This window comes from Blautia sp. OF03-15BH (assembly GCF_003463065.1).
In the GTDB taxonomy this organism is placed as follows: Bacteria; Bacillota; Clostridia; order Lachnospirales; family Lachnospiraceae; genus Limivivens.
The window spans coordinates 1-53,563 of sequence record NZ_QSCM01000018.1 but is presented as its reverse complement, the minus strand read 5'-3'; the positions used below and the strand labels follow the sequence as shown (position 1 = coordinate 53,563).

47 protein-coding genes, 1 tRNA gene and 1 riboswitch are annotated in these 53,563 nt (G+C 48.1%); of the genes, 34 read left to right on the top strand and 14 right to left on the bottom strand.

Features of this window, described 5'->3' with window-relative positions; genetic code table 11:
- The first annotated feature begins 61 nt into the window (after positions 1-61).
- Positions 62-133: transfer RNA gene (locus DXA57_RS14670), tRNA-Cys, on the top strand.
- Between the two features lie 138 nt (positions 134-271).
- Here DXA57_RS14670 and DXA57_RS14665 read toward each other — a convergent pair.
- Positions 272-1,615: an MATE family efflux transporter gene (locus DXA57_RS14665; RefSeq protein ID WP_117768026.1), complete on the bottom strand. Its 1,344-nt coding sequence runs from the start codon at positions 1,613-1,615 to the stop codon at positions 272-274.
- Positions 1,616-1,880: 265 nt separating this feature from the next.
- Here DXA57_RS14665 and DXA57_RS14660 point away from each other — a divergent pair, with 265 nt between their 5' ends.
- The 9 genes from DXA57_RS14660 (at position 1,881) to DXA57_RS14620 (ending at position 12,761) form a co-directional block, all read left to right on the top strand.
- Entirely contained in the window at positions 1,881-3,008 is a 1,128-nt protein-coding gene (locus tag DXA57_RS14660) for an aldo/keto reductase (RefSeq protein WP_117768025.1), read from the top strand.
- A gap of 127 nt (positions 3,009-3,135) precedes the next feature.
- Positions 3,136-4,083 (top strand): radical SAM protein, encoded by a 948-nt coding sequence (locus DXA57_RS14655; RefSeq protein ID WP_117768024.1) that lies wholly within the window; start codon positions 3,136-3,138, stop codon positions 4,081-4,083.
- A 197-nt stretch (positions 4,084-4,280) separates the two neighbouring features.
- Complete coding sequence (locus DXA57_RS14650) at positions 4,281-5,816, top strand: Mur ligase family protein (RefSeq protein WP_117768023.1); 1,536 nt, start codon at positions 4,281-4,283, stop codon at positions 5,814-5,816.
- 377 nt (positions 5,817-6,193) lie between these two features.
- On the top strand, positions 6,194-6,805 hold the full coding sequence (locus tag DXA57_RS14645) for a Maf family protein (RefSeq protein WP_117768022.1): 612 nt from the start codon (positions 6,194-6,196) through the stop codon (positions 6,803-6,805).
- Positions 6,806-6,820: 15 nt separating this feature from the next.
- Positions 6,821-7,480, top strand: coding sequence for a winged helix-turn-helix domain-containing protein (locus DXA57_RS14640; protein ID WP_117768021.1), 660 nt, complete (start codon positions 6,821-6,823; stop codon positions 7,478-7,480).
- A gap of 1 nt (position 7,481) precedes the next feature.
- Entirely contained in the window at positions 7,482-8,876 is a 1,395-nt protein-coding gene (locus DXA57_RS14635; protein ID WP_117768020.1) for a sensor histidine kinase, read from the top strand.
- Positions 8,877-10,577: a DUF6034 family protein gene (locus tag DXA57_RS14630; protein ID WP_117768019.1), complete on the top strand. Its 1,701-nt coding sequence runs from the start codon at positions 8,877-8,879 to the stop codon at positions 10,575-10,577. It begins immediately after the preceding gene.
- A gap of 17 nt (positions 10,578-10,594) precedes the next feature.
- The gene (locus DXA57_RS14625; RefSeq protein WP_117768018.1) at positions 10,595-11,095 is read left to right on the top strand and encodes a shikimate kinase; all 501 of its coding nucleotides are present in this window, start codon (positions 10,595-10,597) and stop codon (positions 11,093-11,095) included.
- Positions 11,096-11,468: 373 nt separating this feature from the next.
- Positions 11,469-12,761 carry a UDP-N-acetylglucosamine 1-carboxyvinyltransferase gene (locus DXA57_RS14620; RefSeq protein WP_117768017.1) on the top strand — a complete coding sequence of 431 codons (1,293 nt, stop codon included), beginning with the start codon at positions 11,469-11,471 and terminating at the stop codon, positions 12,759-12,761.
- 47 nt (positions 12,762-12,808) lie between these two features.
- On the opposite strand, the gene DXA57_RS14615 is transcribed toward DXA57_RS14620, so the two are convergent.
- Entirely contained in the window at positions 12,809-13,795 is a 987-nt protein-coding gene (locus DXA57_RS14615; protein ID WP_117768016.1) for an FAD:protein FMN transferase, read from the bottom strand.
- Between the two features lie 75 nt (positions 13,796-13,870).
- The gene (gene pduB / locus DXA57_RS14610) at positions 13,871-14,584 is read right to left on the bottom strand and encodes a microcompartment protein PduB (RefSeq protein ID WP_117768015.1); all 714 of its coding nucleotides are present in this window, start codon (positions 14,582-14,584) and stop codon (positions 13,871-13,873) included.
- Between the two features lie 273 nt (positions 14,585-14,857).
- Here pduB and DXA57_RS14605 point away from each other — a divergent pair, with 273 nt between their 5' ends.
- The 7 genes from DXA57_RS14605 to DXA57_RS14570 all read left to right on the top strand — a co-directional run bounded on the left by DXA57_RS14605 (position 14,858) and on the right by DXA57_RS14570 (position 21,891).
- Positions 14,858-15,712, top strand: coding sequence for a YitT family protein (locus DXA57_RS14605; RefSeq protein ID WP_117768014.1), 855 nt, complete (start codon positions 14,858-14,860; stop codon positions 15,710-15,712).
- Positions 15,713-15,805: 93 nt separating this feature from the next.
- A riboswitch (SAM riboswitch) is annotated at positions 15,806-15,904 on the top strand.
- A gap of 126 nt (positions 15,905-16,030) precedes the next feature.
- Positions 16,031-17,218, top strand: a complete 1,188-nt coding sequence (metK, locus tag DXA57_RS14600) for a methionine adenosyltransferase (RefSeq protein WP_117768013.1) — start codon at positions 16,031-16,033, stop codon at positions 17,216-17,218.
- A 161-nt stretch (positions 17,219-17,379) separates the two neighbouring features.
- Entirely contained in the window at positions 17,380-18,870 is a 1,491-nt protein-coding gene (locus DXA57_RS14595) for a sensor histidine kinase (RefSeq protein ID WP_117768027.1), read from the top strand.
- The gene (locus tag DXA57_RS14590) at positions 18,863-19,552 is read left to right on the top strand and encodes a response regulator transcription factor (RefSeq protein ID WP_117768012.1); all 690 of its coding nucleotides are present in this window, start codon (positions 18,863-18,865) and stop codon (positions 19,550-19,552) included. Before DXA57_RS14595 ends, DXA57_RS14590 begins: the two co-directional genes overlap by 8 nt.
- Before the next feature lie 403 nt (positions 19,553-19,955).
- Positions 19,956-20,915 (top strand): serine O-acetyltransferase EpsC, encoded by a 960-nt coding sequence (epsC, locus tag DXA57_RS14580; protein WP_117768010.1) that lies wholly within the window; start codon positions 19,956-19,958, stop codon positions 20,913-20,915.
- 21 nt (positions 20,916-20,936) lie between these two features.
- The gene (locus tag DXA57_RS14575) at positions 20,937-21,395 is read left to right on the top strand and encodes a cytidine deaminase (RefSeq protein ID WP_117768009.1); all 459 of its coding nucleotides are present in this window, start codon (positions 20,937-20,939) and stop codon (positions 21,393-21,395) included.
- Positions 21,396-21,453: 58 nt separating this feature from the next.
- On the top strand, positions 21,454-21,891 hold the full coding sequence (locus DXA57_RS14570) for a MarR family winged helix-turn-helix transcriptional regulator (protein WP_117768008.1): 438 nt from the start codon (positions 21,454-21,456) through the stop codon (positions 21,889-21,891).
- 45 nt (positions 21,892-21,936) lie between these two features.
- On the opposite strand, the gene DXA57_RS14565 is transcribed toward DXA57_RS14570, so the two are convergent.
- Entirely contained in the window at positions 21,937-22,803 is an 867-nt protein-coding gene (locus DXA57_RS14565; RefSeq protein WP_117768007.1) for a YitT family protein, read from the bottom strand.
- Positions 22,804-23,043: 240 nt separating this feature from the next.
- On the opposite strand from DXA57_RS14565, the gene DXA57_RS14560 reads away from it, so the two are divergent.
- The 5 genes from DXA57_RS14560 (at position 23,044) to DXA57_RS14540 (ending at position 29,495) form a co-directional block, all read left to right on the top strand.
- Positions 23,044-23,502: a hypothetical protein gene (locus tag DXA57_RS14560; RefSeq protein ID WP_147345707.1), complete on the top strand. Its 459-nt coding sequence runs from the start codon at positions 23,044-23,046 to the stop codon at positions 23,500-23,502.
- 220 nt (positions 23,503-23,722) lie between these two features.
- Positions 23,723-25,009 carry an aminotransferase gene (locus tag DXA57_RS14555; protein WP_117768005.1) on the top strand — a complete coding sequence of 429 codons (1,287 nt, stop codon included), beginning with the start codon at positions 23,723-23,725 and terminating at the stop codon, positions 25,007-25,009.
- A 212-nt stretch (positions 25,010-25,221) separates the two neighbouring features.
- On the top strand, positions 25,222-26,850 hold the full coding sequence (locus DXA57_RS14550; protein WP_117768004.1) for a L,D-transpeptidase family protein: 1,629 nt from the start codon (positions 25,222-25,224) through the stop codon (positions 26,848-26,850).
- 191 nt (positions 26,851-27,041) lie between these two features.
- Entirely contained in the window at positions 27,042-28,079 is a 1,038-nt protein-coding gene (locus tag DXA57_RS14545) for a D-alanine--D-alanine ligase family protein (protein ID WP_117768003.1), read from the top strand.
- Positions 28,080-28,124: 45 nt separating this feature from the next.
- On the top strand, positions 28,125-29,495 hold the full coding sequence (locus DXA57_RS14540) for a UDP-N-acetylmuramoyl-tripeptide--D-alanyl-D-alanine ligase (protein WP_117768002.1): 1,371 nt from the start codon (positions 28,125-28,127) through the stop codon (positions 29,493-29,495).
- A gap of 93 nt (positions 29,496-29,588) precedes the next feature.
- Here DXA57_RS14540 and DXA57_RS14535 read toward each other — a convergent pair whose 3' ends face one another.
- The 8 genes from DXA57_RS14535 to DXA57_RS14500 all read right to left on the bottom strand — a co-directional run bounded on the left by DXA57_RS14535 (position 29,589) and on the right by DXA57_RS14500 (position 37,938).
- A complete protein-coding gene (locus DXA57_RS14535; RefSeq protein ID WP_117768001.1) occupies positions 29,589-30,632 on the bottom strand; it encodes an SGNH/GDSL hydrolase family protein in 1,044 nt (347 codons plus the stop codon).
- The gene (locus tag DXA57_RS14530) at positions 30,619-32,202 is read right to left on the bottom strand and encodes an MBOAT family O-acyltransferase (RefSeq protein WP_117768000.1); all 1,584 of its coding nucleotides are present in this window, start codon (positions 32,200-32,202) and stop codon (positions 30,619-30,621) included. Before DXA57_RS14530 ends, DXA57_RS14535 begins: the two co-directional genes overlap by 14 nt.
- Positions 32,203-32,208: 6 nt before the next feature.
- Positions 32,209-32,442, bottom strand: a complete 234-nt coding sequence (locus tag DXA57_RS14525) for a phosphopantetheine-binding protein (RefSeq protein WP_117767999.1) — start codon at positions 32,440-32,442, stop codon at positions 32,209-32,211.
- Between the two features lies 1 nt (position 32,443).
- Positions 32,444-33,298 carry a formyltransferase family protein gene (locus DXA57_RS14520; RefSeq protein WP_117767998.1) on the bottom strand — a complete coding sequence of 285 codons (855 nt, stop codon included), beginning with the start codon at positions 33,296-33,298 and terminating at the stop codon, positions 32,444-32,446.
- Complete coding sequence (locus tag DXA57_RS14515) at positions 33,295-34,830, bottom strand: amino acid adenylation domain-containing protein (protein ID WP_117767997.1); 1,536 nt, start codon at positions 34,828-34,830, stop codon at positions 33,295-33,297. The genes DXA57_RS14520 and DXA57_RS14515 overlap by 4 nt, the downstream gene beginning before the upstream one ends.
- A 163-nt stretch (positions 34,831-34,993) precedes the next feature.
- On the bottom strand, positions 34,994-36,430 hold the full coding sequence (locus tag DXA57_RS14510; protein ID WP_117767996.1) for a sensor histidine kinase: 1,437 nt from the start codon (positions 36,428-36,430) through the stop codon (positions 34,994-34,996).
- Positions 36,423-37,112 (bottom strand): response regulator transcription factor, encoded by a 690-nt coding sequence (locus DXA57_RS14505; RefSeq protein ID WP_117767995.1) that lies wholly within the window; start codon positions 37,110-37,112, stop codon positions 36,423-36,425. Before DXA57_RS14505 ends, DXA57_RS14510 begins: the two co-directional genes overlap by 8 nt.
- Before the next feature lie 85 nt (positions 37,113-37,197).
- Entirely contained in the window at positions 37,198-37,938 is a 741-nt protein-coding gene (locus tag DXA57_RS14500) for a lysophospholipid acyltransferase family protein (protein WP_117767994.1), read from the bottom strand.
- Between the two features lie 219 nt (positions 37,939-38,157).
- Here DXA57_RS14500 and DXA57_RS14495 point away from each other — a divergent pair, with 219 nt between their 5' ends.
- From DXA57_RS14495 to DXA57_RS14440, 12 genes are all read left to right on the top strand, one after another.
- On the top strand, positions 38,158-38,760 hold the full coding sequence (locus DXA57_RS14495; RefSeq protein ID WP_117767993.1) for an anthranilate synthase component II: 603 nt from the start codon (positions 38,158-38,160) through the stop codon (positions 38,758-38,760).
- Positions 38,738-40,087 (top strand): aminodeoxychorismate synthase component I, encoded by a 1,350-nt coding sequence (pabB, locus tag DXA57_RS14490; protein WP_117767992.1) that lies wholly within the window; start codon positions 38,738-38,740, stop codon positions 40,085-40,087. The genes DXA57_RS14495 and pabB overlap by 23 nt, the downstream gene beginning before the upstream one ends.
- A gap of 4 nt (positions 40,088-40,091) precedes the next feature.
- Positions 40,092-40,850 carry an aminotransferase class IV gene (locus DXA57_RS14485; protein WP_158571337.1) on the top strand — a complete coding sequence of 253 codons (759 nt, stop codon included), beginning with the start codon at positions 40,092-40,094 and terminating at the stop codon, positions 40,848-40,850.
- Positions 40,851-40,904: 54 nt separating this feature from the next.
- Positions 40,905-41,318 carry a protease complex subunit PrcB family protein gene (locus DXA57_RS14480; RefSeq protein WP_117767990.1) on the top strand — a complete coding sequence of 138 codons (414 nt, stop codon included), beginning with the start codon at positions 40,905-40,907 and terminating at the stop codon, positions 41,316-41,318.
- Between the two features lie 101 nt (positions 41,319-41,419).
- Positions 41,420-42,991: a DUF3794 and LysM peptidoglycan-binding domain-containing protein gene (locus DXA57_RS14475; protein WP_117767989.1), complete on the top strand. Its 1,572-nt coding sequence runs from the start codon at positions 41,420-41,422 to the stop codon at positions 42,989-42,991.
- Between the two features lie 86 nt (positions 42,992-43,077).
- A complete protein-coding gene (locus DXA57_RS14470) occupies positions 43,078-44,541 on the top strand; it encodes a glycoside hydrolase family 32 protein (RefSeq protein ID WP_117767988.1) in 1,464 nt (487 codons plus the stop codon).
- Positions 44,542-44,551: 10 nt separating this feature from the next.
- Positions 44,552-46,582, top strand: coding sequence for an LTA synthase family protein (locus DXA57_RS14465; RefSeq protein ID WP_117767987.1), 2,031 nt, complete (start codon positions 44,552-44,554; stop codon positions 46,580-46,582).
- A 191-nt stretch (positions 46,583-46,773) separates the two neighbouring features.
- A complete protein-coding gene (locus tag DXA57_RS14460; protein WP_117767986.1) occupies positions 46,774-47,457 on the top strand; it encodes a PilZ domain-containing protein in 684 nt (227 codons plus the stop codon).
- Positions 47,454-48,434, top strand: a complete 981-nt coding sequence (locus DXA57_RS14455; RefSeq protein ID WP_117767985.1) for a hypothetical protein — start codon at positions 47,454-47,456, stop codon at positions 48,432-48,434. The genes DXA57_RS14460 and DXA57_RS14455 overlap by 4 nt, the downstream gene beginning before the upstream one ends.
- A 135-nt stretch (positions 48,435-48,569) precedes the next feature.
- Positions 48,570-49,454, top strand: a complete 885-nt coding sequence (locus DXA57_RS14450; RefSeq protein WP_117767984.1) for a hypothetical protein — start codon at positions 48,570-48,572, stop codon at positions 49,452-49,454.
- 131 nt (positions 49,455-49,585) lie between these two features.
- Positions 49,586-50,578, top strand: a complete 993-nt coding sequence (locus tag DXA57_RS14445) for a hypothetical protein (RefSeq protein WP_117767983.1) — start codon at positions 49,586-49,588, stop codon at positions 50,576-50,578.
- A 182-nt stretch (positions 50,579-50,760) separates the two neighbouring features.
- Positions 50,761-51,279 carry a hypothetical protein gene (locus DXA57_RS14440; protein ID WP_117767982.1) on the top strand — a complete coding sequence of 173 codons (519 nt, stop codon included), beginning with the start codon at positions 50,761-50,763 and terminating at the stop codon, positions 51,277-51,279.
- Positions 51,280-51,338: 59 nt separating this feature from the next.
- On the opposite strand, the gene DXA57_RS14435 is transcribed toward DXA57_RS14440, so the two are convergent.
- The gene (locus DXA57_RS14435) at positions 51,339-52,838 is read right to left on the bottom strand and encodes a serine hydrolase domain-containing protein (protein ID WP_117767981.1); all 1,500 of its coding nucleotides are present in this window, start codon (positions 52,836-52,838) and stop codon (positions 51,339-51,341) included.
- A 146-nt stretch (positions 52,839-52,984) separates the two neighbouring features.
- Positions 52,985-53,209: a hypothetical protein gene (locus tag DXA57_RS14430; RefSeq protein ID WP_147345706.1), complete on the bottom strand. Its 225-nt coding sequence runs from the start codon at positions 53,207-53,209 to the stop codon at positions 52,985-52,987.
- Positions 53,210-53,563: the final 354 nt, after the last annotated feature.

The following is a 53,563-nucleotide window of genomic DNA, read 5'->3' as shown; positions in this document are numbered from 1 at the left end:
ATGGCAGAGCATTCGGCTGTTAACCGAAGGGTTGTTGGTTCGAGCCCAACTCGGGGAGTATGGCGCAGTAGCCAAGCGGTAAGGCAATGGTCTGCAACACCAGTACGCACCGGTTCAAATCCGGTCTGCGCCTCTGGAAAGCTCTTGATGAATCAGGAGCTTTTTTATTGCAGAAAATCAGAGAATACAAAGAAGCAGGAAATGATGAGATCCATGTGATCTGTTATTTCCTGCTTTTTGTTTTTACAGGAGTTATTGAGCAAGAAGCTGCTCAAAGCCTTTCTTTTGCAGGCATTTTCCGGACACTCCGTACGATGGCGATGACCATAAGAAGAGTAGTGAGAAGCTCTGCCACCGGAAAGGCCAGCCAGACACCTGTCATACCAAAAAGGGCAGCCAGGATAACGGCACAGAGGCTGATCGCCACAAAACCACGCAGTACGGAAGTGAGAAAGGCCCAGGCGGCGCTTTCTGTGGCACTTAAGAAACCGGTACCGATGATGTTAAAGCCGGCGAAGAGAAAGCCCGTGAAATAGAGTCGGACACCGAAGACGGCATAGGATGCCATCTCCGCATTGTTTTCACTGTTGAAGGCGGCAACGATCTGTTCCGGAGCCAGGTTGGTGAAAAGAATGATCAGAACCGCTGCAGTAATACCGGTGATCATGGAAAGGCGCAGGATCTTCCGGACCGATCTCCCGTCGTTTCTTCCGTAATAATCACTGAGGAGCGGCTGGGAACCCTGGGAGATACCGTTAAAGACTGCGGTACCTACGATCGCTACATTGGCAACCACACCATAGGCAGCAATACCGGTATTTCCGGCAAGACCAAGGATCAGAAAATTAAAGACCATGGTGGTCACGCCGGAAGAAATCTCGCCCATAAAGGCTGCAACGCCAAGCTGACAGGCCCGTCCCAGACGTCTCAGAGAGGGATACTGCCGCTGAAGATGAACGGAACTTTTTCCGGAAAAAAGATGGATGCTGCAGATGGAGATCCCGACAATGGGAGAAAAGGCGGTGGCAAGAGCCGCACCGGCCATTCCCATTTTCAGAGGGAACATCAGGACATAATCCATGATGATATTGAAAATACTGCTGGAAAAGGTTGCCGCCATCGCAAGAGAGGGGTTACCGTCATTGCGGACAAAGGCATTACAGATATAGTTCATCATGAAAAACGGAGCAAAAAGCAAAAAGATCCGTGTATAGGGAATCCCGATGGCAACGATCTCATCGGTTCCGCCAAGAAGTCTGACGATCGCCCCGGGAACAAAAAGACCGGCCAGGGAAAAGAGCAGACCGAAAATAAAGGCAAAAAGGATGGAGTTGGTAAAATAGAAACCGGCTTCCTTGTCGCCTCTCGCCTGGTAGATCTTGAAACGGGTGGCAGAGCCGACACCGATCATGGAGCCGATGGCAAAGATCAGGCTGTAGAGAGGCAGGACCAGGTTCAAGGCCGTAATGCCGTCTGCACCCTCCGCCAGGGAAATAAAAAAAGTATCTGCCAGTACATAGGCGGACACACCGATCATGCCCAGAATGTTCTGGGAAACGTATTTTGCAAAAAGGGCTCCGGCGGATTCCTTTTTGGCAGATGAAGCTGAAGTCATAAAAATCCTCCTTCTGGTAAAGTTTAAGATTTCCGCTCCGGCAGCCAGCAATCCATACGGGTAGGGCTTTCTGGTTATCTGTCACGGAATACATGAAACATACGGCCGGAAAAGCGACAGATGACACAATGTGCCCAGTGTATCATGAAGAAGAAGGGAATGCAAGACAGAAGCGCTTATATTTCCGCTTTGCTTGCAAATGGCAGAAAAACTGCTATACTGTTAAGTACAGAGAAAGTCTGATCAAGTGTATGGAGGTAGAAAAATGAAGTACAGCAAGTTTGAAAAACTGGGAATTTCTACGTCACTTTTAGGTTTTGGATGCATGCGTTTTCCGCAGACACCGGATGGAAAGATCGATGAGGTGGAAGCAGAGAAAATGCTGGATACAGCCATCCAGGCAGGCGTTACCTATATTGATACAGCTTACCCGTATCATAATGGCGACAGCGAGCCTTTTGTCGGCCGGGTGCTGAAAAAGTATGACAGAGATTCTTTCTATCTGGCAACCAAGCTGCCGATCTGGGAACTGAAGAAAAAAGAAGATGTAAAGAGGATTTTTGATGATCAGCTGGAGCGTCTGGGTGTGGATCATGTGGATTTTTATCTTCTGCATTCTCTGGATAAAGAAAGATGGCAGACAGTAAAAGATCTGGATATCCTTCCCTTTGTAGAGGCTATGCGGGAGGAAGGAAAGATCCGCTATATCGGTTTCTCCTTCCACGACGATTATGAAGTATTTGAAGAGATCCTGACAAGCCGTCCATGGGATTTCTGCCAGATCCAGTATAACTACATAGACCGTGACATCCAGGCAGGTGATAAGGGGTATGCACTGGCTGAGAAGCTGGGTGTTCCAATGGTGATCATGGAGCCGGTCAAAGGTGGTTCTCTGGCAGCACTTCCGGAGGAAGTGGAAGCTCCGCTCAAGGCACTGCGTCCGGATGCGAGCACCTCTTCCTGGGCACTGCGCTGGGTGGCTTCTCATCCCAATGTCCATGTGGTATTGAGCGGTATGTCTACCATGGAGCAGGTAGAAGATAACTTAAAGACCTTTGGAAACTTTGAACCGTTAAATGAGAAAGAGGAAAAGGCCGTAGAGGAAACGGCAGCAGCCATCAAGGCACGGACCAAGAATGGCTGTACCGGCTGTGCTTATTGTATGCCTTGTCCGCACGGTGTCAATATTCCGAAGAACTTCCGGATCTGGAATGATTTCTCCATGTATGGAAACAAAGAGATCACCAGACAGAATTATTTCCAGTATCTGCCGGAGAGTGAGCGGGCTGATAAATGTAAGTCCTGCGGAAAATGTGAGAAGGTCTGTCCTCAGAGCCTTTCCATTCGTGAAAACCTCAAACAGGTAGCAGAAGAGATGGATGCATTGAAATAAAGCGAAAAGCGGCTGCGGAAACGCAGTCGTTTTTGCGATCAGACAAAAAGAACTGGACATATCTCACAATTACGTTATAATAAATGCAAACCAAGGAATCGGTAAAAGGCGAAAGAGGGTGTTTTGTATGAAAAAAGAGATTTTTGACTTTTATTCGTATCTGAGAATTTCAGGAACCCAGGCGGCGGCAAGACGTCGGGAAGCCGAAAAAGCCGGGATTCATGTGCCGGTATTTTTGCAGGCGGATATTTCTGCGCGCTGCAATCTGTCCTGTCCGGGTTGTGAGAATGGCTGCGTTCGTACAAAACATCAGGAAGAACTTCTGGAGCTGGAGCAATGGGATGGATTATTCCGGGAAGCCGAACAGCTGGGAGTACGGGTTATTTTTCTTACCGGCGGAGAACCTCTGATGGAAAGGGAAATCCTGGAACGGGCTTCCAGATATCAGAATTGTTGGTTTCTGGTTTTTACCAAGGGAACACTTTTAAATGAGAAGTATAATCAGTTTTTCAGTGACCATCGGAATCTGGTCCCGATGCTCTGTCTGGATGCCTGCTCGAATATCAATCTGGTAAAAGGTGGAAAGAGCTCCTATCTTTATGAGAATCTGATGTATGCCATGGACGCCTTAAGCCGCAGGGATATTGTGTATGGAACCAGTGTTACACTGACATCAGAAAACAGACACCGTGTTCTGACCAGAGGTTTTCTGGACGGGCTGAACCGCAGAAAATGTAATGGTGTTCTTTACCTGATTAAGGATGAGGCAGAAGAAAACACCGCCGGTACGGAAAATCTGTTCTGGGATGGAAGTCTGCTTCTGAATGAAGAAGAAAAAGAAGAAGTAAAGAGGACCTTAAAGGAGCTTTGGGAAGATTATCATGATATGGTACTCTATACCCTGTCCAGAAGCGGCAGATTTTTTGGAAGGCCTTTTGAAAAATCAGAGGTTTACCGGATATCAGCTGACGGAAATGTCTTTAATTGTCCGGCGGGACTTGAAAAGCTGGGCAATTTAAAAGAGAAAAACCTTCGTTCGATCCTGCAGAAACAGACAGTTCCTGTGGATCAGTGAAGAAGAGCACTCAAGGTGTTTACATTTTGATTACAAAACCTTGTATACTTTTGTGATCCACAGCAGTATAATTTTGTTAGGCTTTACGGCAGCAGTTCGTTTATGTCAGAGCTGCTGTCTTTTTTATTGGCTTTTGATACGCAGCAGCGAAGATAGGAATCTGTTACGGGGAAAATGAACGAGGGGCAGGATAAAAAATGAAACATTTAAAGGAATATCTGGGGAAAATGAAGGCAGCCGGTCTGGTGGCGGCTTTTTGTATAGACGGACAGGAGGAAATGGAAGTACAGGGGCTTACCTTTGATTCCAAGGCAGCGGTGCCAGGTGGGATCTTTGTATGTAAGGGAAAAAATTTCCGTGTGGAGTATCTGAAGGAAGCACTGCAGCGGGGCTGTCTCTGCTATGTGAGTGAAAAGCATTACGAGCTCTCTGAGGGTGCTTCCTGGATCCAGGTAAGGGACATCCGGAAGGCCATGCCTGTGCTGGCGGCTGTTTTTTATGAAACGGAGCAGCAGCCGGTCCATCTGACCGGTATTACAGGAACCAAGGGGAAAACCACGACTGCTTATTATATCAAGGCGATCCTGGATGTCTGGGAGAGGAAACAGCAGAAAGAGGAGACGGGGATCCTTTCTTCGGTGGATATTTATGACGGGAAGGAGCAGGAGCCGGCGAAAATGACCACACCGGAGGCCATTGAGATCCACCGTCACATACGGAATGCTGCGGATGCAGGAATCCGGTATCTGACGATGGAGGTTTCCAGTCAGGCACTGAAATATAAAAGAGTCCGGGGACTGAAATTTGACGTAGGTGTTTTTCTCAATATTTCCGAGGATCATATCAGTCCCTGTGAGCATGAGAATTTTGAGGATTATTTTACTTCAAAGCTTTCTCTGTTTAAACAGACGAGAGTGGCCTGTGTGAATCTGGACAGTGCGGAGAAGGAACGGATCCTTTCTGCCTCCCGGATCGCAGAACGTGTAGTGACGTTTGGTACGACGGGAGCACCGGATATCTGGGGACATGACATCGAGATGCATAACGGAAAGATTTCTTTCCGGGTACGCTGTGACCGGTTCCATGAAAAGTTCCATCTCCGGATGCATGGTCTTTTTAATGTGGAAAATGCGCTTGCAGCCATTGCGGCAGCCTATGCCTACGGAGTGGATGTGGAGAGCATGAAAGAAGCGCTTGCCAGTGTTCAGGTGAAGGGACGGATGGAAGAGTTTGAGAGCAAGGACCGGAATCTGGTGGCCATCGTGGATTACGCACACAACCGTCTGAGTTTTGAGAAGCTTTATGATTCGGTATACAAGGAATATCCGGGTTATGAGATCTATACGGTTTTTGGCTGTCCGGGGGACAAGGCATTGAACCGCCGGAGGGATCTGGGGCTGGTCTCCGGTCTTTTTTCAAACAGGGTCTATCTGACCACGGATGATCCGGGTACGGAATCTGTAAGCAGGATCTCCGAGGAGACCGGTCATTATGTGGAAATGGCAGGTTGTCCCTGCGAGTGTATCGAGGACAGAGCCCTGGCGATCCATCGGGCGATCCAGGATGCGGGAGAGAAAAAGACGGTGGTTCTGGTTCTCGGAAAAGGAAGCGAGGGACGGCAGCGTTTTGGCAATCTGACGTATGACTGTCCGACAGATTCCGAGATGGTCCGTAAAAGCATGAATAATTTTGACCGTCAGACCATACGCCAGAAGGTGTCCAGAAGATCGTAAAAAGAATAAGAGGTTCCGGCTGTTGGAGTGAAAGATTCCGGCAGCCGGATTTTTGTATGAACGCAGATAAGCATTCCCCCGCTTCAAGTGCGCGGAGCACTAAGCGGCGGGTGAGGGGGGGATGCTTATGTCAGTGGGAGTTGAAAGCTCTCACTGACAGATCGCGAAGCGACTGCGTTCATGAGCAAGTAGCGAAGCGGATTGCGAATGTCCGCTTTACGGAAGACAGAATCAGTATGTCCGCAGCAGTAAGACAAACATCTGTCTTGTGAAAAAAAGCGCAGCATGATAAAATGATGTAGACCTTGCGAAGCTTCGTATGGACGGAGAAAAGTCGCAGGAAAATTTTGACAGAAAGAAAATGGAGTGTTTGAAATATGGAAAAGATCATACTGGCTTCTTCTTCTCCGAGAAGACGGGAGCTTATGGCTCAGGCCGGCTTTGCTTTTGAAGTTCTGGTAAGTGAGGCCGATGAGACGATAGAAACGGAAACACCAGGCGAGATGGTGGAAGTATTATCAGAGAGAAAAGCAGCAGCTGTGGCAGAAGAGATAAAGAGACAGGGCTTTGCAGAGGAATCGGTCCTCCTTGTTGGAGCAGATACCATGGTGGCCATCGATGGGAAGAAGCTTGGAAAGCCGAAAGATGAAAAGGGAGCGGAAGAGATGCTGGAGGAACTTTCCGGCAGAACGCATCAGGTGTATACAGGAGTAACGCTGATCCGGCTGAGAAAAGCAGAAAATGGCAGTATTTTGCAGGAAAGCAGAACGTTTTCCGAAGGGACGGACGTTTCATTTTATCCTCTGACAAAGGAAGAGATCCGGTCATACATAGCTACCGGTGAACCCATGGACAAGGCGGGGGCTTACGGGATCCAGGGAAAGGCGGCAGTTTTTGTAAAAGAGATAAAGGGAGACTATAACAATGTTGTGGGACTTCCCATTGCACGGCTTTATCAGGAACTGAAAAACTGGAGTGGAGCAAAATAGAAAAGAGGGAATGTTTTGAAAAACAGGATTTTAGTCGTAGAGGATGACACTGCCATTTCCGAGCTGATCTGCATGAATCTGACAGTGGCGGGCTATGATACGGAGGCACTTTTTGATGGAAAGGAAGTGGAAGCGCTTCTGAAAACAGACCGGGAGTTTGATCTGGCTCTTCTGGATGTGATGCTTCCCGGAAAAGACGGCTTTGAACTGATGGAGCTTATGAAGGAAGCGAAGATCCCGGTGATTTATCTTACGGCAAAGAGCGATGTAGGATCCAAGATCAAAGGTCTCCGCTCCGGTGCGGAGGATTATATTGTAAAACCCTTTGAGGTGCTGGAGCTTCTTGTACGGGTGGAAAAAGTACTGGAGCGGACCGGACGGCAGATCAGCCGGATCACGGTCGGAACGGTGGAGATCAATCTGAACGAGCATCAGGTGACCAGGGACGGACAGGAGGTGAGCCTGAAACCGCTGGAATACGATCTTCTGGTGCTTCTGGCGAAAAATAAAAACATGGCCTTTACCAGAGAGCAGCTTTTAAATCAGGTGTGGGGCAGCGATTATCTTGGGGAGACCAGAACGGTGGATGTCCATATCGGTCAGCTCAGAAAGAAACTGGAACTTTTTGATGTGATCAAGACGATTCCGAAGATCGGATACCGTCTGGAGGATTAAAATGAAGTTATGGAAGAAAATTTCCCTTCTGACGGCCGTTGTGCTTTTTCTGGCCATGGGGATTTTCGGAGGCGGTATGCTTTATGAAACCTGGAAATACAATCTGAACCAGACTGTGAGCAGCTACCAGCAGCAGATAAAGGTCAATGCCTATGTGATCGCGCAGGAGATCAACAACAACCCGCTTTCCAGGTTCAGTGAGGTGACAAGAAAATCATTTCTGAACTATACCGTGCAGAAATACGGCGGAACAGACTATATCCTGCTGAAAAACGGAAAAGAAGTGGTGAATCTGACCGGATATATGCTGGTAAGCGGGGAAGAAAAGCGATTTTCCGGGAGCGACCCGGAATATGTGCTCCAGAAGACGGAGAACCGTCACCTTCTTGTCATGGGACAGGTCCTGAAAACAGAAAAAAAGGGAAATCTGAAGTTTCAGCTGATCCTGGTAAAAGATATTTCCGGTATTTATGAGGAAATGGCAAAACAGATGTGGCTTTTTATCCTGGTCTATCTGGTGGTGATCTTTTTTGCCGTGGATATTGTATTCTGGCTGGTACGGATGGTTTTAAAACCGCTGACCGAACTGGAAAATACGGCTGGTGCCATCAGCCGGGGCGACTGGCAGCGGCGCTGCCGGGTGCGCAGGAATGATGAGATCGGAAAGGTGAGCGTGGCCTTTAACCGGATGGCAGATAAAATGGAAGAGCAGATGGAGGAACTGGAAACCGTTTCGGAACACCGCCGTCAGCTTCTGGGAAGCCTGACGCATGAACTGAAGACGCCGATGACTTCTATCATCGGTTATTCCGATACGCTGCTTCATGTGAAGATCTCTGAAGAACAGCAAAAAAAAGCACTGGAACATATCAATTCCGAGTGCCGCAGGCTGGAACGCCTTTCCGGAAAGATGATGACACTCATTGGTCTTTATGATGAGGACCGGATCCATAAGGAACCGTATCCGGTGGAAAAGCTGATCCAGGAGGTGGCTGACCTGGAGCGGTACCATATGCAGGATTCCGGGATGGAACTTCAGATCTATTCCGAAAGCTGGGAATACCGTATGGATGTGGATCTGATGGAAAGCCTCCTGGTGAATCTTCTGGATAATGCCATCAAGGCATCCGAAGAAGGCTCTGTCATTGAACTTCACGGGGAGAAAGGCTGCATCTGGGTCCAGGATCACGGAAAAGGGATCCCGAAAGAAGAAATACCGAAGATCACAGAAGCTTTTTATATGGTAGATAAATCCAGGAGCCGGAAGGCAGGGGGCATCGGTATGGGACTGGCGCTCTGCCAGAAGATCGCCGAGATCCACGGGGCGAGGCTTTTGATAGAGAGTACGGTAGGAGTAGGAACCAGGATCTGTGTGATATTTCAGGAGGAGAACTAAATGAGAAAAGGAAGAATGTTTTTGACGGGTCTTCTTATGGGGAGTCTCCTGCTGAGTGGCTGCAGCCGGAATTCCGCACTCCAGGTGGTGGTTCCGAAAAAGGAGCAGGACAGTGTGCTTTTAAGCCAGGGAGATGAGACGAGCGTACAGGAACAGGTGCAGGCACCGGTACGGTATCTCTGTGATACGGATTTCAGCAATTTCCGCCTGGTAGCCAATGCCAGAGTCATTGTGCCCGATGTAGAAGGGATCCGTATGAAAAAAATCAGGAGCCGGGTGTTTTCAACGGAGGATCTGCAGCATTTTCAGAACACATTTTTAAAAGACAGTACGCTCTATGAGCTGAAGCAGGAAACGTATGAGGAAGAAGGCTATGACGAAACAGAAATAGAAGTTCCGGAGAACAGCAGTGTCGAACAGAATGCTGAGCAGGCAAAACTGCAGAAAAAAGAAGTGGAACTTACCATGGAAACCGCAGAAGACCGTCAGGCCGACTTCACGGAAGCGCAAAAGGAAGAAAGGAAAAGCTCCTGTGAGGAGCTTTATTCCGGGCAGACGCAGATGGTGGAGCCGGAAGTACCGGATGGATATGAAGTCTGTAAAACTCTTTTTCTGGATTTTATAGATGGAAAGAAAACCTTCTATTTTAACAGCACAGAGGATTTTTCAACCCTGAAAGAGCTGTTTCGTGCAGCAGTGGAGAAGGAAACAGACTGGAAAGAACAGGCGAAGATAGCGGGACTTTCCATGGTCTGTGAGGAGCTTTCTGCAAGCATCAGGAATTATCTGACTCTGGAAAAAAAAGAATTACAGGAGCTTGGCGGACAGAAGGAGTTTTATGGCATGGCTGCGGAAGAAGACGGCATGTATTCTTACAATCTGCAGAACTATATGGATGAGGGAAATCCGATCGCTTTTCGTCTGGATTCTGCGTATGGCGATATTTTTTCCATGCAGGACCGGCAAAAGCTGCTTATGGAGAGTGATGAATTTTTGTCAGGGACCAGATTTCATGAATACAACCTGGCAGAGGTGGATCTTCAGAAGCAGGGAAAAGAGCTGATGAAAGCGCTTGGACTGAACCAGACGGAACTCTGGGAAGTCCAGGATGAAACGGTTTTCTGGTGGAATTATCTGGATGAGACCTGCCAGCAGTCCGAAGCAGAGCCGGCGAAGCAGTTTTCTTACTGTAGAATGGTGGATGGTGTTCCGGTGATCCGGCTTTCCGATCAGGCATACTGTGAGATCCAGGAGGACGGCCTGATGAAGTGGCCGGAAGAGGAGATCCGTGCAGTCTATGGGAAAGATGGTCTTCTTTCCTTTTCCTGGATGGCGCCGGTGGAAATCGAGGACTGGCAGGATGATTATGTGTTCCTTTTGCCTTTTTCAGAAATTTCTCAGATTTTCGAGGAAATGCTGGAAGGCAGTCTTACCATAGAAACCGGGCTCCTGGCAGGAGAACTGAATATCTCTGAGGTCCGGCTTGGCTATGTCCGTGTCATCAGTAAGGAACTTCTGCAGGAGGATACCAATGTCACGACGGAGAACGGGCAGGATGTGTATACAGGCGTTCTGGTGCCGGCCTGGAGCTTTATCGGGACTGCCACCGGAGCGATAGCGGAGGCTTATGGTGTAAATGAAGGGACAAGGATCAGCTATATGACCATCAATGCCACCGATGGAAGTATCATCGGAAACTAAATCAGGAGGAGATCTTTATGAAAAATGTCGTTCTTATTGGAATGCCGGGATCCGGCAAAAGTACCGTTGGTGTAGTTCTGGCAAAGGTGCTCGGGTACCGTTTTATTGATTCGGATCTGGTAATCCAGGAGGCAGAAGGAAAACTTTTACATGAGATTATTTCAGAAAAAGGAATCGATGGCTTTCTGGCGGTAGAAAATAAGATCAACAGCGAATTGGAGCCGGAACATAGTGTGATCGCCACCGGCGGCAGCGTTGTCTATGGAAAAGAAGCAATGGAGCATTTAAGCAGGATCGGAACGGTCGTCTATCTGAAGCTTCCTTATGCCAGTCTGGTCCGGCGTCTTGGAAACTTAAAGGACAGAGGAGTGGTGCTGAAGGAAGGGCAGACCCTGAAAAGCCTTTATGAAGAGCGTACCCCGCTTTATGAAAAATATGCGCATCTGACAGTGGATGAAGAAAAAGCAGGAATCCGGGAAACGGTGGAACTGGTGGTACAGGCCTTGAAAGAGGTGTGATATCTGATTATTTAAAAACTTAACAGATTTCTTGATAAGACAAACAATAAGTATAATATGCCTATAAAATTGCGGGCTGGTCGTTTCAAAACAGGAAGATATGCACAAAAAGCGGCTCAAAAATTTAAGAAAATATTATGATTTCAAGCGAAAATCAACGAAATCTTAATTTTTGTTTACAAACAGGGTGAAAAAGACTATAATAAGCATTAGTTTCAATGCGTAAGCAGAGATAAGGGTGCCACCGAAGATGAGAAGAGGAGTCCTGAAAACACAGGAAGAAGCTTTCTTTACATGCGGTGGCTTTTATCGGTAAATGGCAGGGAGGATCTGCCTGACTCTGAATAGTATAAAGAATATTTGAGGTGTCTTTATGGATCAATATATAATTAAAGGTGGCAACCCGTTGGTTGGTGAAGTGGAGATCGGTGGTGCGAAAAATGCAGCACTGGGTATCCTGGCAGCAGCGATCATGACAGATGAGACAGTTGTGATCGATAATCTTCCGGATGTTCAGGACATCAACGTATTACTGGAAGCTATCGCCGGAATCGGTGCGAAAGTGGAAAGGCTGGATCGTCACAAAGTTGCGATCAACGGTTCTCTGATCGGTGATTGCAGTGTTGATTATGAGTATATCAAAAAGATCAGAGCTTCCTATTATCTTCTGGGAGCCCTGCTTGGAAAGTACAAAAGAGCAGAAGTTCCCCTTCCAGGCGGCTGCAACATCGGAAGCCGTCCCATCGACCTTCATCTGAAGGGCTTTAAGTCTCTGGGGGCTGAGGTGGAGATCCGCCACGGAGCCATTGTTGCCAAGGCAGAACGGCTGAGAGGAAGCCATATTTTCCTGGATACCGTATCGGTAGGAGCGACCATTAACATCATGATGGCAGCTTCTATGGCAGAGGGGTATACCATCATTGAGAACTCTGCGCGTGAGCCGCATGTGGTTGATGTGGCAAACTTCCTGAACAGCATGGGAGCGAACATTAAGGGTGCAGGTACCGATGTGATCCGTATCCGTGGTGTGGAGAAGCTTCACCGCACGGAATATTCCATCATTCCGGATCAGATCGAGGCAGGAACATTCATGTTTGCGGCAGCAGCTACCAAGGGTGACATTATGGTGAAAAATGTGATCCCGAAGCATCTGGAAGCGACAACCGCGAAGCTGGAAGAGATCGGCTGCGAGGTGGAAGAGTTTGATGATGCGGTTCGCGTGGTTGCATCCAAGCGTCTCAGAAATACCCATGTGAAGACGCAGCCGTATCCCGGCTATCCGACAGACATGCAGCCGCAGATCGGCGTGACACTGGCACTTGCTGCAGGAACCAGTATTGTAACAGAGAGTATCTTTGAAAACCGTTTCAAATATATTGATGAGCTTACCCGCATGGGAGCCAATGTGAAGGTGGAAGGAAACAGTGCCATCATCACTGGTGTGGAGAAATTTACCGGAGCCCGTGTCAGCGCACCGGATCTCAGAGCAGGAGCAGCTCTTGTGATCGCAGGACTGGCAGCAGAAGGAATCACGGTTGTCGATGATATTGTTTATATTCAGAGAGGATATGAGTGCTTCGAAGAGAAGCTGAGAAGCCTCGGAGCTGAGATCGAGAGAGTTTCTTCCGAGAAAGAGATTCAGAAATTTAAATTAAGAGTTGGATGAAAAAAGAGGAGCTTTACCGCCGGGTGCGGCAGAAGCTCCTTTTTTTGTTATGAAAAATTTTTTGATGGATGGATCGAAAGATCCTCCCGTACCATGAAACCTTCCACGTCGGGGAGGCGGTTCAAAAGCTCCAGGCCTTTTTCTTCCCCCAGGGCGAAAACGGTGGTGCTTAAGGCATCTCCGGTGAGTGAACTGTCAGAACGGATGGTGACAGCGGTGAGACCGTTGTCATAGGGATAACCGGTCCTGGGATTTAAAATATGATGATAGAGATGACCGTCTTTACGGAAAAAACGTTCATAAGTGCCGGAGGAGACCAGAGACTGGTCGCGGATGGGACAGATGGTGAGAGTTTCCGTAGTTTCTCCGAAGGGCTTCTGTACCCCGATCCGGAAATCCGTTCCGTCCGGTCTGGAACCGAGGCAGAGTACGTTTCCGCCAAGATTGATGAGCGCGTGCCGGACGCCTTCTTTTTTCAGATAATCCTTAATACGGTCGGCAATATACCCTTTGGCGATGGCGCCAAGATCCAGTCCCATCCCCGGTGTATCGAAGGTGACTGTCTGACCGTCTACATGGACTTTGCGGTAATCTACAAGGGCTATGGCTGCGTCAAGCTCCTTCTGTCCAGGAATCCGGCCGCTTCCGGAGGTAAAATCCCAGAGGGAAGAAACGGGCTCAATGGAGATATCAAAAGCGCCGTCAGAAAGCTCGCCGTAGGAAAGTCCTGTCCGGATGAGGTCTGCAGTCTCGGAAGAGACCTCTGAAATCTCGCCGTGATTCAGCCGGTAGATCTCGCTTTCCGGAAGTGTACGGCTGAAAAGCTTCTCATAATGGTCACAGAGCTGCATGGCTCCGGCCAGAAGCTCTGTCCGGTCTGTGCCATAAAGAGTTACCGTGACCAGAGTATTGAGATGGATCTCCTGCACAGAGATCGGAGTCTGTTTTGCATTTTGTATGGAAAAATAAAGGCCTCCTCCGGCCAGAAGCAGGAGAAGGAATATAAGAAAGAGAGAACGCTGTATTTTTTTCATAAAAATTCCTCATAACCGATCGGGGCAAAAGAGCTTTTGCCGTCATCATCTCAGATAGAAAAGCAGGAACAGAAATCACAGATAAGGGGTTCCCGGGATCTCAGGATAGCTGCCCATGGCGATGAGAAGCTCCAGACCGATCTGACGGGCAGAAAGGACCGCTTCTTTTGCGGCATCTGCACTGCCGGAAAGGGCCAGGATCACTTCATTGGAATGACTGGTGCCAAGACTGGGGGTCATGTAACGGGCGATCCGGACATCAGCCGCCTTCAGTGCCGTATCGGCCATGACAAGACCAATGGCGGCAGGAGAGCCGGCCATAAAGCCGAAAGCCTGTCCGCGTTTCGCCTGAAAAGCTTTTTCCAGAACCCTTCCGGCACTGGCTGAATAGGCAAATTCCAGGTGGCCGGCTTCACTGATATAAAGCTCTCCGGCATATTTATTGGTAAGCTCCAGAGCGATCCGGATGGCATCCCGCACATCGGAGACACTGTCTCCTCCAATGACCATGTAGTTTCCGTGTCCGCCCCAGCCCTTGGTGTCTCTTGGAAAATCAATGGAGAGGATTTCTGTTCCGGTCGATTTTACCGCTTCATCCATGGCGGTAAGCTGGCCGGCTGCACCGGTACGGGAACTGAAAAGACCCAGGGCATGATACCGGGTTCCGATATCCATGGTTTGCAAAAGAGTATCGTCCACACCGGCAATACATAAACCAATGGTATCCAGTACCGCTGTACCGACAAATTCTGTTCTTTTACAGTTCATACTGATCTCATGGACATCCATGGTTTTCCTCCTTGTTGTAAATCAGCGGATTTCGAATGCTTGGCGGGTCCCAGGTTCAAAAGCCTTATCATGCAAGCATGAACGGCTTTTTGACCCTAGCATCATCATTTTATGATTTCAGTATACGGGATGTGCACGGAAAAAGCAACCGGGAAAGCACTTTAATAAGGTAGAACAATACTGCAAAAACGCAAAAACGCGTTATTGCAGTCGTTTGCAAAGGTCTGAAAAATAACATATAATCGGGAGTAACGAAAAAAAGGAGAGAAAAAAATGAACCGAATGTTGATGAAAAAGCTCTTCATGATCCTTCTGGGAAATTTTATCCTGGCCTTTGGTGTAAACTGCTTTATGCTGCCAAACGGGATCATTATGGGCGGAGCCACTGGTATCGGACTGACCATTCATAAATTTACAGGGATCAGTCTGAGTTATGCGGTCTGGGTGTTAAACTGTATCTTGTTTTTTCTGGGCCTGTTTTTTATGGGAAAGGCTTTTGCCATGTCCATTATTCTGAGCACTTTTTTCTATCCTTTATGTCTGAATATACTGGAGCGGGTCCCCGGGCTTATGCATCTGACAGACAATCTTCTGCTGGCTGACATCTACGGAGGTGTTTTTATCGGGCTTGGGATCGGTCTTGTGGTACGTCAGGGTGCCTCTACAGGAGGGCTGGATATCCCGCCGCTGATCCTTCAGAAAAAATTCGGGATCCCGGTTGGCATTACTCTTTATATCTGCGATTTCAGTGTACTGATTATGCAGGCCTTCTTTTCCACCAGTGATCAGGTACTCTATGGAATCCTGAATGTATTTCTTTCCTCCATGATGGTCAATTATGTGACGGTAATGGGGGCACGGAAGGTACAGCTTCTTGTCATCTCTGATAAATATGAAGAGATCCGGAAAGAACTGTTGCTGGATATGGATCTTGGCGTGACGCTCGTTCATGTGGAGACCGGATATCTGCGCAAAGAGCAGATGGCAGTCCTCTGCGTGACCACAGCACGGAAGCTTTACGGGGCGAATCTGGCGATCCAGAGCATCGATCCCAGAGCATTTATCAGCATTTCGAACATCAGTGAAGTCCGTGGACGGGGATTTACTCTCGACCGGAAATATAAATGAACAGTCACCGTAAATATTTCTTGACTGCCGGTCAGAAATGGTGTATGGTAATAGACGCAAGAGACAAAACAACTGAAGAAACCTTTATATTTTCTCTTATTCAGAGTGATGGAGATACATAGGATCTGTGAAGTCACGGCAACCCCTCGAAGGAAGGTGCCAACCTGAGCGAGTAATATCGAACAATAAGAGGATTAACCTGTCATAGATGAGGTGGTCCGCTTATGCGGACCATTTTTTTGCTGTAGAAGTTCATGATAGAAGCAAAAACAGGACAGAAGAGAAAATATAAACAAACATTTTTCCAAGGAGGTTAAGATGGAAAAAAGATTATTTACATCCGAGTCCGTAACTGAAGGACATCCGGATAAAATGTGCGATGCTATTTCCGATGCGATCCTGGATGCTCTTCTGGAGCAGGATCCCATGAGCCGTGTAGCCTGCGAGACTGCAACCACTACCGGTCTGGTTCTGGTAATGGGTGAGATCACCACCAAAGCTTATGTTGATATTCAGAAGATCGTTCGTGATACCGTTCGCGAGATCGGTTATACCAGAGGAAAATACGGTTTTGATGCAGATACCTGTGGTGTGATCACTGCCATTGATGAGCAGTCCGCGGATATCGCTATGGGCGTTGATAAGGCGCTGGAAGCAAAAGAGAATCGGATGAGCGACGAAGAGATCGAAGCCATCGGTGCAGGCGACCAGGGTATGATGTTTGGTTATGCAACGAATGAGACAGAGGAGTATATGCCGTACCCCATTATGCTGGCTCATAAACTGACCCGTCAGCTGACCAAGGTCCGGAAAGACGGAACTCTGAGCTACCTCCGTCCGGATGGAAAGAGCCAGGTTACCGTAGAGTACGATGAGAATGACAAAGCGGTCCGTCTGGATGCAGTGGTACTTTCCACACAGCATGACCCGGATGTGACACAGGAGCAGATCCACGAGGACATCAGAAAATATGTCTTTGATCCGATCCTTCCCAAAGAGATGGTGGATGAGAATACAAAATTCTATATCAATCCGACCGGTCGTTTCGTGATCGGCGGACCGCACGGTGACAGCGGACTGACCGGAAGAAAGATCATCGTAGACACCTACGGCGGATATGCCCGTCACGGCGGCGGCGCTTTCTCCGGAAAAGACTGCACCAAGGTTGACCGTTCCGCAGCTTACGCAGCCCGTTATGTGGCAAAGAACATCGTTGCCGCAGGCCTGGCTGACAAGTGTGAGATTCAGCTGTCTTATGCCATCGGAGTTGCCCGTCCGACTTCCATCATGGTAGACACCTTTGGTACCGGTAAACTTTCCGACGAGCGTCTCACCGACATCGTTCGTGAGAACTTTGATCTGCGTCCGGCCGGAATCATCAAGATGCTTGATCTTCGCCGTCCGATCTATCATCAGACTGCAGCATATGGTCACTTTGGCCGTCATGATCTGGACCTGCCCTGGGAGAAACTGGACAAGGTTGATGATCTGAAAAAATATCTGTAAGACAAAAGAATGATCGCCCTCTCTGTTTTTGCTAAAAAGTGGAACAGAGGGGGCTTTGTTTTATAAAAATTTCATAATTCATCCTTTTTGTTTAGGTGAAATACAGGCAGAGGTATGCTAAAATGAACAAAGAGAATAGCAGACTGGAAAGGGGCAGAAAAATGAAGCTGAAGACAAGACTGATCACCGCTTTTTTTGTGATTGCCTGTGTTCCGCTGATGCTGGCAGTGATCGCTTTTGCCGGCTTCAGTTACGTACAGGTGAATGCACTGAAAACCAAGCTGGGGATCACGGATATCAGTTATGAAAATCTGGCAAATACCCTGCAGGTACTCAATGAGGCCACAGAGGATGTTTTTGATCAAATGTCCATCAAGGCAGAAGAAGATCCGGATGCCTATCTGGATCAATCTTATCTGGAGACGCTGAATCAGGAGCTGGAAGACAAATCTTCCTATCTGATCGTGAGGAAAGATAAGAGTCTTTATTATTGCGGAAGCGCGGAAAGCAATCTGAGGCTGTTTAGGGAGCTTCCTTCCTACGGCGCCTCCGTTTACAAGGCCGATGGAACCTACATCGCACAGGATGTACAGGCTTATGTAAAACAGGTGGATCTGGTTTTTTCTGACGGAGACAAGGGAAGTGCCTTCATCATTTCTTCCGTGAGCAATACCATGCCGGAGCTTCGAAGACTGGTATGGGATATGGTCTTTGCCGTTCTGGTGATCCTGGTACTGACGGGAGCCTGTCTGTCGGCCTGGATCTATCGTGGGATCAATACGCCGCTGCAGAAGCTCCGGGAAGCCACACGGCATATTAAGGACGGAGATCTGGACTTTGAGCTGAAGGTGGATGGCAAGGACGAGTTCAGTGAGCTTTGTCGGGATTTTGAGGAGATGCGCCAGCGTCTGCGGGATTCCAACACAGAGAAAGAAGCCTATGATAAAGAAAACAAAGAGCTCATCAGTAATATTTCCCATGACCTGAAAACGCCGATCACAGCCATCAAAGGTTATATGGAAGGGATCATGGACGGTGTGGCTGACACGCCGGAGAAAATGGACAAATACATCCGGACGGTCTATAATAAAGCCAATGATATGGACCGGCTCATCAACGAGCTGACCTTCTATTCCAAGATCGACACGAACCGCATCCCCTATAATTTCAGCAAGATCAATGTATCCGACTACTTTGATGACTGTGTGGAGGATGTCGGGCTGGAGCTGGAGTCAAAGAATATCGAGCTTTCCTATTTTAATTATGTAGACAAGGACACGCTGGTCATTGCGGATGCAGAGCAGATCAAGCGTGTCATCAATAACATCATCGGCAATTCCATCAAATATCTGGATAAACCCAAGGGTTATCTGAGTATCCGTGTGCGGGACGTGGGTGATTTTATCCAGGTAGAGATCGAGGACAATGGAAAAGGCATTGCGGCCAAGGATCTGCCGAATATTTTTGACCGTTTTTACCGGACGGATTCTTCCCGGAATTCTTCCAAGGGGGGAAGCGGTATCGGCCTTTCCATCGTAAAAAAAATCATCGAGGATCACGGTGGAAAAATCTGGGCCAACAGCAAGCTTGGAGCCGGGACGGTAATGTATTTTGTACTTAGAAAATATCAGGAGGTACCTATCAATGAGTAAAATACTGATCATAGAAGATGAAGAAGCGATCGCGGATCTGGAGAAAGATTATCTGGAGCTGAGCGGTTTTGAAGTGGAGACCGAGACCCGGGGAGATGTCGGTCTGAAGAGGGCGCTGGAGTCCGAGTACGACCTGTTTATCCTGGATCTGATGCTGCCGGAGATGGATGGTTTTGAGATCTGCAAGGAGATACGGAACCATAAGAACACGCCTATTATCATGGTTTCAGCGAAGAAAGACGACATAGACAAGATCCGGGGCCTTGGGCTTGGCGCCGATGATTATATGACGAAGCCCTTCAGCCCCAGTGAACTGGTAGCCCGGGTGAAAGCCCATATGGCCCGGTATGACCGGCTGGTAGGAAGCAATGCGCAGAAAAACGACATCATTGAGATCCGGGGGATCAAGATCGACAAGACCGCCCGGCGGGTCTGGGTGAACGGTGAGGAGAGAAACTTCACCACCAAGGAGTTTGATCTTCTGACGTTCCTGGCCGAGAATCCCAATCATGTTTTTACCAAAGAAGAGCTCTTCCGTGAGATCTGGGACATGGAATCCGTCGGTGATATCGCTACTGTTACGGTACATATCAAGAAGATTCGTGAGAAGATCGAGCAGAACACCGCAAAACCACAGTATATTGAGACGATCTGGGGAGTCGGTTACCGCTTTAAAATCTGAAATTTCCTGTATGTAAGCCATTTTTCGATGATCGGAAGATGGCTTTTTTCCTTCACCGCAGAAAAGAGTTGATAAGTCGCATGGTTTTTCATATAATGATGATACCAGGGTCAAAAGTTCAAAAAGCCGCTCATGCTTGCATGATAAGGCTTTTGAACTTGGGACCCGCCAAACATGAAAAAGCAGCGATTTACGCAGTAAATCAGCGGATTTTGAATGTTTGTAGAATTGCGGGAGCTGCTTTGCAGCGGAGCAATTCGCAGGTATCAGTTGAAGTCAAAAGTTCAAAAAGCCGCTCGTGCCTGCACGATGAGGCTTTTGGACTTGGAACATTGACCTTTTAAAGATGCAAAAGCAATAAGCAATGGGTGGGGATTAAGCAGAAAGAAAAGGAGTAAGCTCTATGACCGAGGAAATTTTAGATCATTCCCTAAACAGTCTTGTGGAAGGGATACTGGACAGCTATGACAAATATCCGCTGATCCGGAATATCGATTCTTCCAACCGTATCAACCGTGCCATCGTTCTGGATATTCTGGAGAATCTCCGGAAGATCATTTTTCCGGGATATTTTGAGACGCGGAATTTAAAGCAGAATTCGCTCTCCTATCATGTGGGAGAAGTTCTTGAGGACATTCATTACAATCTGATCAAACAAACCATCCGGGCTTTGCAGCACCGGGAAGAAAATGCACCGGAAAACAAGGAAGCAGCTCTTTTGGAGGCAACGGTCATCGTGGAACGCTTTCTGGCAAGGATCCCGGCAGTACGTGAAATCCTGATGACAGATGTGCAGGCGGGCTATGACGGTGACCCGGCAGCTTATAATACGGATGAGATCATTCTTTCCTATCCGGGGCTTTACGCTATCTTTGTCAACCGTCTGGCGCATGAACTCTATCTTATGGGAGTTCCTCTGATTCCCCGTATGATGACAGAGTATGCGCACAGCCTTACCGGTATTGATATCCATCCGGGTGCCACCATCGGAGAATACTTCTTTATCGACCATGGAACCGGTGTAGTTGTAGGTGAGACCACAAGGATCGGAAAAAACGTAAAAATCTATCAAGGCGTAACCCTAGGAGCGCTTTCCACAAGAGGCGGTCAGAGTCTCCGCCATGCCAGACGTCATCCGACTCTGGAGGATAATGTAACGGTTTACTCCGGAGCCTCGATCCTGGGGGGTGAGACTGTGATCGGTCAGGGAGCCGTCATCGGAAGTAACGCTTTTATCACCTCTTCTGTGCCGGCGAACATGAGAGTCAGCATCAAAAATCCGGAGCTTCAGTTCAAAAACCGTTCCGGAAAAGTCGGAGAGCTTGGACAGGAAGGCTTCTTCAACCGGCAGGAAACCGATTAAAGAGAAAGATGAGGATCACTTATGGAGAGAGAAAAATCAAAACTTCGTTCGGAAGAGGCAGTGGAGCTTCTCAAAGGCGCCATGGAGGCCAGGGAGCATGCTTATACACCTTATTCTCATTTTCATGTGGGAGCGGCTCTTCTCACGAAAGCAGGAAAGGTCTATCAGGGCTGCAACATCGAGAATGCAGCCTACAGCCCCAGCGTGTGCGCAGAGCGGACGGCATTTTTCAAGGCTGTCTATGAAGGAGAGCGGGAGTTTCAGGCGATCGCCATTATGGGCGGCCCGGAAGCCATAAAAGGACCGGACTGTGCCGTCTGTGCCCCGTGCGGCATCTGCCGTCAGGTGATGATGGAATTCTGTGATCCGGAAACCTTTGAGATTTTTCTGGGGACTCCGGAAAAATATGAGATCTATACTTTGAAGGAGCTTTTACCTCTTGGTTTTGGAAGTGCCGATCTTCAGCCAAAAAAGGCTTGACATTCTTCCGGTTCCGCATTATATTGTTTGTGACCAAACAGACAGGGAGGGTGATTTCATGGGGAGAAAAAAAGAAGTGGGTCATGAAATCCATGTCCTCAGCAATATGATCGGAAGAAAGATCGATGAAGAGAAGCGTCAGCGGAACATGGCAGATGTGAGTCCGGTGCAGATCTGGGTCGTCCGTTATCTTCATGAGCATAAGGGAGAAGAAATCTGCCAGCGGGATCTGGAACGGGATTTTAATGTGACTCGTTCAACGGTGACGGGAATCCTTCAGATCATGGAGAAGAAGGGCTATATTCTTCGGGTTTCTGTCCCGACGGACGCCAGACTGAAGAAGATTCTTCTCACGGAAAAGGGAGAGAAGCTTTACTATAAGGTCCGGGACCACATTCATGAGACGGAAACATTTCTTGTAAAAGGAATGACCGAAGAAGAGGTGGAACAGCTTCTGTTCCTTCTGGGGAAAATCAAAAACAATCTGACCACGTAAAAAAGAACAGCAGATCCGTTCTGAACGGAAATGCTGTTCTTTTTTTCAGTTGAAACCGCGGAAGCCTTTTCCGATGATCTCGCTGCTGTTGGTGATCATCATGAATGCACCCGGTTCGTTTTGCTTTAAGAAATTTCGAAGCTGGACGGCCTGGCTTCTCTTCATAACCGTCAGAATGATGAATTTCTGCTGGTGCGTGTAGGTTCCCTCACCCTTAAAAATGGTGGCACTCCGTTTCAGTTCATCATGGATGAAATCGCAGATGGGATCCGGTTCGTCGCAGACGATCGTGAAGTATTTGCAAAGGTTGATATTCTCGATGACACCGTCGATGACAAGGGATTTTGCCATAAGGCCGGTAAAGGAGAAAAGTCCGGTGGTGGGATCAAAGACGAAGCAGGCTGCCACAGTGATCAGAAGATCTACCACAAACAGGGCAGAACCGATATTGAAGCTGGTATATTTTTTCAGGATCATGGCCAGGATATCCGTACCGCCGCCGGAAGCACCGATATTAAAAAGAATGGCAGCACTCAGAGACGGAAGAAAGATGGCAAAGATCAGCTCCAGGACCGGCTGTGTGGTCAGCGGATGCGTCATGGGAAAGAGTTTTTCCATACCGCTTAACGCCACGGACATAAGGACACTGACGTAGACCGTCTTGATACCGAAGGATCTTCCAAGGAAGAAAAAGCCCAGCACCAGAAGCACCATATTCAGAAGAAACGTCCAGTCTCCGGCGGTGATGGAAGTCAGTTTGGCGAGAAGAACGGCCATACCGGAAACACCGCCAAAGGAAAAGTTGTTTGGAAATTTGAAAACATAAATACCGACCACCATGATCAGAGTCGCGATGGTGATAAGGCCGTACTCACAGACAGCAGCCCACACTTTGGAATGTTGCTTGAACATAACAGATACCCTCTCTTTTCTATTTTGTAAAAGAAATGAAAAATGTATTTCCCCCTGCGCCATTATAATACATATTTGTGGAAAAAGCCACCGTCTGCGTGCATTTTGACGAAAAGAATACACTTTGGAAAAAGCTAAGATTTTGTTTACAGCTTGTTTACACGCCGGTGCGGATTTTTGTGTGGGAAATCTTTTATGATAATGATGGAACAGGAAAGCCACGGAAAGGGGGCGTGCGTTATGATGATAATAAGGGGACGAAGAATTTTTATGCTGAGAGTCTGTGTGATCCTGATACTGGCAATGGCAGTACTTTCTGAGGCATACAGCCCGAAGGAAACGTATATCAGGGGGATCCGTGAAGAGTGGGGGATCACTCTTCCTACTGCAGAATGGGAGATCTATAATGAAGCGGCAGGTTCCAGCTTTGCCGGAAAGGGAGTCCGTTACCATGTATTTCGTTATCAGGATGCGGCAGCGCTCCAGAAAGCAGTATCCTGGCACAGGGGAAGGAATATGCTGGTGGAACGGAAAGTAGACGCACTGCTCCGGGATATGGAGATCACAAAAGGGTATGAGGTGAATTTTAACGGGGAGTATCAGTATTTCACTCTGACAAACAGAGGAAGTGCAAAGGAACTCTTCCTTCTGTATTTTCCGGCTCAGAACCGCCTGTCCGTGGTAGAGGATTATATCTGAGAAAGTTTTCTGACCGGATATGTAAAAAGGACCAGATGTCTTTGGAAAAGTTCCTTCTCATTATAAAAAATGCTGAAATTTCGTCTGGAGAGGTACAAAAACCTTGACGTGAATACGGTAACGTACTAAAATAGCACCTAGTGAGTGTCTGGAAAGTACGCGAGAACCACACAACTGTATTTTGCATGACGACACAGAAGAACGATAGAGGAGGACGAAAATGACAGCATATAAAGACCGGTCAAGAGAAGAACTGTTACAGGAAAAAGAGCTTCTGGAGGCAAAGTTCCAGGAGATCAAGGGAAAAGGACTGAAACTGGATATGTCCCGTGGTAAGCCTTCTGCAGCTCAGCTGGATCTGTCCATGGGTATGATGGACGTGCTGAACAGCACAACAGATTTAAAATGTTCGGTTGGTGTAGACTGCCGGAACTATGGTGTGCTGGACGGTATTCCGGAAGCAAAAGAACTCTTGGCAGATATGACAGAGGTTTCCCCGGATAATATCATCATTTACGGTAACTCCAGTCTGAACGTGATGTATGATACAGTGGCCCGTTCTATGACCCATGGTGTGTGTGGAAGCACTCCCTGGTGTAAGCTGGATGAGGTAAAATTCCTCTGTCCGGTTCCGGGATATGACCGTCATTTTGCCATTACCGAGCATTTTGGCATCAAGATGATCAATATCCCCATGACGGAAACCGGTCCAGATATGGATCTGGTAGAGCAGTATGTCAACAATGATCCGGCAGTAAAGGGTATCTGGTGTGTACCGAAATATTCCAACCCGCAGGGTATCACTTACTCAGACGAGACGGTGCTTCGCTTTGCAAGACTGAAACCGGCTGCAGAAGATTTCCGTATCTACTGGGATAATGCTTACGGTATCCATCACCTCTATGCAGATAAGCAGGACAACCTCATCGAGATCCTTATGGCCTGCAAGCAGGAAGGAAACCCGGATATGGTATTCAAATTCTGTTCCACATCCAAGGTAAGCTTTCCTGGCTCCGGTGTGGCTGCGATCGGCGCATCCAAGAAGAATATTGATTTCATCAAACAGCAGATGACCATCCAGACCATCGGTCACGACAAGCTGAATCAGCTTCGTCATGTGCGTTTCTTCAAAGATATCCACGGCATGGTGCTCCACATGAGAAAGCATGCCGATATCTTAAGACCGAAGTTTGAGACCGTATTAAATGGTCTGAAGAGAGAGCTTGGTGATCTGGAGATCGGTTCCTGGATGGAGCCGCGCGGAGGTTATTTTATTTCCTTTGATGCGCTCCCTGGTTGTGCGAAGGCCATTGTGGCAAAAGCAAAAGAGGCAGGTCTTGTCATGACTCCGGCAGGAGCCACCTTCCCGTACGGCAAGGATCCGCAGGACAGCAATATCCGTATCGCACCGTCCTACCCGACACCGGAAGAGCTGGCAGTGGCAGTGGAGATCTTCGTCCTCTGCGTCAAGTTGGTCAGCGTTGACAAGCTTCTCGAAGAAAAATAAGAGTAAACAAAAAGCCCGGTTTTCCGGGCTTTTTGTTTACTTAAGAAAATCTGAAATTTGTTGCAGGCTTATTTACATTTTTTGGATACATGTTACAATAGAGAAATGTAGAATTGCGGAAGTTACTTTGCGGCGGAGCAATCCGCAGGCATCTGTAGGGGATAAAAGAGATGAGGGGAAGATTCCAAAGAAAAGGGGTATAAGAAGGGCATATGACAAGATCAGCCAGACGAACAAGGAGATCCAGAAGATCCAGTGTATTTATTCTGATCGTCAGTATTTTTTTACTGATCATGGCCGCGGCTTATCTGGCCGTAGGCGTATATTATAAGGACCGGTTTTTCCCAGGCTCCTATATCAATGGAGAGGACTGTTCCGGGATGACGGTGGATGAAGTGGAAAAAAGGATCGCGGATTCAGTCACCGATTATCAGATCACCATTGCCGAACGTGGTGGAAAGGAAGAGGTGATTGACGGCTCTGCCATTGATTTTTCCTATGTATCCACAGGGGCAGTGCAGGAACTTCAGGAAGAGCAGAATTCCTTCAACTGGATGTATGCATTTTTTCATCCGGAGGATCATGCCATGGCAGTGGAAACTTCTTATGATGCAGATTTTCTGAAGATGGCCATGGATAAGCTCCAGTGCTTTCAAGAGTCCGGTATTACAGATCCGGAGGATGCTTATATCAAAGAAAACGGCACCGGCTATGAACTGGTTCCGGAGGTGGAAGGAAACCGCCTCAATAAAGAAAAAGTACTGACGCTTCTTTCGGAAGCGGCCGGCCAGGGACTGAAAGAGGTAGATCTGGAAGCGGAAGACTGCTACGAGAAGCCTTCGATCACCTCTGAAAATAAAGACCTGGTAGCCCGTTACCAGACACTGGTGAAATATTCTAAAATGTCTGTGACGTATGCGTTCGGAGACAGCCGGGAAGTGCTGGATTCCACGACGATCCGCAGCTGGATGACCGTATCGGAGAGCGGAGAAGCCTCTTTCAGCGATGAGCAGATCGAGGACTATGTGGCAGGGCTTGCAGAAAAATACGATACCTTTGGAAAAGATGTGGCCTTTACGACAGCTCTGGGAGAGACGGTCACGGTAAACAGCTGTGATTACGGCTGGCAGCTGGATCAGGCTTCCGAGGTGGCCAAGCTGAAGGAATATTTACTGAAGGGTGAATCCATGGTGAGAGAGCCGTTATGGCTGAAAATGGGAGTGGCCAGAACAGCCAACGGCGTCGGAGATACGTACGTGGAGATTGATTATACAAATCAGCGCATGTGGTTCTATAAGGATGGACAGCTTCTGGTAGACACGCAGGTGGTAACCGGAAATACCAGCAAGGATATGGGATCTCCGGTGGGGATCTTTGCTCTGTATTATAAGGAGACTCATGCGATCCTGAAAGGGGAGGATTATAAGACGCCGGTGGATTTCTGGATGCCCTTCTATGGCGGAGTGGGGATCCATGATGCGAAATGGAGATCCTCTTTCGGAGGAAATCTTTATCAGAGCAGCGGTTCCCATGGCTGCATCAACACACCCTGGGCCAACGCAAAGGCCATTTATGAAAATATTGATGCAGGAACGCCTATTGTGTGCTATAATGCAGGAACGAACCTGGGGCAGGGTGCGCAGGCTTATGAACAGCCGGCAGAGACACGGAATGTGGAAGCGGAGCTGGCAGGAACAGCCGATGCTTCATCCGGCAGCACAGATGGTACGGCAGACAGTACCGGAACAGGTGATGCGACAGCTTCCGGGGACGGTACGACCTGGGATGAAAGCACAGGAAGCTATGATTCCAACGGGGACGGTGTGGTGACCATCAACTGACAGACAAGAAATGACAGCCGGAGGTGTCTCACTTCCGGCTGAGTGTCTGTATGAAAGGAACCGGCAGCCGCATATGCCCCTGCATGATCCGTATAAAACATATAAAAGGTAACAGTTCAAAACAACAGGCCACAGATCTGCATGCGGATGTTCTGAACGGTTGCTAAAAAATCAGGAGGACAGAAAAAATTATGAAGATTGTAGTTTTAGCAGGAGGAACCAGTACAGAAAGAGAGATTTCTATCGTATCTGGAACCGGAATCTGTAAGGCTTTAAGGGAGAGAGGTCATCAGGCAATTCTGGTGGATGTTTACTGCGGAAATGAGACCCTGGATCCTGCGACGGCTTTTGACGGTGAATACGATGTAGATGCCGCAGCTGCTTATATGAGAAGCTTTGATTCGAAGATCAAAGAGATGCAGGCATCCGGAAAGGAGTTTTTCGGTCCGAAGGTTCTGGAGCTTTGCAAGGCTGCAGACGTGGTATTCCTTGGACTTCACGGAAAGAACGGAGAGGACGGAAAGGTACAGGCCGCTTTTGATCTTCTGGGTATCATTTATACTGGAAGCGGATACCTTGGAAGTGCCATCGCCATGGACAAAGGACTTTCCAAAAAGCTGTTTCTGGAGAGCGGCGTTCCGACTCCGGCAGGCGCGATCCTGAAAAAAGGTGAGCCGGTGAAAGAGCTCTGGGAGTATGGACTCTCCCTTCCCTGTGTGGTAAAGGCAAGCTGCGGCGGTTCCAGCGTCGGTGTTTATATCGTTCATACGCAGGAAGCATATGAAGAAGCTTTAAAGGAAGCCTTCACCTACGATGACGTGGTGGTTCTGGAGCAGTATATTAAGGGTCGTGAGTTCTCCGTAGGCGTTGTGGATGGAGTCGCTTATCCGATCATTGAGATCGCACCGATCCAGGGCTTCTATGATTATAAGAATAAATATCAGGCGGGAAGCACCATTGAGACCTGTCCGGCGGAGCTTTCCGAGACGGATACCGCAAAAATGCAGGAGTATGCCGTGAAGGCTTTCCATGCACTTCAGCTGGAGAATTATGCACGGATGGATTTCATGATGAATGAAGATCACAGCATGTATTGTCTGGAGGCAAATACCCTTCCCGGAATGACACCTACCAGTCTGCTTCCGCAGGAGGCAGCAGTCCTTGGTATGGATTTTGGCGAACTCTGTGAAAAACTCATTGAGGTATCTTTACGCGTAAGACGTCAGTAAGGCGATAAAAACAGATATTTGCAAAAAAAGCAGGAGGAAAATCCCATGAAAAACATGACCCTTGCCAACATCGCTGCTGCCTGCGGCGGAATCTATCACGGAAAAGAAGAGGACCGGAACAAAGAGGTTCTTTCCATCACCACAGACAGCCGGAAGGCAGAGCCGGGAAGTCTTTTCATTGCCATCCGGGGAGAACGGGTGGACGGTCACGATTTTGTGGACAGTGTCTTTGAAAAAGGTGCACTCTGCGTGCTGTCTGAGCAGGAGCTTCCGGAGGCGGAAGGAAACTATATCCTTACCGCATCCACCCTGCAGGCGATCAAGGACCTCGCGGAATTTTACCGTCAGCAGCTGTCTGTCCGCGTTGTTGGCATTACCGGAAGTGTGGGAAAGACCAGTACGAAAGAGATGATCGCCTCAGTACTCTCCGAGAAATACAAGGTTTTAAAGACACTTGGAAATTTCAATAATGAACTGGGACTGCCGCTTACGGTCTTCCGTCTTACCGAGGAAGATGAGGTGGCTGTGCTGGAAATGGGGATCAGTGATTTCGGTGAGATGCACCGCTTAAGCAAGATCGCAAGACCGGATATCTGTGTCATGACGAATATCGGCCAGTGTCATCTGGAATTTCTGCATGACCGGGACGGCATCCTCCGGGCGAAATCAGAGATCTTTGATTTTATTGCGGAAGATGGGAAAATCGTTCTCAATGGAGACGATGATAAACTCTCCACGCTCCATGAGGTGAAAGGCATTACGCCTGTTTTCTTCGGTCTGGAATCCGGAAGAGAGATCTATGCGGATGAGCTGGTCTCCAAAGGCCTTCGGGGCACGGTCTGCAGGATCCATACACCGGAAGGTGAGACAGAGGTGCATGTGCCTCTTCCGGGCCGCCATATGGTCATGAATGCCCTGGCAGGAACCGCTGTAGGACTGGAGTTGGGTCTTTCTCTGGAAGAGATCCGGCGGGGGATTGAAAAGGTAGAGGCTCTGAACGGCCGTTTCCATATGATCGAGCATAACGGCATGCTGATCGTGGATGACTGTTACAATGCGAGTCCTGTGGCCATGATGGCATCTCTGGACATCCTCATGGATGCAGAAGGACGGAAGGTTGCCATTTTGGGCGATATGTTTGAGCTGGGAGAAAATGAACTGGAACTTCATGCAGGAGTCGGCACTCATGCCTCCAGAAATGCCATTGATCTTTTGATCTGTGTGGGCGAGCGATGCCGCCATATGGCAGAAGCTGCTTTTGAGGGCGGCGGCTGCGGCGAAGTGCTTTCCATTCCGACGCTGGATGCGCTTCTTGAAACTTTGCCAAGGCTGGTACAGTCCGGTGATACGATCCTTGTAAAAGCCTCCCATGGCATGCATTTTGAGAAGGTTGTGGAGAAGCTTCAGACTTTATAAGATTAAAAAAGTCCATTGTCTGCTATTTGAAAAGCAGGCAGTGGACTTTTTTATGGCAAGCCGGATCGGCAGAACCGGAAGATGAGACTGGTCTCAGGCAGCAGGCTCTGCGACCTCACCCATATATTCTTCGGTAAAATACGTCGGGTAAGCATCACCGCTCTCGTGGATCTCGGCGATGAGTCCGGTGTAGATCTCTGCTCCGTTCTGGTTCAGATGGACGATATCACGGAAAAGCTCCCGGTTGAAAACCGTATTTTTTTCGGTATAGAAATTCATGTCATAGAAAGGAATCCCGTGGCTGTCGGCAATGGCCTGATAAGTGGCATGCATGTTGTTCATATCTCCGGCATGGGAGAGCAGAACCTCGGGAAGGGGCGGTGATACCAGAATGATCTCGACTCCCTTTTCCTGGCAGAGGGTGATGATCTCATCCAGAAGAGCTTTGTTTTCCTGTGTGTGGATATGGGGCTTCCAGGAATGGATCGTGATGTTGGTATCGGTGTAGCGTTTGCCGCTGTACACGTTGTCATTGTTAAGAAAACCACGTCCCAGATACTGGGGTTCCTTGTCCGGCATGACAGGAGCCTGTCCGCTTTCCGCGGAAAGCTTGTAGGAGACATTGGCTGCCACGGCGGAAAAATCAAAATAGTCTGTGACACGGGTGCTGTAAAGCAATTTCCGGATCTGTACTCCGGAGCTGGTCTCATGAAAAATAGAAGAAAGCTTTCCAAAGAGTGTCACAAAGCGGTCGCTGGCTCCAATACGGGCAGAATCGTTCCGTCCCCTTTGCAGGGTGGATAAAGAAACCTCCAGATAAACGGTTTTGATAGGGCTGACGCGAAAGGCATCCTCCAGAAGTTCTTTTGTTGTCACAAGCGGCTGAGAGCCTGTTCCCAGGTTAAAACTCACAGCACCGGTAGTGGAATCGTAGACTGCCGGATCATAGCCGGAATAGGTCTTTGAGGTGCCGCAGAACAGGGTGTCTACGTCCTCCTTCATAGACTGGTATTCCTGGCGGGCATAGATGCTGTACTGGGTATAAGGTTCATAGAGGAAGCGGATCCCGGCTTCCAGAAGAAAAACAAAAGCAAGAAGCACTGCCACCCTTGGGAGGATCTTCTTAAAATTGTGCATAAGCGAAACCTCCTGTCATGGAAATAGAAAAGGTGCCCATGATAAGGATACCGGCCAGGGCTCCCAGATAGAGAAGCCAGCGAAGCGCCGTATTCTGCCTGGCGATGAGTGCGCGGACCGGCTGTTTTTCCTGTACCAGGTCCACAGCCAGCATGGCAGTGAGACCGATGGCAAGAAAGATCAGATCCTGAGGCACCAGCTTCGGGAACCAGGCCTCAAAGGCCAGGGAAGGACGGAAATCCGTGAAGATCCGGCGGACGGTATCAAATACTCCCTGGGTGGTGGGAGAGCCCGGAAAGACCTTCAGGGCCGCTACAAGGAAGAAAGTGCGGAGCAGACAGAAAAATCTCCAGGCACCAGACTCTTCATGGATGTGGAAAAAGGCTTTCCATTTCTGGAAATAAGGTTCCAGAAAGAGGGAAGACATAAGGATCACACCGTTGGCAACACCCCAGAGAATGTATTTCCAGCTGGAATCATGCCAGAGACCGGTGGAAAACCACACGATGAAAAGAGCAAACATGGCAGGAAAAATCTTGCCGATACGGATACCGAAGCATTTCTTTCCCCATTTTCCGAACCGGACAGCCGGTTTGGAGATGGAAAGCGGATAAAAAAGATAATCACGGAACCAGAAGCTTAAGGACAGATGCCAGCGCCTCCAGTATTCTCCGAGAGAACGGGAGAGGAAGGGGCGCTTGAAGTTTTCCATCAGATGGATACCAAGCACCTCGGAAAAGCCGGCTACGATATCCATATAGCCGGAGAAATCCGCATAGATCTGGATGGCCATATAGACACAGCCGAGGAAAAGCGTCATGCCGCTGCAGTCGGCAGAGCGGAAAATGGCGTCCACGGAGGGCTTCATCCGGTCGGCGATCACGCATTTTTTGAAAAAACCCCAGAGGACACGCTGGAGTCCGAAGGAGAGATTTTCATATGAAAATTTATGTACTGCAAAAAGCTGAGGAGCCAGATCGGGAAAACGACCAATCGGACCTTGCGTCATCTGCGGGAAAAAGCAGACAAAAAGGGCAGTTTTTAAGATATTGTGTTCCGGTTTGCATTTTCCTTTATAGACATCCAGCACGTAGCCGATGCTCTGGAGAGTATAGTAGGAGATTCCGAGAGGAGCTGCAAGCCCAAGGCGGTTTACCGGGGAGATGCCGAAAAGTCCCAGCACATAGTTGGCATTGTCAATAAGGAAATTTCCATATTTTAAAAGAGCCAGGATCCCGATGTTGACAATGATAAAAAGAGCGGCCACATGACGTTTTTTCTTCTTGGTACGGGCTTTTTCTGCTTTTTTGATCTCATGGGAAGCCTCTTTCAGTTCTCCGGCCTGGCGTTTTTTCAGCTGATCGTCCATTGTCTCCATCCAGCGCACGGCACCATATGTGGTGAGTATGGTGAGGATCAGCCAGAGAAAGGTACGTGCCCCGGCCAGAGAATAAAAGACAAGACTGGCCAGAAGAAGCACTACCCATTGCAGTCTGGGAAACAGGTAATAGATCACTGCCGTCAGGGTAAAAAATACCAGAAACGGCAGTGAGTTTACGGTCATATTCATAAAGCGTTAATCCTCATCCTCCAACCTTTTTACAAGGGCAGCGATCTGATCGGCGGAGTTGAAGTTTTCCGGTTCAATGTCATCAAAAGAAATATCTACGCCAAAAGCGTCTGTGAGCTCTCCGATCAGGGAGACCAGGTCGAAGGAATCCAGAATGCCATCATCAATGAGTGTCTGGCTGCTTTCAAAATCCACGTCCGGTCTCAGTTCTTTTAAAATTTCCATTACTTTTTCTTTCATTTCACACATTCTCCTTTTTGTAATTGCAAAGTTCAAATAAATGGTTTTCTTTCTGAATCCAGAGGGAGGTGTCCTCAAAAGAAATACCCTCCGGAAAGCGTTGTTCTTCTGTGATCCGGTATTTTTTCCAGGTAAAACAGGTTGCGTCAAGAAGAAGCTTCGGTTTCGGGACAACAGACAGGATCTGATAGTCCATGGACCGGAGAAAAGCGCTGATCTTCTTGGCATCCCAGTCCGGGTTTAAAAAGCCTCCGGCAGGAAGTTCTCTGGAAAAGTGAAGCTTCCGGTCACGGATCAGAGGCTGCGGCCACCATTTTACGGTTCCGTTAAGAAGTCCAGGCAGAAGTTCTTTGAACGCTTTTCCTGCCAGACGGATCTGTTCCTGAAAAACCAGATAAGCGGTGTGCTTTTCCGTCAGAGGAAAGCTTTTCTGGATCAGGATCTCACCACTGTCTACTTCGGCAGTAAGCCTATGCCAGGTGATGCCGGTCTCCTTGTCACCCTCAAAAATGGCCCACATTTCAGCATTCCGGCCGGGGTGCCGGGGAAGAAGAGCCTGATGGCAGTTGATGGCAGTGAGGAAGGGATTGGAAAGGACTATGGCAGGAAGGATCCTTGGATTGATGGCACTTATGAGAAGTGTCGGCTCAGAGATCCCGGAAAGCTGTTGAAAAAGTGCCTGGATCTCCGGAGTTTCATAAGGAAGAGAAAGGTTTTCACAGCGTCGTTCCAGGAAAGCGGATGGTTTTTCCCCGGTGTCAAAGATCACTGGAGAAAGTCCTGCCGTTTTCAGTGCAGCGGCCACGGTCAGTGGAAGGGAGCCTGTCCCCAGAATGACTGCAGAGGAAAAGGTCACAGAGTCTCACCTCCTGTCAGAAATTCACGTTTCAGCCTTGCCCGGTCGATCTTTCCATGGCTGTTCATAGGAATCCGGTCAAAATGGATCAGCCGGTTAGGGCACATGTATTTGGGAAGATGCTTCTGAAGTCCCTGGAGGATGGATTTATCCTCATTTTCACGGCTCTGATAGAAAAGGACGATCTTTCCGGCAGCTGTATCATAAATGCAGCAGCCGTTTTCTACAAACGGAAGAGACTGAAGGACCGTCTCGATCTCACCGAGCTCAATGCGGTGGCCCATATGCTTGATCTGAGAATCCCGGCGGGAAGCGAAGTGAAGCAGTCCGTCCTTGTCAAACCAGCCCATATCTCCGGTGCAGTAGAGCTTTTCTGGGAAATAAGGGTTCAGGGGATTCTGGATGAAGGCTTTTTCTGTGTTCTCCGGGTTGTTGTAGTAGCCGGGAGCCAGAGAGGTACCGCGGACGCAGATCTCGCCTGTTTCGCCGGGGGCGGCTTCCGTTCGCTTTTCTGTAAGAAGAAGGATCTCAGTATTCGGGAAAGGCTTTCCGATGGGAAGGGTTTCAAGCTCAGTAAATTCCCGGTCCACAATATAGTAAGTACAGTTGCAGGTGATCTCTGTAGGACCGTAAAGGTTGACGTACATGGCTTCCGGCAGATGTTTTCTCCAGTAGGAGAGCACTTTCATGGGCATGACTTCACCGGAAAACAGGATTTTCCGAAGCGGAGCCTCCACTCCTTTGTCCAGAACCTTGAGGGTGGCAAGAACACTTAAGGCAGATACGGCCCAGATCAGAGTCGTTACCTGCCGTTCCTTCAGATAAGCCAGAAGCTTTTTCGGCATAACGAAGAAGGACTGTGGCAGGATTTCAAGCGTGCAGCCGTTCCGAATCACATTATAAATGTCTTTTACAGATACATCAAAGTCAAAGGGAGCCTGACCGGCAAACACTTCTTCACTTTGGAAGTCGAAAGCCACTGCAAACTGTTCCACCAGGTCGATGACAGAGCGGTGGGTGATGACGACCCCTTTGGGAACACCGGTGGAGCCGGAAGTAAAGATCGTATAGAGAGGATCTGTGTCCAGATGGGTCTTGCGGATCTTTTCGAGAGCAGCTTCATCCGGCTCTGTTTGTAAAGCTGTTTCAATGGAAAGCAGCGGGTAGTTTCCGGTCTCTCCCAGGGAAGAAGTGAGGGCGGAAAGCTGTTTTTCGCTTCCGAGGATACAGAAAGGCTCCAGAGTCTTCAGGATCTGACGGATCCGCTCTGCCGGAAGCTTCGGGTCAACGGGTACATAGAAATTACCGCTGAATACAATGCCGAAAAAGGCCAGTACGCTGCAAACATCCCGGTCAATGAGAACGGCCGCAGGCCTTCGGCGCTGACCGAACGGAAGAAGCGCGCTTCCGATGGAGCGGGAGGCCTGGAGAGCTTCCTGGTAAGAGCAATGAGAAGCCGGATCGGCAAAGGCCGTCTTTTCCGGATATTTTGCAGCAGAATTTTCAAGATATTCCAAAACATTTGTGATCATATAAAAAGCACCTCAAATTATAACAATTCACAAACAGGCAGAGCTTCAGCCGAAAGCGAAAGTCATGCCTGTATCCGTTTCTGATCCGTCGGATATGCAGGAAATACCTGCCTTTATCCAAACAAGTCGATTATAGAGAAGCTTTGTGAGAGAATTGTGAGGATCACAGGGGATTCCTTGGAAAACGCATCCAGAATTCCACACCGGCATCGCGGTTGAGCGCACCGCAGGAGCCCTGATGATGATTCATGATGTCTTTAACGATGTAGAGGCCGAGCCCAATCTCCGTGGAGCCGTTTTTCCGTTTTTCTCCGGCCTGATAAAAGCCGGTCCAGATCTGGGAAAGCTCCGCTTCCGGAAGCCGCGGACCGTCGTTATATACGGAGAGATAAAAGCTGTCTTCTGTGGAAGAAAGGCTCAGTCTGACGGAACGGCCCGGTTTCGTGTAACGGGTGGCATTCATCATATAGTTATTGACGGCCTGTTCGATCTGCAGCGGATCCAGGTAAGCCATGCAGTCCTCCTCAATGGAGGCCGTGAAATGGATCTTCATGGAAGACAGCCAGCTTTCGTACTTTGGAGTGAGCTCCTGCAGAAGATCCGAAAGGCTGGTCCAGTGAAGGGAAGCCTGCTGGATCCGGTTTTCCATCCGGGAATTCTGGAGGATGGAACTGATAAGAAGACTCATCTTGTCGATCTCGTCCAGAATGGAAGAAAAATAGTAATCCTTTTTGGTCTCGTCATACTCATACTGCAGAAGCTCCACCTGACTGGAGATGATGGCCAGAGGCGTTTTCAGTTCATGTGTGATGTTGCTCACCAGTTTTTTCCGCATGTCCTCAAACTCGGCCATATCCCGGTTCTGTCGGAGCAGAAGATAATTGTAGTTGTTCAGGTCATTGATGTTCTGCTGGATCTTGCCCTCCATGAGATTGATCTCGCTGGAAAGTTTTCCCAGTTCGTTGAAGCGGCATTGTTCCGGAAGCCGTCGGGAAAAGTCATTTTGCATCATGCGCTGGATCAGCTGCCGGATCCTGGCCAGCGGCCGCGTGATCCATTCGGAAAGAAGCAGGGCAAAAAGGGTGCCGAGGAAAATAGCCAGCAGGAGCAGATCACCCAGTACCTGTCTGGTATAGCGGATGCCGCTGTGGAGCATCCGGGTATTCTCATAGATCAGGACATAAAAAAGATGCTGATCCTGGCGAATCAGGCCGTGAAGAGTAACGGGCTTTCCATTTTCTTCGGGATAGTAAACAGCAGAGGCATCTTCCGTATAGAGAGCAGCCTGTTTGCGGATCCGGTCCGGAACGATGGAATTGCCGCTTTGGGAGCCGGAGGCATAGACCAGCTGGAAATCACTGTCGCAGATGTTGATGACAGAAAAGGAACCTTCCAGAGGAAGAAAGGCTTCCTCGTCTTCGTTTCCCAGGTCGTTGAGATCCAGGCTCCGGATAAAGGCAAACGCTTCGTTGATCTGTCTTTTCTTGCGGAGCAGGTAATGATCCTCTGCAAAAAGACTGTAGAAAAGCAGGGCTCCGCCAAGAAAGAGAACCAGAAAAAGGTCAATGAAAAGGATGATCTGTCCACGCAGTTTACTCATAATTCACCTCAAAACGATAGCCGACGCCGTAAATGGACTGGATGTAGGGGCAGGAATCCGGAAGCTTTTTCCTAAGCTGCTTGACTAGCGTATCTACGGTACGGATATCTCCCTGATAGTCGTATCCCCAGACGGCATCCAGAATGGCCTCACGGGTGAGGACCAGATCCTGGTTTTGTATAAAATAGAGAAGAAGAGAAAATTCCTTTGGTGTAAGATTTAAAGGAAGCTCTTCGGCAAAAGCGCGCTGAGAAGCCTGCTCCAGCCGGAGCTTTCCGGCAGAAAGTTCTCCCAGGGCGTCCCGTTTGTTCCGTTTTAAGAGAACATCGATATGCGCCTTCAGGATGCGGAGACGGAATGGCTTGGTGATATAATTATCTGCACCGTTGGTAAGACCGGTCAGCTGATCTTCCTCCGATTCCCGGGCTGTGAGCATGATGATCGGCACATCCGAATACTGACGGATATTTTTCAGGACCTCGAAGCCGTCCAGTCCGGGAAGCATGCCGTCCAGAAGGACCAGATCGATGAGGTGGTTGTTGGCATAATAGAGGGTGAGGGCCTGTTCTCCGTCTTCGGCAGAGAGAACGGCGAACTGATTGGCGGTGAGAAAATCCTCCAGTGTCCGCCGGAGCTTCTCATCGTCCTCGACGATCAGAATGAGATTTCTTGCATTTTTCATAAAAACCTCCCTGTTTGGTAAGAAAAAAACGGGCGGCGGGCCCGTTTTTTCACAAGATAACTGCCTGTAGAAAGAGCATTCCGATTTACACTAGTTTCTGATTGCGAGTCACTATCTCGGTCAGCTGCCGTTCACAGTAGGCACCCAGAAACTTCCGGTCTTCTTTGGAAAGCTCTTTGGGATAAATGGGCTTGCTGTATTCCAGCACCACATGGGTGGAGCGGATGAAGGGGAAATGATCCTCCAGGATGGAGGATGTGTTGTTCATGCCCATGAGGATGATGGGACAGCCGGTTTTCTCGGCCATTTTAAAGCTGCCCTCCTTGAAGGGGAGAAGCTTGGTCTCATCCTCGTTTTTGTTCCGTGTGCCTTCCGGGAAGATACACATGGAAATTCCTCCTTTGATCTGCTCAATGCCGGTGAGGATGGTCTTAAGTCCTTCCTTGATGTCTGTCCGGTTCAGGAAAAGACAGTAAAGACGTTCCATCCAGGTGGAAAGAAGCGGGATTTTTTTCAGACTGTCCTTTGCCACATAGCCGGTGAGCCGGGGACAGCGGGCGTAGGTGATGACGATGTCGAAGAAGCTCCGGTGGTTTCCGATATAAAGGACCGGAATGTCCTTCGGCACATGTTCCTCGCCGATGACCGTTACTTTTATTCCTGCCAGCCACTGGAGCAGCCGGAATATGAACTGAACGATATGAAGAGAGCTTTCGTCACGAAGCTTCGGGTTCTTTTTTCCGATGAGCCATTCCACCACAAGGATCGGAATGGATAGGATGAGAAAGGCCACCACAGTGATCAGGACCAGAATTAAACGAATCATGTTTCCTCCGTTTCCGTGCAGGCGCTGCCCGCACAAGGTAAAAATATTTTATCCCTTCCAGTATACCGTATGGGACAGCGGGATTCAAGGGAAAAGACGGAAAGCGTTGACAGAAAAAGGCAAAAAAGGTATGCTAAGAGAGACTTCCAGTTACGGACCTTCTTGAAGGATAAACGACTCGGAAAAAACAAGTGTTTAAGCCAGAAAAGGAGGAAAGCCATGTATTTTATGCTGGATAATTATGATTCGTTTGTATACAATCTGTCTGCTTATTTTGAAGAGCTGGGACAGAAGATCCTGGTAAAGAGAGCCGACCAGATCACAGTGGCAGAGGTGGAGGAGCTGCAGCCGGAGGGGATCATTATTTCCCCGGGACCGGGGAAACCCTCAGAGGCACATCTCTCTCATGCGCTGCTGGAGCGCTTTGCCGGAGAAATCCCTATTTTAGGTGTTTGTCTGGGCCATCAGGTCATCGTGGAGAAATACCATGGCCGGGTGGAAAAAGGAACCCGTCCCATGCACGGAAAGGTGACACCCATCACCCATACGGGGGAAGGGATCTTTCGCGGGCTTCCGGAAACCTTCTCTGTGACCAGATATCATTCCCTTGCGGCAAAGGGAGAACTCCCCGCCTGCCTGAAAGTGACCGCCCGTTCTCAGGATGGAGCAGTCATGGCAGTGGAACATCAGAGCTTTCCCGTGTACGGAGTGCAGTTTCATCCGGAGGCAGTGCTCAGTGAATACGGGCATGAGCTTCTGGAAAATTTTGTAAAGATCTCAGAGGAATGGAGGGAAAGACATGCAGCTGATCAGACCGCTTGAACCATACATACCTCTTGCTGAGATTTTTGAACGTGGAAATTTTTATGAAAAAGAAGATATCGCTTTTCTGGATTCTTCCCTGGAAAATGAACTGGGACGGTATTCGATTCTTGGACTGAAGCCCTATCTGAAGCTGGTAAAAGGAGAAACCTTTACCGTCAACGGGGTGGAAAATAAGACCGGCTTTGAAGCGTATGTGCGGAACTATCTGAAAGAACACCGCCGGGAAAATCAGACAGAGCTTCCCCTGACTGCGGGAGCCATCGGTTACTTTTCCTATGAATACGGCAGAAAAAAAGAAGGGGTGAAGACCCGGCACGAAAACGGTGTGGACATGCCGGATGCCGTGCTGGTGTTTTATGATGTTTTTTTGATCGAAGATACAAAGAAAAAGATCGTGTATATAGCTGCCAACGGGGAGACCATGGAACCGGAGAAGGCGGTTGAAGAAGTGGAAACTTTGATACGGGAAACTGTCAGACCGTATCAGGATACCTTTGAGAAAGCAGCGCTTACCATCACTCCAGACTTTACGCACGAGGAGTACAAGGCAGCCATTGACCGGATGATCCGCCATATCATCGAAGGTGACATTTACATTGCAAATATGACCAGGCAGCTTGCGATCCGGAGTGACAAAGCGCCCTATGACGTTTTTAAAAGCCTGCGGAAAAATAATCCCTCTCCGTTCGGCGGCTTTTTCCATTACGGAGACTTTCAGGTAGTGGCAGCTTCACCGGAACGTTTTCTGAAGGTAAAGGATCATCATGTGGTCACCCGTCCCATCAAGGGAACCAGAAAACGGGGCGAGACACTGGAAGAGGATGCACTTCTCAGGGCAGAGCTTGCGGCTTCGGAAAAAGACAAAAGCGAGCTTCTCATGATCGTAGATCTGGAGAGGAACGATCTGAACCGGGTCTGTGTGCCGGGGTCAGTAAAGGTGACGGAGCTTTTTTCTGTGGAAGAATATGCCACCGTCTTTCATCTCATTTCCAACGTGGAAGGCGATCTGAGACCGGAGCTTACGGTCATGGATCTGATCGAAGCGGCCTTTCCGGGCGGCTCCATTACGGGGGCGCCGAAGCTCAGAGCCATGGAGATCATCGATGAACTGGAGCACAGCAGCAGAAATCTTTATACGGGATCCATGGGATATCTTTCTCTTTCCGGTGACTGTGATCTGAACATCGTGATCCGGACGGCAGTTTATCAGGATGGCGTGTATCATCTGGGTGTCGGAGGCGGCATTACCTGCGAATCCGACCTGGAATTTGAATATGAGGAGACCCTTCAGAAGGCGAAAGCCCTTCTTCGGGCCATGGAGTAAAAGGATGGAAAAAAAAGAAACGTTTACTGTGGATGAGGGCTATTTTTTCGGTCTGGGTTTTTTTGAGACCATTGCCGTGAAAAAAGGACGGCCGCTCCTTCTGGACTGGCATCTGGAACGCCTGGTGGATTCCTGCCGCTTTTTGGGGATAACTTTTCCCTACAGCGCTGCGGCTGTGGAAAAACTCCTGGCAGAAAAAAACTGCCCGGAAAACGGAGTGCTGAAGATCGTGGCATCTGAGGAAAATATCCTTTTTCTCACCAGAGAGAACCATTACGGTCCCGCAGATTATGAGAAAGGCTTTCATCTGGCCTATACGAAGGTGCGGCGGAACGAGACTTCGCCTCTCACCTACCGGAAATCGCTGAACTACGGAGACTGCATTCTGGAAAAAAGGGCGGTCCGGGGAAGCGATATTCAGGAACCTGTTTTTCTCAATACCAGAGGGGAGATCGCGGAAGGCGCCACCTCGAACCTGTTCTTTGTAAAAGACGGGACGCTGCATACACCGGAGATTTCTTCCGGGATTTTACCGGGGATCCTGCGCCGGTGGGTGCTGGAAACCGGAAAAAAAGAGGGCTTGCCGGTGGTGGAGAGACGGATACGGCCGGAAGAGGTAAAATCATTCGAGGAATGTTTTGTGACCAATTCCCTTCTGGGCATCATGCCAGTGAGCGCACTGGAGGATGTGAAATTCCAGAGCCGGAACATAACGGAAGGCTGGATGGAGCGTTATGAGAAAGCTGTAGTACAGCATTCATAAGAGCTTCCCGCCCTGCATATGCTGAAAGGAAGATAAGACAAGGCGGCAGCAGCATTGAAAAAATGGCTTATCCGGCTTTTTACACTGAGCCTGGCTCTTTCGCTTTTTCTGGCAGGCTGTGTACGGACAGAAGAAAAAGAAGTGACGGGGGAAAAGCTTGATTTTACCGTGGTCCCGCCGGAGGAGATTCCGGGTGAACTGAAGAGCATCCTGGATGCCAACAAGGAGTCCGAGATGATGATCAGCTACCGGATAGGGGAATATCTTTATATCATCCGGGGGTACGGAAAACAGGAAACGGGAGGCTGCAGCATTGCTGTGGACCAGGTGCTCCTTGCGGAGGACGGTATCCATTTTTCCTCCACGCTCATGGGACCGGACGCAGGAGAAGAGATTCCGAAGGAATCCTCCTGTCCGTATGTGGTGATCAAACTTCCCTGGCTGGAACAGGAAGTATTTTTTGACTGAAGGCATACGAAAAACCTTTTCTGCATACACTGTAACGGTTTCCGGAAATCTTTTCCGGACCGGCAGGAACTTCGAATCGAAGATGCAGGGGAGGTTTTTTTGTGGAACTTTTGAAGAAAAACATTCATATGAGCCGCAGGAAGGCGTACGGAGAGAGCCGGATGACGCTTTCGGAAGATTTTAACATTCCGGATAAAAGGCCGGATGCAGCCGGGCTGATCCAGAAGCGTGGAGAAGTGAGGCTGGAGGAGACGAGGACAGTAGAAGGACAGGTGCAGCTTTCCGGTACGCTGGAGGTACATATCCTGTATGTATCCGAAGGAGAAGAGCGGAGACTCTGCCGTATCCGGGCAGAATTTCCTTTTGAAGAGAAACTGGCGCTTCCGGGGGCGGCAGCAGGTGACAGTGTGGATGTGCGGCCGGAACTGGAGGATCTGAAGGTACGCCTGATCAATTCCCGGAAATTCAGCGTGCAGGCGCTGGTCTCCTTTGAAGCGGAGCTGGAAGAACTCTACGATGTGCAGGCAGGTGTGGAGCTTCACGGGGAAGCTTCGGTCAGTACCAGAAGCAGAAAAATAACACCCCTTTCCCTGGCAGTCCGCAAGAAGGATATCGTCCGGGTAAAAGAAGAACTGGCGCTGCCCTCCAGCAAGCCAAATATCGGAGAACTTCTGTGGGACAGTGTGGAACTGAGAGGAGTCGATGTACGGATCCAGGAAGAAAGTCTCGACATCCGGGGAGAATTGTTCCTTTTTGTCTTATATGAGACAGAAGGGGAGAAAAAATCACGGGAATGGATCGAAACGTCGCTTCCGTTCCAGCAGAGTCTGGAGTGTTCCGGTTCCGGTTCCGGTCAGATCCCGGATGTGGAGGTCACTCTTTCCGGTGTACGGCTGGAAACCGTGCCGGATCCTGACGGGGAGGAGCGTATGATCCAGGCAGAGGCGGTCCTGAATGTCAACATCCGCCTTTATGAAGAAGAAACGGTAGAGATCCTGAGCGATGTTTACACGCCGGAAAAAGAACTGATCCCGGTCTGCCGGGAGGAAGGTTATGAGAGCCTGGCAGGCCGGAATTTTTCCAAGTGCCGTGCTTCTGACCGGGTGCGGATGAATCCGGAAGCACCGCGGATGCTTCAGTTTTGTCACAGCAAAGGGGAGGTCCGTATCGATGAGGCACGGATGACAGAGCAGGGGATCCAGGTGGAAGGAGCCGTGGAAGTTTCCATTCTTTATGTGACCTCGGATGACAGCATGCCTTTTGCAGTCATGGAAGGGGATGTGCCGTTTTCTCATCTCATTGAAATAGAAGATCCGGGAGAACACTGCAGGTTCAGCCTCCATGCCGGGTTGGAGCAGCTCTCCGCAGCCATGGTTGACAGTGAGGAGATCGAAGTGAAAGCAGGGATCGACCTGAATGCCTTTGCGGCCAGAGAACAGAACGGTTCTTTTCTTACGGACATCCGGGAAAAAGAACTGGATCTTGCCAGGATCCAGGAAATGCCGGGCATCGTGGGATATCTGGTACAGGAAGGGGATACCCTCTGGGACATTGCCAGGGACTGCCTTACCACACCGGAGAAGATCCGGGAATGGAATCAGCTGGGAACGGAGGAAGCGCTTCCCGGAACCAGGCTCCTCATCCTGAAAAATATTCCTTCTTCGAGGTCTTGACTCTTGAAAAAACATCCATTATATTGATACCAGCAGGCGGCGTGTCCGAGAAGGGGGACGCTGCCGTTTTCTGGAGGAAAAGGCATATGGATACATTATTAGAAAAAGCGAGACAACACGAAAAAAATGCCCTGGAAAAAGAAAAGAAAGGCGGCATCCCGCGCCCGGCGGTCCATTTTACAAATCCCGTGGGATGGATGAACGACCCGAATGGTTTTTCGGACTACAAAGGAGAGCATCATCTTTTTTTTCAGTATTATCCTTACGATACCAGATGGGACAGCATGCACTGGGGCCATGCAAAAAGCAGCGATTTTATCCGCTGGGAATATCTTCCGGCAGCGATGGCACCGGATCAGCCGTATGATGAACTGGGCGTTTTTTCCGGAAGTGCTCTGGTCAGGGACGAAAAACAGGTGCTGGTCTATACAGGTGTGAAAAATGTCGATGGAGAAGGCTATCAGGCGCAGTGTCTGGCAGTGGGAGACGGCCTGAACTATGAAAAAGCACCGGAAAATCCGGTGATCCCTGCTTCACTTCTTCCGGCAGGCTATGACCGGAAGGATTTCCGTGATCCCAAGATCTGGAAGGACGGAGACATCTATTATGTAGTAGTGGGCTGCCGGAGCGAGGAAAACGGCGGTGAGGCGGCTCTTTTCAGTTCCCCGGATCTTAAAAACTGGAAGTTTGAGACCATTCTGGACAAGAGCTTCGGAAAACTTGGCATCATGTGGGAATGTCCGGATTTCTTTCCGGTGGGAGAGAAATGGGCGCTGACCGTTTCTCCGATCCGGATGGAAGCGGAAGGACTGGAGTTTCATCCGGGAAATAACTGCATTGTCCTGACAGGGACTTACGATCCGGAGACGATGAAGTTTCAGCGGGAAAATGTCCGCAGCCTGGATTATGGTCTGGATTTTTATGCACCTCAGACGATGGAGACAGCAGATGGCCGGAGAGTCATCATCGGCTGGATGCAGTCCTGTGAAAAGGCTTTTCTGCCGGAAGGCTTTCCCTGGTGCGGGATCATGAGCATCCCGAGAGAACTTTTCATGGAAAACGGCCGTCTCTGCCAGCGCCCGGTCAGGGAACTGGAAGCTTATCTGAAAGAAAAGGCTGTGTATACAGACATTTCCGTGAAGGAAAAACAGGCACTTTCCGGTATCCGTGGCAGAATGCTGGAGCTTGCCATTACCTTAAAGGGAACCGCTTACGACAGATGGACGCTTTCTCTTGCAGCAGGAGAAAAGCACGATACGACAGTCACATACGACAGAAAACAGAAGATCCTTACATTTGACCGGACGCACTCAGGTGTTCACTGGAATCTTGTCCACAGCAGGAGCATGTATGTAAAAGGAGAAGAAGAGGAACTTTCGCTCCGGATCCTGCTGGACCGTTATACGGTGGAGATCTTTGCCGACGGAGGCGCAGAGGTGTTTTCTGCCCTGCTCTATACGGAAGCGGAGTCAGACGGGATTTTCTTTGAAAGCGATGGCGAAGCGATCATGGATGTGACGGCACGGAAGATTGTTCTGGAGGAAAAATAAGATACCTGTTATGAAAAAAATAGATAAGAAGTTGTCTTTAAAAAAAGTGCAGCTGCCGGAAAATCCGGCAATCCTGCTTCCACTGTTGGCAGTGGTGACGATCCTGGTCATCGAGAGCATCTGCCGTCATTCTCTGATCGGCGGCTTTCAGTTCCTTTTTCAGCATCCGTATGCCTTTCTGGTCAATGTGCTGATCGTGGGAAGCAGTTATTCTCTGGCACTGCTTTTCAGGAAACAGAAGAGTATTCTGCTTCTTTTTACCATTTTCTGGCTGACTCTTGGAATCATCAACGGTGTGATCCTGACCTTCCGTGTGACCCCTTTTACCAGCAGCGATCTTCTGCTTTTAAAAGACGGTGTCAATGTGGCTTCCAAATATCTGAGTCTGATGGCTCTGGCAGCGCTTGTGATCCTTCTGGTGCTTGTGATCCTGGTCTTTGCGGTACTCGCTTTTCGGATCCCGGCAGTGAAGAAAAGAAGAAAGCTTTCCTGGTCGGTGACGGCAATCCTCTGTACGTTTCTGGCCGCCTGGGGACTGATTCTTGCAGGACAGAAAACAGAACTTCTGGAGACAAAATTCCGGGAGCTTTCCCAGTCTTATAAGAAAAACGGCTTTCTTTACTGCTTTGGGGCCAGTCTCATCGATGTAGGGATCAGCCGGCCGGAAGAATATTCCACAGAGGCCATTGAAGACCTGACCGATGATTCCGCGTATAACGGAGAACAGTTTGATTCCAAACGTCCGAACATTGTTGTGGTCCAGCTGGAATCTTTCTTTGATGTAAACCGGCTGAAGGATGTTGAATTTTCCGAAAATCCGCTGCCGAACTTCACACGTCTTTCGGAAAAATGTGCTTCCGGCTTTTTAAGTATGCCGGTCATAGGTGCAGGAACCGTAAACTCGGAGTTTGAGATGCTCACAGGTATGAATATCGATGATTTCGGGATCGGCGAATATCCTTATAAAACAGTCCTGAAGGAAAAAACATGTGAATCCCTGGCCTACAATCTGAAGCCTTACGGATATAAATCCTTTGCCATTCATGATCACGAAGGAAGCTTTTACGAGCGGAATCTGGTCTATCCGAATCTGGGCTTCGATGTATTTGACTCTGTGGAATATATGTGGCCGGAAGCTTATACCGCTATGGACTGGGCAAAGGATTCCGTGCTGACGGGAGAGGTGGAAAAGGCGCTGGATTCCACAGCGGAAAAAGATTTTATCTTCACGGTGGCCGTTCAGTCTCACGGAAGCTATCCTTCCGATCCGGAAACAGAATATGAACATCATCTGACTGCGGCAAGCAGTGTCATAGAGGATGAAGATTATCTGAATCAGATCAACTATTATGCCAACCAGATCTATGAGGTGGATCAGTTTGTGGGAGACCTCTGGAACATGCTTCGGAAAAGAAAAGAGCCTACGATCCTGGTCATGTACGGGGACCACTGCCCCAGTCTGGATCTTTCCGATGATAAGCTGAAATCAGGAACGATTTATGATACCTGCTATTTTATCTGGGATAATACAGGACTCTCCTTTGAGGGCGGTGATCTGCAGGCTTATGAAGTTGGTTCCGAAATCCTTTCCGCCCTTGGCATCACCGACGGTGTGGTCAATTCCTACCATCAGAACGGCTGGAAGCAGATGAAAAACGGAGAGCTGGAAGAAGAGGAGTATCTGGAAAAACTGAAAGAGCTGGAATATGATATCCTCTATGGAGACCGCATTTGTTATGGAGGTGATACACCCTATTATCCTTCCAATATGACTATGGGGCTGTCTCCGGTGAAACTCAATGCCGTGAATGTGACCTATGATCATGTCATGAAAGTAAGCGGGGAAAACTTCACCCGTTACAGCGTGGTACATATGGGAGATGAAAAACTGGAAACACTCTATCTGGATCCTGAGACCCTGGTTGTTCCGGAAGCGGCACCGGAGGATGGAACACAGATCCTGGTGTCCCAGGCGGAATTGAGCACGACAGGCCCCTACCGGTATGTGGCAGCTTCTGAAGAAACAGAAGAAAAGAAATAAGGATATAAAAAACGGTTTTCGGAGAAAAAAGCTTCGAAAGCCGTTTTTTTTGCAAAAAATCTTTCGTTTTAAGACAAAAAAATGTCATTTTTAAGAAGATGAAAGTATTGAATTTCTGACAGGCATCATATAAAATGATGATACTGGGGCAAAAGCCCTAATTTGAAGTGAATTTATAGGAGACAAACAGAATGGCAGGAGCTTTACAGATAAAACACGGGACGAAAATGCGTCTCGCCTTTGATGCACCGCTCAGTCAGGAGCCACAGTTTCATATGGTCTGTACCTTTAACAAGGCATTGGATGAGTCGGCATTTCTGGTATCCATTCCCATGGTGGGAGGGAAGTCTCTTCCACTGGATGAAAACCAGAAATTACTCTTTAAATATGGAGAAGGTGAAGAAACCTGTATTCTTGCAGGCTATGCAGATGATGAGGTGAAGGAGGGGATTCGCCATTACTGGAAGATCCGCCGGGTGGCAGAGCAGCGTCAGCTGGTCAAACGTGCGGATATCCGTATGAAAGTCGCTCTTCCAATTCAGTACATGCAGGATACCTGGGCATTGAATTCCGATGGAGAGATCGACAGGGAAAAGGGAGAAACGCTGGATATTTCCAATGGAGGTCTGGCTGTCTGTATGAACCGCTGGTTTCCGGTGGGAGAGATCTGTATATTTACTCTGCCGCGTCTTGGTACGGCTTCGGACGGCCATGCAGCCCATGAAGTGGTCGGTGTGGTCTGTTGGACGCGTGAAATGCCGAAGGGCAGCGTTTTCAGGTATGTAGCCGGCATCCAGCTCCGTTTCGGAGATCCGGAGGAGCGGGCAGAAATGCAGGATTACGTGGCTTATGTAAAGAAAAGGTATAAGCTATGAGAAACAGGAAAAAAGATTTGGAAGAAAAGCAGACAAAATCCAGGCGGAAACGCCGGAGAGAAAAGGAAGAGCTTGTCCGGATCGAGGAACTGGAAGAACTTTTAAGCAAACACGGGGACGAAGTAGATCCTGAAACCATAGTTAGTATGTATCTGCCTCACAGGAAAAGGCGGAAGCTCGGAGCCGCCCTGCTCCGTCTGGATCGCCTGCAGCTGCTTCTTTTGAGCCTGCTTCTTCTGGTCGCTGTTCTTTTTATTGCGGCTTTCATGCAGGAGAAAATGGGAAACTTCACCATCAATCTGGACCGTCTGGAGCTCTACCGGCGAGGCATCAGCATCGCCGATAACGGAGAGTTCAAGAATGCAACGGCCCGTCTAAAGGCGGCTACCGTGCAGGATGCCACGAACATTTCCATCCGTGATCTTCCGGAAAATCTGGATGAGGCAGAAGGAGGCCACAACGGAAAAAACTATATGGCCTATACCTATTTTGTCCGGAATGCCGGAAAAGAGGATCTGGGCTATGTCGCTAGCATCACGCTGGATTCCTGTTCCAAGGGAGCTGAGGAGGCTGTCCGGATCGCAGTCTGGAAAAACGGGGAGCGTGTGGTTTATGCGGAACCGTCTAAGGATGGCACACCGGAAGAGGGATGTGAAAATTTCCTGACCAGCCGTGTGATCTGTAAATATGAAGAAAAGAATTTCCTTGTAGGAAATGTTGACAAATATACGATTGTGGTGTGGATGGAGGGCGATGACCCGGAGTGCGTGGATTCTATCATCGGAGGAAGCGTACAGTTTACCATGCATATCAATTCTGATTATGAGGATGATTCCAGTCTTATTATGAAGTTTGTCGAGGATATCAAAGACACCCTGACCGGTGATAAGCCGATCAATGCGGCCGGTAATGAAGCACCGAATGACAGCTATTATCCGGATAAGGAAGTGACCTGGGAGAACCGGAGAAATCAGTAAAAAAGTTTCAGCTATAAACAGTGCCACAGCCACTGATTATATAGACAAGATAAATTTCCCGTCAGATCTGTTGTGAAAACAAAGCGGGAAGAAGAAAGCGTTTCCCACAAAACCGGGAAACCAGGAGGGAAAAGAATGACAGAAACGAAAAGCGTAAAAGCGCTGAAAAAACAGCTGGCAGCAGCCATTGCCATGGTATGCGTTGCCGCTGTAGCGCTGGGATCAAGTACATATGCTTGGTTTGTAAGTAATAATACCGTTAAAGGTACAACCACAAATATCAGTGCACAGTCAAATGCTGCATTTATGGTAATTGACAAAACTGTAACTTCAGAAAATTCTGGTACAGAAGATTCTTACACAGGAACTGCTACAAAACTTTATCCTGCAAAAGTAGATAAAATAGACAAAGCTGTCACAAACGGTAATGGTGATACTACTAAGGGATATGTTATGCAGTCCGCGTTTGCATCTGATGCTGGTGCAACTACTATGAAAACAGGAACTCTGTTTGATATCACTGGTACTGCAGACGCAAATGGAATCACTGGAACAGCTGCTACTGGAACAGCTGATGCTGCTGTTCAGTCTGGATTTGCAATTAAACAGACATTTTACATTGGTGAGAAAACAGGTACTACTGAACTGAAAAATCTTCGTGTCAGTGGCGTTACTATGACAGGAGACAGTACAACAAATGACTTAACAAATGCAATGCGTGTACTTGTTATTTGCGGTAATAACTGGGTTGTTTATGACAAAGATGGTACTGTTAAAACTACAAATATTACCAAAAACGCTTCTGATCAGTATGTTTTAAAGACAGAGGGATTCAAGGGTGTAGGTACTGCTAATCAGGTCACTGTTGATATGTATGTATATTATGATGGTGATGACACACAGGTATTTACCAAGAACCTTGACAAGCTTCAGACAGAACATGGTCTGACAGTATCCTTTACCGCTGACAATACAGCAGCAGGTGGATCTACTGGTTCTACTGGTACATATACTAAGTAATTCTTACCAAAATAGGAATATTAATCAAAAATCATATTTATACCCCACGGTTGTGGCGTGGGGTACATACCAAAGAGCAAAAAGTAATTTTTACTTTTTGGTATGTAGAAGCAGAGAGGTGATGTAAGCGTATGAATATAAAGAAAATGAAAATGCAGTTGGTGGCAACTGCTGCATCAGTTTTAATATCTGGTGTTGCATTAACCTCAGCCACATATGCATGGTATGTATCAAATAATTCCGTAACAGCAAACACGACTACAATCAGTGCGACTACGAATGGTTTCATTTTGCAGATTGCAGAAGCTGACAAAGGTGCACAGCACGGTGGAAATGATCAGTCGCTGTCTGCCACAACGCTTGGCGGTAAAATAACCCCTTCCTCTACAAGTGATTTAAAGGATTGGTATATTTGCCTCGGGTGGGACTCACATGGTAATGTTACAACATATACACAGCCTACGTTCAACACAAAAACAGATTCAAAACCTGGTGAATATGAAGCAGGTGGTGAATCGCATTATGCATATCTTAAAAGTGAATATATTCTTTATACTATGACAGAAACAGGTTTGGCAGATGTATATTTGGATTCGAATGAAGGAAAACCGATTACCGTTGCTATTGATAATGGGAAGACGGCATCCTCGACCACAATTCCGGATTCTATGCGAATTGCTCTTACAACTCAACCACTAGCCGCTGATGGAAAAACTCCTACTGGAACGGAAACACTAAGAGTTGTATATGCACCTACAGAAGAAACCAGAAAAGGAAATGATGCTACTGCAGAAAATGGAATGACCTGTATTGCTACTGTAGATCAGGCAGCAAAGCTGACTTCTGTACCGTATTCCTATATCTATGACACTCATTATTCCGATCAAGACGGAAAAAATTGGTCTGTTATAAAGGAAGATGAGGATTACGTATTCCCGACTGGATATACAGAAAATAACAGTGAAGCAATTGCAAAGAATGTCGGATATAATGGTATCCTGCTTAGAACTTACATTTGGATGGAAGGCACAGATGCAGATTGTGTAAATAATAGTGCCACAGAAGATGAGGCAACTTATAGTGTTACTTTACGTTTGGCAGGTATTGCATCCAATGGAAATTAAATAGGCTCCTTTGAAAAGTCATGGCACGAACCATGGCTTTTCTTTTGCTCTGATATCCCTATATTGTCTACTATCCCCAACTTCCTCCACGTATTTTCGGTACATCTGATGAATTGCTATTTCCCCGACTTCTGGTATAGTCATGTAACTGAAAAGAGAACTTCAGAAGGGAGAAATGCAATATGAGAAAAAAACAGGACATCATGTGGGAACAAAGTACACTATGGGAATCGGTGGAGAAATGGGTGACTAAGTATTTGAAAAAGAGTCACTCAGAATATCGTGAACTCCAGGTGAAAGCAATGAGAATTGTGGAAGAAAATCCAGCACTGCGGATATTGATAAATAGTATGGAAGGTATAGTGTTAACACCGGAAGATCACAAAGCCTTGCATAAATACATCGAGACAAAGGATGAGATGACAATATTCGAATATGAATACTATTATCTTGCTGGACAGATAATGACATTCTCTTATGGAAGAATGTTAGCACAGGTGAACTGCTCGGCAACTGAGTTACCAGAGCATCTGAATAGAGGCGGGATACCGCATTTTTCAGGGTGCGTCCATGACACCACTACTGTTTACTCTTTCGAGCTATACAGCTACTTTTATGATTTCCGGTGTTTTCAGTCCGGTCACGGACAGTTCTTTTTTTACTCCGGATACGGAGAGATATTTTCTCAGGATATTATATGAGTCAATACAACGTAACTGTAAAATTTGCCGAAAAATCCCCGGAGTATTTTTACGTGTTTCTATCTAAAAGCACCATCAAAAATCATATCAGCAAATCTTACATTCCGGTCACTCACCGCACCAGACAATTCAAACATTCCTTTAGTACCATCTGTGACAATCAAAGTCAAGGTATTTTCATGAAAATAGAATTTCCATGTTTGTGAATGCCCGGTTTCCTGCCAGCATATAGTCAAAATAAGGGTACTCTGGTCTACCCAACTGTGATGGGCAGCATATTTCCAAATACGGTTTCTCTGTTCGTCTCCAATAAGTGGGCTATTTGACGGAATTTCAATTGCATATGTGGTTTCTCCAAACAAATCAACAGTACAGGAACTGTGAATAGTCTGCATTTCATCGATTACAAACTCCATACGGCTGTTGCCAATTTCAAAGCGAAGAGTATGTTTTTCATCTGATGTACGACTGCGTAAATCAAATTCTTTTCCCTGAAGCATATGCATTAGATAAGAAGCACTCGGCGAATATACAACAGGAGTTTCCCACTGGTTCATTACGTTTTTCATGTATTGGTAACACCATGCATCACGAGGTTTCGGCTGCTCAGTTATGTTATTAAGGATATACTTTTCAATCAGAGGGAAAATTCTGCTTCCATCCGTTTCTTCAGCAGTAGTTGTAATAACCATATCCATTTTCGGAAATACCATGCAATACTGGCCAAATGCTCCATCAGCACGATAGCTCCCCGGACTGTTCTCCCAAATTTGATATCCATAGTGGCGGCCCCATCCGGCACATCCCTGCCTGTTTGTGGAAATGTGGGGGTATGATGCCTCCGTAACCCATTCTTCCGTGAGAATGCGTATGCCATTGTAAACACCTTTATGTAAGTACAAAAGTCCCAGCTTTGTGAGATCACGTGGAGCAATCAAAAGCCCCCATGCTCCAGTGTTAACATCTCCATGTTTATCCCAACTGACATCTGTAATCTCCAGAGGATCAAATAGATGCTTCTGTAGCCAATCTTTCAGGCACATGCCAGTCACACGGCTGATAAGTTCTGACAGCATATAAGTTCCTCCGGAATTATAGACAAAATGAGTTCCTGGCTCATATACTATTTTTCTGGTAAAAAAGATTTCCGGCCAGGGTCTTATGCCATTGCACATATCTCCCACTGTATCCACGCCATGACCCGTACTCATAGTCAAAAGATGGCAAATTTTTATGGTACGGGCTGCATCATCCATGTCCAAATCTCGACATTCCGGAAAATAATCAAGAAGGAAATCATCTACCCGCAACAAACCTTCTTTTACCGCAATCCCTATAGCCGTGGATGTAAATGTTTTGCTTACGGAATATACCAATCTTTTATCAAGTGCACAAAACGGATATTTGGAAACTTCTGCTATCGCTTTATCATGGCGAACAATATGAAGAGTCCGCAATTTATAATTTATTTCATCACATTCTTTCAGAAACTGGGCAATAGCTACAGAGGAAATGCCTACATCTTCAGGAATATAAAATTTATTGAATAATTGTGTCATCAGAATTCTCTCCTTTATTGAGTATTTCTCAATTTTATAACTTTTTCATCTGCATTTATAAAGTTACTAATCAAAACTAACAAAATGCTACAGACCAAAGGAACGACTGCATATCCGCATCTTTCAGCAAACAGGGTGACAGAAGATTATGCAATGCTATTATTTGCAGCCTGAGCGTCATATTTACCAAGAGACAAAATAACCGAGACACCTACACTGCCGAGAAGCATTCCTACGCGCATTCCAAGCTGGGCAATACTGGTAGAAAGGCCGGAAACATCTGTCTTTGTGGTAAGATTAATATGATCTGCCACATCCGCAGTGGAAGCAAAAAGCAATGAGCCATAAAAGGCCAATCCGATTCCATACAATGCATTTCGTGAACTACTCGGTAACTGAGTTACCAGAGCATCTGAATAGAGGCGGGATACCGCCTTTTTCAGGGTGCGTCCATGACACCACTACTGTTTACTCTTTCGAGTTATACAGCTACTTTTATGATTTCCGGTGTTTTCAGTCCGGTTACGGACAGTTCTTTTTTTACTCCGGATGCGGGAGAGATATTTTCTCAGGATATTATATGCACCGACAGCATCCGCATTATAATTCTGGTTTCCATCTCTGTATAGCCCCCTCTGTTTTCGCTTGCACGGCTCTGCATATTTCCTTCCCACCTCCGGTGACAGCGGACTACACTGACTGGTGTAACTTTCTTCCTGCCTTAC

Bases quoted from the DNA above. Each gene is read 5' to 3' on its own strand.
- DXA57_RS14665 (WP_117768026.1), bottom strand. From the start codon at position 1,615: ATGACTTCAGCTTCATCTGCCAAAAAGGAATCCGCCGGAGCCCTTTTT.
- DXA57_RS14660 (WP_117768025.1), top strand. From the start codon at position 1,881: ATGAAGTACAGCAAGTTTGAAAAACTGGGAATTTCTACGTCACTTTTA.
- DXA57_RS14655 (WP_117768024.1), top strand. From the start codon at position 3,136: ATGAAAAAAGAGATTTTTGACTTTTATTCGTATCTGAGAATTTCAGGA.
- DXA57_RS14650 (WP_117768023.1), top strand. From the start codon at position 4,281: ATGAAACATTTAAAGGAATATCTGGGGAAAATGAAGGCAGCCGGTCTG.
- DXA57_RS14645 (WP_117768022.1), top strand. From the start codon at position 6,194: ATGGAAAAGATCATACTGGCTTCTTCTTCTCCGAGAAGACGGGAGCTT.
- DXA57_RS14635 (WP_117768020.1), top strand. From the start codon at position 7,482: ATGAAGTTATGGAAGAAAATTTCCCTTCTGACGGCCGTTGTGCTTTTT.
- DXA57_RS14630 (WP_117768019.1), top strand. From the start codon at position 8,877: ATGAGAAAAGGAAGAATGTTTTTGACGGGTCTTCTTATGGGGAGTCTC.
- DXA57_RS14625 (WP_117768018.1), top strand. From the start codon at position 10,595: ATGAAAAATGTCGTTCTTATTGGAATGCCGGGATCCGGCAAAAGTACC.
- DXA57_RS14620 (WP_117768017.1), top strand. From the start codon at position 11,469: ATGGATCAATATATAATTAAAGGTGGCAACCCGTTGGTTGGTGAAGTG.
- DXA57_RS14615 (WP_117768016.1), bottom strand. From the start codon at position 13,795: ATGAAAAAAATACAGCGTTCTCTCTTTCTTATATTCCTTCTCCTGCTT.
- pduB (WP_117768015.1), bottom strand. From the start codon at position 14,584: ATGGATGTCCATGAGATCAGTATGAACTGTAAAAGAACAGAATTTGTC.
- DXA57_RS14605 (WP_117768014.1), top strand. From the start codon at position 14,858: ATGAACCGAATGTTGATGAAAAAGCTCTTCATGATCCTTCTGGGAAAT.
- metK (WP_117768013.1), top strand. From the start codon at position 16,031: ATGGAAAAAAGATTATTTACATCCGAGTCCGTAACTGAAGGACATCCG.
- DXA57_RS14595 (WP_117768027.1), top strand. From the start codon at position 17,380: ATGAAGCTGAAGACAAGACTGATCACCGCTTTTTTTGTGATTGCCTGT.
- DXA57_RS14590 (WP_117768012.1), top strand. From the start codon at position 18,863: ATGAGTAAAATACTGATCATAGAAGATGAAGAAGCGATCGCGGATCTG.
- epsC (WP_117768010.1), top strand. From the start codon at position 19,956: ATGACCGAGGAAATTTTAGATCATTCCCTAAACAGTCTTGTGGAAGGG.
- DXA57_RS14575 (WP_117768009.1), top strand. From the start codon at position 20,937: ATGGAGAGAGAAAAATCAAAACTTCGTTCGGAAGAGGCAGTGGAGCTT.
- DXA57_RS14570 (WP_117768008.1), top strand. From the start codon at position 21,454: ATGGGGAGAAAAAAAGAAGTGGGTCATGAAATCCATGTCCTCAGCAAT.
- DXA57_RS14565 (WP_117768007.1), bottom strand. From the start codon at position 22,803: ATGTTCAAGCAACATTCCAAAGTGTGGGCTGCTGTCTGTGAGTACGGC.
- DXA57_RS14560 (WP_147345707.1), top strand. From the start codon at position 23,044: ATGATGATAATAAGGGGACGAAGAATTTTTATGCTGAGAGTCTGTGTG.
- DXA57_RS14555 (WP_117768005.1), top strand. From the start codon at position 23,723: ATGACAGCATATAAAGACCGGTCAAGAGAAGAACTGTTACAGGAAAAA.
- DXA57_RS14550 (WP_117768004.1), top strand. From the start codon at position 25,222: ATGACAAGATCAGCCAGACGAACAAGGAGATCCAGAAGATCCAGTGTA.
- DXA57_RS14545 (WP_117768003.1), top strand. From the start codon at position 27,042: ATGAAGATTGTAGTTTTAGCAGGAGGAACCAGTACAGAAAGAGAGATT.
- DXA57_RS14540 (WP_117768002.1), top strand. From the start codon at position 28,125: ATGAAAAACATGACCCTTGCCAACATCGCTGCTGCCTGCGGCGGAATC.
- DXA57_RS14535 (WP_117768001.1), bottom strand. From the start codon at position 30,632: ATGCACAATTTTAAGAAGATCCTCCCAAGGGTGGCAGTGCTTCTTGCT.
- DXA57_RS14530 (WP_117768000.1), bottom strand. From the start codon at position 32,202: ATGAATATGACCGTAAACTCACTGCCGTTTCTGGTATTTTTTACCCTG.
- DXA57_RS14525 (WP_117767999.1), bottom strand. From the start codon at position 32,442: ATGAAAGAAAAAGTAATGGAAATTTTAAAAGAACTGAGACCGGACGTG.
- DXA57_RS14515 (WP_117767997.1), bottom strand. From the start codon at position 34,830: ATGATCACAAATGTTTTGGAATATCTTGAAAATTCTGCTGCAAAATAT.
- DXA57_RS14510 (WP_117767996.1), bottom strand. From the start codon at position 36,430: ATGAGTAAACTGCGTGGACAGATCATCCTTTTCATTGACCTTTTTCTG.
- DXA57_RS14505 (WP_117767995.1), bottom strand. From the start codon at position 37,112: ATGAAAAATGCAAGAAATCTCATTCTGATCGTCGAGGACGATGAGAAG.
- DXA57_RS14500 (WP_117767994.1), bottom strand. From the start codon at position 37,938: ATGATTCGTTTAATTCTGGTCCTGATCACTGTGGTGGCCTTTCTCATC.
- DXA57_RS14495 (WP_117767993.1), top strand. From the start codon at position 38,158: ATGTATTTTATGCTGGATAATTATGATTCGTTTGTATACAATCTGTCT.
- pabB (WP_117767992.1), top strand. From the start codon at position 38,738: ATGCAGCTGATCAGACCGCTTGAACCATACATACCTCTTGCTGAGATT.
- DXA57_RS14485 (WP_158571337.1), top strand. From the start codon at position 40,092: ATGGAAAAAAAAGAAACGTTTACTGTGGATGAGGGCTATTTTTTCGGT.
- DXA57_RS14470 (WP_117767988.1), top strand. From the start codon at position 43,078: ATGGATACATTATTAGAAAAAGCGAGACAACACGAAAAAAATGCCCTG.
- DXA57_RS14465 (WP_117767987.1), top strand. From the start codon at position 44,552: ATGAAAAAAATAGATAAGAAGTTGTCTTTAAAAAAAGTGCAGCTGCCG.
- DXA57_RS14460 (WP_117767986.1), top strand. From the start codon at position 46,774: ATGGCAGGAGCTTTACAGATAAAACACGGGACGAAAATGCGTCTCGCC.
- DXA57_RS14455 (WP_117767985.1), top strand. From the start codon at position 47,454: ATGAGAAACAGGAAAAAAGATTTGGAAGAAAAGCAGACAAAATCCAGG.
- DXA57_RS14450 (WP_117767984.1), top strand. From the start codon at position 48,570: ATGACAGAAACGAAAAGCGTAAAAGCGCTGAAAAAACAGCTGGCAGCA.
- DXA57_RS14445 (WP_117767983.1), top strand. From the start codon at position 49,586: ATGAATATAAAGAAAATGAAAATGCAGTTGGTGGCAACTGCTGCATCA.
- DXA57_RS14440 (WP_117767982.1), top strand. From the start codon at position 50,761: ATGAGAAAAAAACAGGACATCATGTGGGAACAAAGTACACTATGGGAA.
- DXA57_RS14435 (WP_117767981.1), bottom strand. From the start codon at position 52,838: ATGACACAATTATTCAATAAATTTTATATTCCTGAAGATGTAGGCATT.